Raw genomic sequence first — 57671 nt, 5'->3', positions numbered from 1 at the left:
ATGAACAGCAACAAACGTGGCATACGCGCCGACCGAACGTAGGGACGAAGTCGATATGAATTACGAACCCGTGATCGGATTAGAAGTCCACGCGCAGTTGCTGACGCAGAGTAAGCTCTTTTGTGGCTGTCCGACCACGTTCGGCGCGCCGCCGAATACGAACATCTGTCCGGTCTGCACCGGGCAGCCCGGGGCGTTGCCGGTCCTGAATCGCACGGCCGTGGAGTTTGCGATTCGCGCCGGATTGGCGTTGCAGTGCACGATCGCGCCGCGCAGTGTCTTTGCGCGGAAGAATTATTTCTATCCCGATCTCCCGAAGGGCTATCAGATCTCGCAATATGAACGTCCGCTGTGCGAACATGGGTTTTTGGATTGCGACCTCGACGGCGCCACGAAGCGGATCACGATCCAACGCATCCATATGGAAGAAGACGCGGGCAAGCTGCTGCACGACGCGCACGATCGGTACAGCCATGTCGATCTGAATCGCTCGTCGGTACCGCTGATTGAAATCGTCAGCGGGCCGGACTTGCGCTCCACGGCGGAGGCCACGGCGTATCTGAAACAGTTGCGCAATATCCTGATGTACCTCCGCATCTGCGACGGGAACATGCAAGAAGGGTCGCTGCGCTGCGACGCGAATATTTCGATGCGGCCGGTCGGCAGCAAGGCGTTCGGCACGCGCACGGAATTGAAGAATCTCAATTCGTTTCGCTTCTTGGAACACGCGATTACTTACGAAATGCAGCGCCAAATCGCAGTCCTCGAGGCCGGCGGACGCGTGGAACAGGAAACACGGCTCTGGGACGAGGCTGCCGGACGCTCCGCATCGTTGCGCAGCAAGGAAGAGGCACACGATTATCGCTATTTTCCCGACCCCGACTTGTGTCCGCTCCAGGTCGAGGCCGCGTGGTTGGAAGCCATTCGGGGTGCGCTGCCCGAACTGCCGCAGCAAAAAATGGAACGCTACGTGCGCGCGTTGGGACTCAGCGAATACGACGCCCGCGTGTTGACGGCCGACCAACAGGTGGCGCATTTCTTCGAAGCCGCCATCGGCCATCACGCGAGCCCGAAGGCGTTGTGCAACTGGATCACGTCCGAACTGCAAGGGCGACTAAATGCCGCCAACCTCGACATCGCGCAGGCTAAGATCACGCCGGCGCATTTGGCCACTTTAGTGAAACGCATTGAAGACGGGACGATCACCGGAAAAATGGCGAAGGGCGTGTTTGAAGTCATGTATCAAGACGGCGCCGATCCCGAGACGATCATTCAGCAGCAAGGACTGAAGCAAGTCAGCGATCCGGCCGCGTTGGAACCGGTGATCGACGCGATCTTGGCCGCCAACGCGGCCAATGTGGCGGCGTATCGCGCGGGCAAGACGAATTTGTTGGCGTTTTTCATCGGCCAAGTGATGAAACAGACGAAGGGGCAAGCGAATCCGCAACTGTTGCAAGCACTTCTCAAAAAGAAATTGGGCTGAGCGATGATTCCGTTAATCAAACCGATCGAATGGCAAGGCGACAAAGTCCTGTTGCTCGACCAACGCAAACTCCCGCTGCAAGAAGTTTATCTCAGCTGCGGCGATTACAAAGGCGTCGCCGATGCGATTCGCGACCTCGTGGTGCGCGGCGCTCCGGCGATCGGCGTGGCCGCAGCGTTCGGGATGACGCTCGGCGCGATGGGGATCGGCGTCAGCACCTACGCCGCGTTTGAAGACAAACTGCATCGCGTGGCGGAAACGTTGCTCGGCACGCGGCCGACGGCCATCAATCTCCGTTGGGCAATTGAACGCATGCTTCGCGTCTCGCAGGGCATGCGCAACAACGGTCTGCCCGCAATTGTCGCCGCAATGAAAGACGAAGCGCTGCGGATTTATCAGGAAGACCTCGAGACCTCGCTCGCGATCGGGCGGCACGGCGACACGTTGCTGAAAAACGGCGACACCATCCTGACCCACTGCAACGCGGGCGCGCTGGCCACGGCCGGATTCGGTACGGCGCTCGCGGTGCTGTATCGCGCGCAGGAAGAAGGCAAGCGCATTCATGTCTACGTCGACGAAACGCGTCCGTTCTTGCAAGGCTCGCGACTCACGGCCTGGGAGTTACAGAAATACGGGATGCAAATTACCGTGATCACCGACAGTACGGCGGGATTCCTGATGCAACAGGGCCGGATCGATAAAGTCATCGTCGGCGCAGATCGCGTCGCGGCGAACGGCGACGTCGCGAACAAGATCGGCACCTACAGTGTGGCGGTTTGTGCGCAGTATCATCACATCCCGTTCTATGTCGCGGCGCCGTGTTCCACGATCGACCTGAATACCACGGACGGGGCGCATATCCCAATCGAAGAGCGCGATCCGCGCGAAGTTACGCACATCGGGCATACCCAAATCACACCGGCACAAGTCGGCATCTACAACCCCGCATTCGACATCACACCGGCCAGCCTGATCTCCGCAATCATCACCGAACGCGGCCTAGCCCGCGCCCCCTACCCCGATTCGCTGCGCAGCGTCTCGAGTTGGAGTGGATGAGACGTGCGCAAGTGCGTACGTCTTCGGATGCGCGTCGCCGGACACACGCCCGCTGAAAAAAGTACGCAACTTTTTCTGCGCGCTGCCGATGAAGCGACATGGCTCCTCCGATTTCTACCCGCCCTCCAGACACCGCTGAACACCAGACGCGGCAAGTGCGCGACGCTACCGCGTTGAGCCCGACCGAATATTTTCGTGAATCCCAAGATGACATCGGGGTGCGGCGACAAGAGGCCCGAAAGGCCTGGCGCCAGGAGGATAAGGATGCCCCCCCGCCGCCGGACCGCGCCGCCGACCCCTCGCGGGTGAGCCGCTTCGAGGGGATGACGATACGCGACCTCACGGCGTGGTTTGCCGCAGACAATCCGCAGGCCCTCGACAAGAATCTCAAATGGAAATTAGGGAACGCACTACGCGAACATTTCCGCTTCTGGAAACGAGATGCAACGGAAAGAGGCGGCGACCCGGCTCGCGTCGATCCCGGCACGGAGGCCTTGTTTGTCGCCCAACGATTTATGCCCTCTGCAGAAACGAGCTATGCCGCAGCAGCACGGCAGCGCCCCAAGGCCTTCCCATCATTCTATGCCGAGTCGCTGCCGGCCCAACAAGTGCGCGCTGTCGATGCCAAGATGTATCTGACCAACTACTGGGAGACCCGACGCGCCGAGTATACCCAATATTACATGCGTGATCGCATACCGCATCCGTTCGACCAGCTGTTGGACGCGCTGCCGCTCCGTCAGGTGGACGATCTGCGCAGCGTCCAAGCGTTTTATGCCCTCGCCGATATCGTGGCACAGCAATTGCCAGCGGCGATTCAGGCCCGGAACCTGGAAATGCTCTATCCGGCCTCCGGAAGTCATATCGCGCCGCTCGTCACCGCGATGCGGCTGGTGGAGCAAGGAAAGGTCGATACCGTCCGGATCACCGAGACAGAGATCGACCCGTTTGCATTTTTCCATCTAGTCAGGAACCTCCAGGTTGGCACTCAACTCGAGATCGATGGGCAGCCGCTCTTCGAAAAAGTCGACGTCTTGCCGCTCCAGCGCTTTACCGGAGAAGAGGGGTGGGAACGGGGCATCGTCGTGACGTATCGCGGACACCCGATCACGATCCGCTTTGCGTTCCAGCGCAGTGGGAAGAAGTACTATCGGGCCGAGGACTTCGCGAAGGCGGATGTCGTCGTGCTCCATGATCCGTTTACGGGAGCCTCGGGGGAATTGCTCCTGTACGAACTCCTGGTGGATAAGGCCAATGCCCAAGCCACGGCGGCGGTCAAACCGCAATTGGCCATCGTGGAGGGCGATCCATCGGTTGCGTGGGATGCCTCGCGTATTCAACATCTCCCCGCCCGCCCGCATATCCACACGCTGCCGGGTCCGTACGGGCACTGCTACCTCGATCACTTTATCTATACAGAACGGGGGGCCTGTTTCTATAAGACTGCCTATGTCGTGCCGCTGCACGATGCGCCATCGCTCGCGCTCGCCCGCCGGGCCGGGACTCCGGAGCTGCTGCACACCGCCCTCAAGAAACCGCAGAAGTAAGAGCGATCGTCCGAAACGTACGCACTGCCGTTAATTCACGCGATCTTTGTTCAGGATCTCATCGAGCAGATTTTTGGTGATCAACGCGCTGACAACCTTGGCGGGTTGTTGGTCGTTTGGGGTGTAGAGGATGTGGTAGAGGGGATCGGAGATGCTCATCGGTCTGGGGCGCGGCACGAAGATTCCGCCGCAACTGAGGACGGCGGGGTGACCGCCTTGCAAGTCGCCCTGGCTGAGTTGGACCGCCCGCTCCAGGATCAACGCCACGCATTGCTGCTGGTTCCACATCGGGTCCATCGACCCTCCCAGCAGCAAAAAAGAGCAAGCGATGTGCCACGGGACAGGCCGGGAGAGACATTTTTTTATCTCCGCATGATGACTATGTTTTGTTTCAAATCCCGAGCAACGTCACATTCTCAGAATTAAAAAAAATCCCAGCTGATAGGGATCATTTCTCACCCGTTTTGGGTGGTGCGGTACCCGGCATCCGCGCGGGCCCGCACGCCATTGCCCAGACTCATCCGACACTGTGGATGAGATTGTGGAAAACTGCCTCGCTGTGGACCACTCCGCACGATGGGCATCAAGTAGTGATTGAAAGGCGAGACGATATGCGCTGAAAAATCGAACCATCCCGCAACGAAGAAAAATCAATTTGCCAACAGTTGTCCACAGGCCTATTGGCCGGCTCATCCACAACAATCGCCGGGGACTGCCATGAGCATTGCTCTACTCTTACTGCTCAATCTCCTCTACGCCGCCACGCCGACTTGTACCGCCGTGGCCGCAGACACACTGCCACCGCTGACCTTCGTGTGGATGCGCCATACGTTGGCCGCACTCGTCATCCTCCCCTTCGTATGGCGCCGAGGGTTCCAACCGATGCCGTGGGCCGTGTGGGGCCGCATTGCCTTAGCCACAGCACTCGCGTTCACGATCGCTTCGCTGCTGCAAGCGGAGTCATTGCGACGCTCTGCGGCCAGCGTCGGCGCGCTGATCGTCGCGATGGAACCGATCACCATGATCGTCTTTGCCGCGTGTTTCTTGCGCGAAGGGATTCGTCCGTTACAAGCCATGGCCCTCGGGATGGCCGTACTCGGATTTCTCACGCTCTCGGGCGGCGGCAACAGTGCGTTGCTCGCGGGCAATTGTCTCTATTTGATCGCCGTGATCTGCGAGGCGACGCTCGCCGTCCTGCTGAAACCGGTCGTCGCGCGCTATGCCCCAACCCAAGTGCTCGCCGCGTGCCTGGGCTGTGCCGCGTTGTACCTGCTCCCGTTCCAATCCACGACCACATGGGCATACATCCATGGACTCTCGTGGCAGGGATGGACGGCGCTCGGCTACCTCGGCCTCGGATGTTCCGCGTTCGGAACGTATCTTTGGTTGCGCGCGCTGCGGCAACTGCGAGTCTCGAGCATCGCGATCGCGTGGTTCCTGCAACCGGTCTGCGGCAGCTTGTTGGCCGTGGGACTGCTCGGTGAGCCGCTCACGCCGCAACTGCTGACCGGTGGCACACTGATCCTCGGAGCCGTCGGCCTGCTGTTTCGCCTCGACCCCGCCTTTGCCGCACATCGAGTGCGGGGCGGGACAGTGCCGAGCCGCTGGATCCCCATGCATGCCGCAGCACTCGTTGAGCGCTCGTACGCCGCGGATTCATACCCCATCGCGCAGTGGCTCCCCCCACCCGTCTATGCGCTCCTTCCCCGGCGACGCGCCCGATTCCGTTGGTGTCCCCAGGCGTATCACCACCGCCCCCGGCGCCAGACCGGCCACCCCCATCGCACAGCGGCCTAAGTGCATCGCAGTGGGGACCCTCTCCCCCCGCCTACGGCGCCTGCCCGCCGGCCAATGGGCGGGGGCCCCTCCCCCGTCGGGGCGAGGGGCAGCTAAGGAAGTCAGGCCGACTCAGGCAACTTTCTGGGCCTGGTGCCGATATAGGATGTACTCGCGAAAGGGGCAAATATGCGCATGCGTATCGGTATGGGAGTGTTGGTGATCTGCTGCGGCGTCGGCGCGCTCGCGGCGTGCGGAGACGGGGACAACGCGACGGAGCCGAGCGTGGCCGAGGTGCAAGAAGGCGTCGGGCCGAGTCTCGATCTGAGCGATGGCGAGTCCGCCGAAGCGGTCGTGGCCGATGCCGCAACGGCGGTGATGGAGAGTTACGACGAAACGTACGACAACGAAATCGCGATCGATGGCGATGCGGCCGCGGAGACCCGGCGGCAGGAGTTCTGCAATACGGGGAGTCTGACCGTCACGTTCGAGCCAGATGGCAAGGTCGTCAGTGTCTCGGGATATTCCACGCTGTCGGCCGTCGAGGCGGATGGGATGCGCGAAGAAGACGACATCACGATTGCATTGCAGACGCAGACCGGCACGATTGCGGGGAAGTTAAGCGCGCTGAGTGGATCTTCCCGACTGACCGGGACGGTGACGGCCAGCCAAGGTCGCGCGGCCTTTTGCGCCAAGGAGGGATTCTCCGGCAACAACACATTGGCGATCGAGCAACAACTGAGCGGCACATTTTCGCTCAGTCAGGGCGTCGGGGCCGCAGTCAGTTTCGCCCTCGCGTTCGAGTCAGAGATCAGCGGGACCACCGAAGAGTGGACCGCCACCGGCGCCATCAGCGGCAACGCGGTATTGAAATCGGGCGGCAAAGAGATCCACTGCACCATCCGCGGCACCACCGACACGCCGGCGTTCCTCTTCACATCCGGAAAGGCACTCATCGTGGTGTGTTTGTAACACCAATTACGTCCCAGTGTGGACTTGGCGTTGCGGTTCGCTGTGATCTTGGGCGTTGGTGTCGGTACCGCCGATCCGCATCCCGTAGAAAGAGCGGCCGACGAAGAAGAGGCCCACGACGAACAGGACCACGCCGATGTAGAGCGCCGTGGTCTTCGCAGAGACAGCGATCTCGACGGCGAGCAGGCCGAACAGCGTCGTGAACTTGATGATCGGGTTCAACGCCACCGACGAGGTGTCTTTGTACGGATCGCCGACGGTATCGCCGACGACAGTCGCGGAATGGAGCGGTGTCCCCTTTTCTTTCAGATCGACTTCGACCACTTTTTTGGCGTTGTCCCACGCCCCGCCGGCATTGGCCATGAACATGGCTTGGAACAGGCCGAAGACGGCGATCGAGATCAGGTAGCTGGCGAAGAAGGTCGGATCGAAACAGGCGAATGCCAACGTGAAGGAAAAGATCACGCCGAAGATGTTGATCATGCCGCTTTGTGCGTATTGGGTGCAGATCTTCACGACTTCTTTCGAGTCTTTCACCGAGGCCTTCGTGACACCCTCGAGCCGAATGTTTCGCTTGATAAATTCCACCGCGCGGTGTGCGCCGGTGGTGACCGCTTGGATCGACGCGCCGGAGAACCAATAAATGACGGACCCGCCGGTGACCATGCCGAGCAACACGCGCGGATCGAGCAGGTCGAGCCGCAGTTTGAGCTTCAGGATGATCGCGAAGATCATCGTCGTAGCGCCGATGACCGCGGTTCCGATCAGCACCGGCTTGGCCGTGGCCTTGAACGTGTTCCCTGCCGAATCGTTTTCTTCCAAGAAATGCTTGCCGAGTTTGAAGTCGGGTTTGAAGCCGAATTCCTGTTCGATCACTTGGCTCGCGTTCGGAATGGACTCGATTTGCGAGAGTTCGAACACCGATTGGGCGTTGTCAGTCACCGGGCCGTAGCTGTCGACCGCGATCGTGACTGGTCCCATGCCGAGGAAGCCGAACGCGACCAAGCCGAATGCAAACACCGCCGGATAGACCATGAAATGTTCCAAGCCTAACTGGCTGGTGAGGTAGGCCACGAACATGAGGCCGACCAAGACCATCCCTTTCCAGAAGGCGCTGAAATTACCGGCCACTAAGCCGGAGAGGATGGTCAGCGAGGCGCCGCCTTCGCGCGACGCGCGCACGATCTCGGCGACGTGTTTCGATTTGGCCGAGGTGAAGACCTTGGTGAATTCCGGGATCAGCGCGGCAGCAATGGTGCCGCAGCTGATGATCGTGGAGAGTTTCCACCAGAGGCCGGCGCCCATATCGCCGATCAGGAGCGCACTCACGCCATAAGTGACGCCGATCGAGATCAGCGACGTGATCCAGACCAGCGACGTGAGCGGGGCTTCGAAGTTAAATTGCTTCGCATTGCCGTAACGCGCGCGCGACATCAGGCCATTCACCCAATAGGACCCGATCGAGGTGGCGATCATGAGTACGCGCATCGCGAAGATCCAGATGATCAGTTTCGCTTGCACGGCAGGACCGCCGTCCATGGCCGTCAGTTGGCCGTTCGGGCCCATCATCATGCCGACTGCGAGCGCGATGAAGCTGATCAGCGCGACACCGGTCACACCGTAGGTCTCGAACCCGTCGGCGGTCGGGCCGACCGAGTCGCCGGCATTGTCGCCGGTGCAGTCCGCGATCACGCCGGGATTGCGGGCGTCGTCTTCTTTAATGTTGAAGAAAATTTTCATCAGGTCGGCACCGATGTCGGCGATCTTGGTGAAAATGCCGCCGCAGACGCGCAACGCGGAGGCACCGAGCGATTCGCCGATCGCGAAGCCGACAAAACACGCACCGGCATTCAGCGGATCGACGAACAACAAGATGAAGATCATCATCAGGAGTTCAACGCAGATGAGCAACACGCCGATCGACATCCCGGAACGGAGCGGGATGTCCATGACCGGATACGGCTTCCCTTGGAGCGACGCGAACGCGGTGCGGCTATTGGCCAACGTGTTGATCCGGATGCCGAACCAGGCGACGCCGAACGAGCCGAGGATGCCCAACACCGACCAGAGCAGAATGGTGGCGACTTGCGGCAGCGGCGTGTGCTGCAGCGCGGCGAAGTAATAGACAATGCAGGCCCCGATGAAGAGTTCGAGCAGGATGAGCAATTTCCCTTGTTGGAAGAGATACGTCTTGCAGGTCTGGTAGATCAGGTCCGAGACCTCGAGCATCGATTGATGCGCGGGGAGCCGTTTGATCTTGTTGAACTCGATCACGCCGAAAACCATCCCGAGCCCGCAAACCACCATGCCCCATTTCAGCAGCGTGGTTCCCGCCACGGTCAGCCCAAACAGGTTGTACACGGTCGTGAGCGGTGGGAGATTCAGCTCCGCCTCGCTCGCAACGGCCTGACCGGTCAGCAGCATGCCGACCAGCGCCACGACGGCCCAACTCAACACGGTCGTCCAGGTCGCTCTCTTCATTATGTACCTCTCCTTATGAGTAGTGATGCCGGGGGCAGAGACACCCCTCCCCCCGCGAGAAATTGGAGCGCTGTTACTGAAATCGCGGGACCTTGTCAAAGGGTTTGAGGCGCTTGGTGGAATCCGAAAGACCAACCCGCGCACTTGCCTTCACACACGGAAATCGGCCCCTCCGATCAGTTTTCCATTTACCCAGGGAGGGGGTGCTGTGTTACGCTATCACCCAGTATGCCAATGGGGGCTGGCGTCTCCTGTTTGAGAAAGGATCCTTTCATGCGCAGATTCCTGATGCTCTGCGGTTGGTGCCTGGCTCTTGGTGGCGTCTCGACACCGGCCGCGGCGATAACCATTACCGTCCCACCCGGGCTGACCGGCGACACGGCGACGGATAGTCAGTGTTCGCTCACCAATGCCATCCGTTTCGTGAACGGAGAAGCGGGCGTGGTCACCAATTGCCCGATGACAGAGATAGAATCGCCCACTACGACGATCCAGCTATCCGGCACTTACCAAGTAACCAAACCACTGCCGATCATCAACCAACTCATCGGCTCTGCCCTCAGCATCCAAGGACCCGCGGTCCTGCAAGGCCCGTGGAATCTCGCAACCACGCTGTTCAGCTTGCTCGTCGTGAACAATCCGCCGGAGAAACCGGTGTCGATCGTCGGACTGAAACTCATCGGCGGCAACGCCGCAGAGGGCGGCGGGTTGCGGGTCGCATCGGGAACCGTCAACTTCGTCGGAGAGATTTATTTCAATACGGCGACCCACAACGGCGGCGGCATTTTTGTCGCGTCGGGGGCGACACTCACGCTGAATAACAGCAAAGTCTTCTCGAATCAGGCGGCGTTAAACGGCGGCGGGGCCGCAGTGGTCGGGTCTTTGACGCTCGTCGGCACCGAATTGCACCACAATGTGGCTGCCAGCAGTAGCGGTACCGGCGGCGGCATCCATTATAATGGCCAGCTCCTGCAAGTCATGTACAGCAGCCTGACGGAAAATACGGCCGGCAGCGGCGGTGGAATCCATGCGTCCGGTACGGGAAAATTCTTCCTCCTCAACAGCACCATCTCCACGAATCATGCGACCACACACGGCGGCGGTTTGCACATCAATCTGCCGATCAACAGTAACCTCATCCAACACGCCACGATCGCGTACAATACCGCCGCGTCTCGGGGAAGCGGCGTGTATGCGGTGTCCGGGAGCGGCCCAGTGATCTACAACAGCTTGATCGCCCATAACGGCGGCGGCAAAGAATGCTTTGGCGATCTCAAGAGTTCCATGAACAACGTGATCGGAGGGGCGTCCAACGCGGGATGCACCGCCAGCACCCAAAACACGTTTCTGCCGTTGGCGCAACTGCCGCTCGCGCCGTTGGGGCTGAACGGCCAACTCACGCAGGGGCATCTCCTGTTACCGGGCAACCTGGCCATCGACCGCTTAGAAAGCAGCTCCGACCTGGAAGGGGAAGTCCTTCTGTACGATCAGCGTCACACCGGCGTCTTCGGCAGACCCTATAACGTCAAGTACGACGTCGGCGCGATGGAATTCGTGTCGTGTCCTAGTTGCGTCGGCGACATCGGCCACGACAACGACGGGGACGGGGCCGCAGAGGCCCAAGGCGATCCGGACGACAGCAATCCGTTGGTGACCGCGCAGGATCACGATGGGGACGGCGTCAAAGCCAGCGAGGGCGATTGTAACGACTTCGACTCCACCGTCAGTCCGAATCTGGCAGAGAGCTGTGGTCCGACCGGTCAAGGCGACGGGAAAGATAACGACTGCAACGGCACGACCGACGAAAAGGACTGGTGGAGCGACGGCGACGGCGACGGCTACGCGATCGGGGCGATCGGCTCCGAGCTGCTCATCGGCACCTGTAGCAGCCCTGGTCCGATACCGGGACAGTGGAATGGCAAACAGTTCACGGCGCAACTCGACGAATGCGATGATGCAGACGCCACGGTTCACCCCAATGCCGCCGAAATCTGCGACGGGAAAGACAACGACTGCGACGACTCGGTCGACGAAGCCGCTGACCTTGTCCCCTGCACCGATGCGTCGGCTTGCACGGACAGTGTGTGTATGGGCGCGGCGGGATGTGTCACATCCGCGGTCAACTGCGACGACACCGATCCCTGCACCACCGATAGTTGCGATGCGCTGACCGGCTGCGCCCACGCGCCGATCACGGGCTGCGATCCAAAACTCGACTATGACGGCGACGGCATCTCCGTCAGCGACGGCGATTGTAACGACGATAATCCCGCGATCTGGCCTAACAACCTTGATGGCTGCAATTTCATCGACGACGACTGCGATCAGATCGTCGACGAAGACGCCGGGGGGCCGAAGTGGCAATTGTATCCCGATGTGGACGGAGACCAATTCGGTGGAACCAGTGAAAACCCGATAGTGGTGTGCACGTTGCCCACCGGCGCCCAACTGCCGTTGGTCTGGGCCCTCTACGGGCTCCCGCTCGGCTCGAAACTCGTCCAAGTCGGCGGGGACTGCAATGACGCCGACATTACCGTGCGGCCGGACCTCAGCGTCGATGTCTGTGACGGAAAGGACAACAACTGCAACGGACAGTTCGACGAGACGATCGCGCTGCACAACACGTATGCGTTGGATCAAGACCACGACGGATACGGCAAGCCTGGCAGCGAACAGAAGGCCTGCTCGCTCGACCAGCTCCCCGCAGCACTGCCGCTGCGCGAATTCTACGTCGCCGCGTTCGGCCTGAAGGGTCTCACTGACTGCAACGACGCAGCCGCAACGATCAATCCCGGCCAATCGGAAATCGCCTGCAACGGTGTGGATGAGAACTGTAAGGGCGGCGACAGCGACGGCGCCAAGACCCAATCGTGGTGGCCCGACCAAGACGGCGACGGTTTTGGCAACAGCAAGAGCGCGAATCCGGTCAGTGCGGTCTGCGCGCCGACAAATCAGACCATGGTCAACGACCATACCGACTGCGACGACGGGAAAAACACCGTTTATCCCGGCGCCGCCGAGCTCTGCGGTGACGCCATCGACAACGACTGCGACGGCAAACCGGACGAGCCGAAAGACTGGTACCTCGATACGGATAACGACGGCTGGGGCGCGACGGCGTCGGTCAAGTCCGCGTGTGTGACACCGGCCGGACATGTCACGACCGGCGGGGATTGCAACGACCAACAGAGCTTGATCCATCCCGGAAAGATGGAGAGCTGCAACCAGCTCGACGACGACTGCAATGGCGTCGTCGATGATGCCGGATTGGCCGGCACGTCGTGGTATCAAGACAGCGACGGCGACGGATACGGCACGACCGCTCAAAGCATGCAGGCCTGCGCGCAGCCGTCGGGGTTCAGCGCAAGCGCGAACGACTGCGACGACGGGAACAAGGCGAAGTATCCCGGCGCGGCCGAGACCTGCGATACCGTCGACGACAATTGTAACGGCATAACGGACGCCAGCGAGCCCTGCACGGCACCGCCGGTCACTCCGCCGGTCGGTAGTAGTGGCGGAAGTTCAAGCGGCGACACAGGGAGCAGTTCGGGAGGCACGACGGGCAGCAGTTCGAGCGGCACGAGTGGCGGCACCGAAGGCACAGGCAGCAGCACCGGCGGTACTCCAAGTGGCAGTACCAGTAGCGGCGGAGGAGAACAGGTCGGCGGCAACACCGGCGGCACGACGGGAGCGAGTAGCGGCAATAGTCTCGGCAGCACCGGTGCCACAACCGGAACCGGCGCTGGCACAGGCACTGGGAACACGACAAACAACACGACGGGGAGTGGCACGAGCGGCGACACCGTCGGCGCGGAGGGCGCGGGGAATAATACCGGCGACGCCGTCACGAACGGCACCAGTGGCGAAACCGGCGGCGCGGCACCGCTGCCCGCCAATGAAGGACAGGCCCCGACGGCACTCCAGCCTGTACCGGAAGCCGTAGCGCCTGCGGAAAGCAGCGGAGGCGGATGTTCGCTCCGCCTGTGATCGGCTCGGACAAACGATCCGCAACGCATGACCTTGTCAAAGGGTTTGAGGCGGTGTAACGCGGGTGGCATGCAACATGAGTTGGAGTTCCTTCGTTCATTGCCGATCGGCTGGATCACAAAGATCGCCGTCGCAGTATTGTGCGGTGCCATTATTGGCATCGAACGACAGCTCCGTCGCAAGGCCGCGGGGATGCGCACCAACGTAATGATCTGCCTCGGCGCGGCGCTGTATGTGCTGGCCGCCGAGCTGATTGCGCTGCGCGACGGTACGGCCCATATGGACCCGTCGCGGCTGGCGGGGCAAGTGGTCGTCGGGATGGGCTTCATCGGCGCGGGCTCGATCATCCAATCGCGCGGCCGCATTCAAGGCCTCACCAGCGCAGCGACCATGTGGGTGGTCGCAGCGATCGGCGTATTGATCGGACTCGGATTCCCATTGCTGGGGCTGATCGTCACAGTGCTGGTCGTCGGCCTGTTGGAAGGCGTACGGCTGCTGGAACATCACGCGCTCGGCCGCTGCCGGATGGTCACGACGCGGCTCTCGTTTCGCGATCAACCACAGACGTGGGAGCGATTGCGGGAGGTTTGCGCCGCGAACGACCACCCGCTCGACGCACAACAGGTCCGCAGTACGACCGTGGCCAGCGGCGCCCGGATCTGCTTCTTGGAGCTGCACTACTGTTACACCCACCCCGATCATGCCGAAGTGCTCTTCGACCTGCTGAAGATCCCGGACGTCCGCCAGACCAGCTTTGAACCGGGCGCGACACCGCCGTCAACATGACGGATCTCAGCGGCATCGGCTGATCAGAAACGCGTGGCCAAGAATTGACAATGCCCCCTGCACCTGACTACGTAGCCCCAGTCGTCACCACCATTTCACCAGAGCGAAGGAGCACACCCATGATCGACGCAACCCAAGAAATTATTCGCGGACTGGAAGACGTCCTCGTTGCTGAAACCGCCATCTCGTTGGTCGACGGCGAACAAGGGCGGCTCACGTATCGCGGTTACAACATCTTCGACTTGGCTGAGAATTCCACATTCGAAGAGACGACGTATCTCCTCTTCTACGGTCAACTGCCGACGAAAGAACACGCGCTCCAATTCGAACGCCAACTCGCCGCCGCGCGCGCACTGCCCACGCCGATTTTACAAATCTTGCGCGAACTCCCGAAACAGGCCCACCCGATGGCTCAACTCCGCACCGCGATTGCGGCCTACGGCTGTTTCGATCCGGAGGCCGACGTCGTCACCGAGGCGTCGTTCCGCACCATCGGGGCGAAGTTGATCGCGCAAGTCGGGACCATGGCCGCAGCGATCTGGCGCCTCTCGCGCGGTTGGGAACCGGTCGCTCCCGATCCGACGCTCTCCTACGCCGCCAACTTCCTCTACATGTTGCAAGGTCAACGGCCGACCCCGGAAGCCGCACGGATCATGGACATCTCGCTGATCTGCCACGCCGACCATGAACTCCCGGCCTCGACCTTTTCCAGTCTCGTGGTCTGTTCTTCATTAACGGATCTCTATTCCTCCATTGCCGCGGCCGTCGGCAGCCTGAAAGGCCCGCTGCATGGCGGGGCTAACGAACAGACACTGCGCAACTTCGACACCATCGCCGGCGTCGAAAACGTCGGCGCGTATATGGCGCAAGTGAAAGAGAAGAAGCTGAAGGTCCCCGGCATCGGACATCGCGTCTATAAGGCCTACGATCCGCGCGCGGTCATCTTCAAGCGCATTGCGGAACAGTTGGCGAAGCAACATCCGGCGCTCACCAAGACGTTCGCGACCGCAGTGGAGTTGGAGCGGCAATGTCTGGAGGTCTTTGGCGCCAAGCAGCTCTTCCCCAACGTTGATTATTTCTCCGGGATCGTCTATCGCAGCCTCGGTATCGATCCGCTGATGTTCACGCCGATCTTCGCCGTCTCGCGAATGGCCGGCTGGGTGTCGCACTTGATCGAATACCTCCCGCAGAACCGAATCTTCCGTCCCGCGGGAAAATATATCGGACCCGCGGAACGCCCGTTCGTGCCGCACGCTGAACGAAAATAGCCACTGGGAGATGCCGCATGCAACGCCGCCCACTTTGGATCACGCTCGGACTGCTGGTCGTCGCGGTACTCTACACGACCTCCACCTACAACGGCTTCATGCAACTCGAAGAAGACGTGAAAGAGGCCTGGGGGCAGGTCCTGAACGTCTATCAGCGCCGCGCCGATCTCATCCCTAATCTCGTGAATACCGTGAAGGGGTATGCCGCGCACGAAAAAGAGACGCTCACGCAAGTAATCGAGGCGCGGGCCAAAGCAACGCAAATCGCCCCTGAGGCATTGCAAAATGCGTTCAGCAATCCGCAAGCATTCGCCCAATTCGAACAGGCGCAAGCGGGCTTGAGCAGCGCGCTCTCGAAATTAATGGTCGTCGTAGAGAAATATCCCGACTTGAAGGCGAACCAAAATTTCCTCGCGCTGCAAGACCAACTGGAAGGCACGGAGAATCGGATCACCGTGGAACGACAACGCTTCAACGAAGGCGTGAACACGTATAATAAAACGGTCCGCCGCGTGCCGGGCAAATTCATCGCGTCGATCCTCGGATTCACGGAACGACCGTACTTCCAAGCCACAACGGGCGCCGAAAACGCGCCGAAAGTGGAATTTTGAGTCATATGCAGCGTGCGACGTCTGCAACGCAAGCGTTCAAGCACCCTCCCCATTTTGCCTTTTGCATTTTGCTTTTTGCACTTTGCCTTGCGCTCCCGCGCCTCACGACCGCCATGGCAGTGCGCGACGTCCCGAAAGGCCCGATCGCGACGCACGCGGTCCAGGATTTGGGCGGCGTAATGGGACCGGAATACGTCGCGCTCACGCGCACGATGGTGATCGAACTGGAACGGCAGACCAGTGCAGAGTTGGCCGTCATCACGGTCGACCATCTCAACGGTCTTCCGGCCGATGCGTACAGCAACGCCCTGTTCCAACATTTGGGCCCCGGGAAACGCGATCGCAACAACGGTGTGTTGCTGCTCTTTGCGCGCGACGACCGCCGCGTGCGGATCGAGACCGGGTACGGACTGGAAGCGCTATTCACCGACGCGCGCGCCGGCGCACTGCTCGACCAGCACGCCGTGCCGCACTTCAAAGCGGGCACATTCGGCCGCGGGATGTACGAAACCGCGCGGGCGATCGCCACCACGGTCGCGCAGGCGCAAGGCGTCACGCTGATACTGCCGGACCCGGCGACTTGGCCCCAACAAGTGCCGCTCCCAAGCGCGGCCCGCAGTACGGCGGCATCACCACATCCTACAACACATGCCGCAACAGCCGACGCGTACTACCGCTACTATCTGCTCGGCACACTCCTCTTCGCCATGCTGGTCCTCGGCGGTCAAGCCGCCAATATTCACTTTACCCAATCAAAGCGCCGCAAAGAACACGCGATCGGCTCCGGCCTTGGGTTCGGCACCACGCTCTGGCTCGGATCAACCGGCTGGGTCATGGCCGCAGCCATCGCAGACCACACGCTCCTCCCCGCACTCGGCGTGGCCGCCGGCATCAGCAGTCTGCTCACCTGGCTGCATGCGCAACTGCGCGCGCGTTGGCGCCGCGCGGTCGCAAACTACCGGCTGCCATGCGCCCAATGCCGCGCGCCGATGGCGCTGCTCAGCGAATCCGCGGACGACGCGTTTCTCTCGGCAGACGAACAGTTGGAAGAAAAACTCCGCGGCATGGATTACGAAGTCTGGCACTGCGCCGCATGCAATCGTACGCAACGCTTCGAAATCCCGCTGCCACAAGCGCTTCCGTGTCCACAATGCCGACGGCGCACGATCGTCAAGACGGGACACATCGTGGACCGTGCCACAGCGACCGCGTCGGGGCGCAAAGAAGTGGTCGAGACCTGCAAGAATCCGCGCTGCCACTACACGCGCCGCTATCTCGAAACACTCCCGGCCCTCGGCTCGCGGACTTCCGGGAGCAGAACCACAGGTCCAATCGGCGGCGGCGGATTCAGTGGTGGCGGCGCGAGTAGCGGTCCTTCGTTTGGCGGCGGCCGCTCCGGCGGCGGCGGCGCAGGCCGGTCGTGGTAATGTGTCACAATTCTGACTCCGCCCAGCCACTCCCTCAATATGATCGGCCGATTGCGGCCGCGCACTCGCTAACCGGCTGATATTGGGTCGGCCCGCCACAATCGCCTCTGGCACAGCAGTTGCTTCTTCTTCAGCATATGCGCCCCATCCACCGTATCGCTCCGCGCGCCGCGCTGCTCTGCGTCCTGACGCTACTGCTCGGTCTCTGGCACCCGCCGGCCTGGGCCCCGAATCGCGTGCCCTTTGACCACAAGAACAAGATTTACGGGATCGCCTATCAGGGACCGCAAGGCTGCCTGCTTGATGAATGGACCATTCTCAACGATCCTGACTTCCCCCAAAAGCTGCAAACACTGATCGACGCTGTCGCCACTGACGACCAACTCTGTGACGCATGGGGAAGCGACATCAAACGGATCTATACCGGTGAGATTTTTTTTCTGCTGAAAACGCCGCTACGACTCTTCAACGCGTCTACGACACATCCCCTCCACTTCGAGAGCATGAGCACTAACCAGCTCATCATCAAACCCGCAGTGACAGAGGACGGAACGCAGACTTTTACCGGATCGTGCCTATTACGGCTCCGAGGCAACGTCACGTTACGCAATGTTGAAATCATCGACGCGACCGCAGCGCGCGCCGTCTGCATCGAAACGAGCGGCCCGACCGTCGACCAGACCAGACTCTCGTTCAATCAAATCGGTCTCTATGTCGATCCGGCCGTGACGGCCGCGTCAGTCGTCAACACGAAGTTCTACAAAAATATCACGCCGCTGATGATCGACGGCAGCGGCGTGCAGCTGAAGGGAAATTCATTTACCGACAACCAAGCGCCGCCGATCCAACTGGCCGCCGCGACACAGGCCCTGGCCCCAGCGCCCACCTTAACGACCATTCTCGGATATAATGCCGCGGACCAACCCGCGTGGCTCCATGTCAGTTTCTTGGGGAGTCAAACCATTCTCACGGGCGAGGTCTATGTCGTCAACTCAGCGGGCACCCGCTTTCAACCGCTCACTGACCTCCAGCCCATGCCCGCCGGACCAAATTCCCTGCTCTATTCGATCCCGCTCGAGCTGTTGAGCACGCTCCCCGACCAGTTTGTCGGCGATGGCACGGTCGCCGTCGCGGGAACATTCACGTATCCCAACGGCGCCGGCCAAACCTCGGTCCTCTCGTCGATCATCACGGCCAGTCTCCAACCGCCCCCGGCCGCCCCGACTCCCGTCGTTGACGGCTGCGACCTCAGCGGGCTGACTCCGACGCAAGTGCTGGCAAAAATCGAGGCCGCATCCAAGTCCGACACGGAATGCTTGGCGAAAAACAAGCAATACAAATGGCTCTATTGGAGCCACGCCGCGAACCCCATACAGATCCCGCTCAGCAAACCGCTGACGCTGAACCAATTTTCCGATGTGCCGCTCCACCTGAGTGGAGTGCCGCCCACCTCCGTCGCGGACGAACAAGCGCCGAAGATCCGTTTCGTGCCGACCGCCGACTTCACAGACCAGACCGGCCTCAGCGTATACAACCAGGTACAGCTCCAATATCTCCAGGTCTCCGGTTTCCAAAAGACCGCCGAGACCCACGCGATCGGGTTACACCGATCCGGTAGTACGGTCAGCAACCTCGTGTTGGCCGATAATGCGATCGGCATCGAAGTCGGGTTGGGGCTCAAAAATACACTCGTCATCAATAATCATTTCCAGCACAACGCGGTCGGCATCCTGTCCCGCGGCGATGGCGTCCACATGCGCAACAACGCCTTTCAGGGACAGACCGAATCCTTGATCAAGCTGGGCACGATGAGCCCTTACGCCACGCCGACCATACAAAGCACCGAGATGACGCACTTCTCTCGCAGTAGCGGTGAGACGATTCGTGTGACGCTCGGCTACGGGAAGTCGTCCCCACTGATCCCCGCAGCGAAAAAGATGCTCCGCGCCGATCACCCGAAAATCGAACTCGTGTTGAGTGATTCCGCTACTTCATTACTGCATAGCCACGTCGTGTCGGCCTTCGGAGCCCCGTTCCAATGCACCGACGACACGGTCACGCGCACGCTGCAATGCGAATTCCTCTGGCGTGATATGAAAAACTATTTCCCAGCAGCCGCCAGTTTTGCCGTCGCCGCGCTGTACCAAGATGGCCAGACCTCCGCGTTCACCAGCGCAATCGTCCCACCGACGGCCATCAAGGAAGTGGCGGGAGATAACGGTCCCAACAGCGGCGGCGCAGACGACGTCAATGTCGGCGATCCGGAACCGGAACCACCGATTGTCGGCGCCGACAACAATGGGGACAGTGACGCCGAACCGGTCGCAGCCGATGCCGATCCAGCGAATCCGCTCGGCAATCCGGCGGCTGCAGATCCGGCGGCCAATGGAGACAGCAACGATAACGCCGACGTCGTCGGCAGTGCGGCCGACGGCAACAGCGACAGCGCGGTTCCCGCAGCAGCCCTGCCCGCAACACTCCAGCCGGTTACCGAAGTGGACCACGGCAGCGCCGGTACAACCGCTCCATCCGCCACGCCGGCCCCAACGACGCCATCGACAACATTGAACCCATTCACCGGAGCCACGACACTGCCAACGACGACGATTCCCAGCACGCCGGCAGCGACACCGAGCAAGCCGCCACTGCAAAACGCGCCGCCGTCGTCCGACAACGTCTTTGAAACGATTGGACCTTCGGCACCCGCCGTACCGCCGGGAACTGACAGTGGGGGATGTTCGCTACGTGTGACTCGATAAAGCCAACTTTGGAGGATACGCCCATGCGCCCTACCATCTATCGCATCCCCGGCACCACGCACCTGCTGCTCGCCGGCCTGCTGTCACTGGCCACATCCGCATATGCTGGCACGGGGCTTCCCGACGGCTCAATTGGCATAAAGAAACTCTACGCAATCACGGCGGACGGTTGCATCCCTTCGACAGACACAAGCGTAGAGACGTTGCTGAAAATGGCCACTGACGACAAATGCCTGGTCAAGAAGCCGGGTGGCCGCAACGCGGTCTACCGGATCTATTGGCCGCAAGGCAAAGGCGCGACGTTCACGCTCACGGCGCCGCTGACGATCGAAAGCTCGGCACATCCAGTGGAACTCGTAGGCCCGTCGACCTTTCTCCGCACTACGGCGCCGTACATGGGCACCACCCAACCGAGCGTAAACTTCGTCGTCGCCGCGCCATTCGCCGACGCCGCCACGTGCGCTGTCACGACCAAAGGCAACGTCACGCTGCGCAACCTCGGCATTCGCGGCCAACTCCCGAACCGTGGGCTCTGCCTGCATGGGAGCGGAACGGCACAGGCAGACACGCTGCTCGTCGACGGCAGCGGTCCCGATTTCCAGCACGCCGTCGACGTAACCACCGGCTCCGCCCACATCCACAACTCGACGCTCGCGCACTACACCGACGCCGCCATCAGCACACAGACCACAATCGGATTGCAACTGGGCGACAACCGCTACCTCCCAGCCAATGCCGACGCGGTGCCGCTGCGCTACCAGCCCGCAACACTCGCCACCCCATTCCCCGCGCCGACGCTGACCAAGGTCGTCAGTAGCGGCACGTACGTCACGGTCACGGGCGACTTCACACCACCCGACGATCGTGCGGTTTGGGCCGTCGAGCTCGTGGCAATCAATGATCAACAAGAGATCACGCCGCTCGGAAGTGAAAGCTGCCCCTTCGAACAAACCACTAAGACATTCACGTGTACCGTCGGCGCCCCCTTCCTGACGCCGAGCGAAGGGACCACGCTCAAACAGCGCATTGCCGCATCGGTGGCGTATTACGAGGGCGGACCCTCGCCGTTCTCCGCCTCGGTGGAAGGGCAATTCGTAGCCAACTTGGCCGACACCGGCGACGGCCCCGCCGGCGGAATCGGCATCCTCGCCGGCGCGACACCAACGCCGCCGGGCCTGGAGATCCCCGGCAGCACGTCCTCGCCCCCCGACCCCACGGCGACGACACCCACCTCCGTCACCGATCCGAGTGCCGCGATGACCGGCGCCATGCTCCCGCTCCCGGCCGACACCGCCGCGCAAAGCGCGACGTTGCCGGAGACGGCCGCCGCGCAACCGCCCGCCAACCCGGTCCCACCACTGGTCTTCGCCCCCGCCGAAGCGGCCCAAGCCCCGATCGAAGGCGGCGGCGGTTGCTCGCTGCTCCGACACCGCTAAACGCTGCGGCCTGGGTCTCCGCACACCACGTCCAGCCGTTTACTGGAGTGCAGCGTCACCCCCACGCGCCCGCAACCCCGCGAAATATCGACCCCCCAACCCGGCACTCTTCTTGCTCTCTTGAAGGATCGGGGAGGGAAAATTTTGTGATGCAATCACTCTGGATGAAGTCGTTCGTCGCACTGAGCAGCCTGATCACCCTGTCATTCCTCATGGCCCATAATACGCTCGGCTAATATGTGGTGCCCACAATACGGATGACACGCACCGCGCCTCTTCGGTATATGTCTCCCAGATGCTCCACTCCACACACCGTTCGAACCTATAATGCCCAGGCCATGTCTCAAAAACTGGCTCTCAATCTTTGGCATTGCCGCCACCGTAACCCTCGGCATTGGACTGGTGTGGAAAAAATCCGATCCGTCATCCTTCATCTATCGCGGTCAAGCCAACACGATGATTTATCGGGCGACAATCATTCCACCAGATCGCGAACCGATTCCCGACGGCTACGTGGCCATCCGCGCCGGCAAGATCCATGACGTCGGCATCTGGTCAGATGCCATTCAAGTGCCACCGGTCCGAGGTAAACGCCGCAGGGCGGCGGCTGTCGAGATCGTAGATCTGCGCGGCAAGTTCATCATTCCCGGACTCATCGACGGCCATGTGCATCTCAATTCCGTGCCGGGCCTGCCAACCGTGCTCGATCAGCTCGACTCCACGCAGCGTTCCAGACTGGAGAAGATCGTCACGGATTATCGGAACCAAGTCCTACGGAGCTATCTGTATTTCGGGTACACCGCACTCGTCGACCTCAACGTCACAGATCGCGCCGCGCAAGAAACGCTGCGCGCGCAATCACCCCGGCCAGACCTCTTCGATTGCGACGGCGGGGTCCCGATCGCGAACGGCTATCCGATGCGATTTCTTCCCGATGCGCTGCGGTTTCAACAGTATCCGAACTTTCTCTACGACGCCCGGCAACCCACAGCGCTTCCTGCCACGGCACAGGTCGCCGCACACACGCCGGAGGCGGTTGTGGATCGCATCCGCAATCATGGCGCGATCTGCGTGAAGACTTACTACGAAGACGGCTTCGGCCCCCAACAGAATGACTGGCCCACACCGACGCCCGCACTGCTGCAGGCACTCGTGGCCCACGCCCATCGGCATCAGCTGGTCACGTTTCTGCATGCCAATGCGTTGGCGGCCCAAGAGGTGGGCGTCACCAACGGAATTGATGTTTTGGCGCACGGACTCTGGCATTGGGAAAGCGAGGGGAACCAAATCGCCGACAACCCCACAGTGCAAACGCTCCTCGATCGGATCATCGCCCAGCAGACCGGCTACATGCCGACTTTTCAAGTGCTCGGCGGACTCCAAGCGTTGCTGGACCCCAGTTATTGGGAACAACCCCAGATTCGCCATGTGATCCCGCCAAACATGCTGACGTGGTTTCAATCGGCGGATGGCCAAGCCCTGGCCGACACGTTTCGCCAAGAGGAACTGGGAACGACCACGGGATCGCCAGCGCTCTTAGACCCACCGCTGCAACGACTCGCCGCTGTCGTGAAGTATCTGGCCGACCGTCACGCCCGCCTGCTCTTCGGCACCGACACACCGTCGGCCCCAGTCTATGGGAATCTTCCCGGCCTCAACGGCTATCTCGAGATGCGCCGCTGGGCAGCGGCCGGAGTGCCGCTAGCGACTATCCTCCGCGCCGCCACGATTGAAAATGCCACACACTTACATTTGCAGGGCCACGGAACAATCGCGGCCGGGAAACTCGCGAACCTGTTGATCCTCGATGCCAACCCGCTCCAAAACATCGAGGCCTACGATGCCATTGCTGGCGCCATCCTCCACGGCAGATACTATTCCCGCGCCGACTTCAGCGCGGCGCGCCACTGAACAGCGCATCGTCTCTGCGCGCAGCTTCCACCGCATTTCCGTTGCCCTCCGCGGCCAAACTCGCTATGCGCCTGCGGCTATGGTCGACGAACCGTACAAAATCATTTTCTCGATGCATCGCGTCAGCCGCACCCATCCGCCCGCCAAAACCGTGCTCAAAGATATTTCGCTCGGATTTTATTACGGCGCGAAGATCGGCGTGCTCGGGCTCAACGGCTCCGGCAAAAGTAGTCTTCTCAAAATTATCGCGGGCCTCGACACCGATTACGACGGCGAAATCACGTTCGCGCACGATTTCCGCATCGGCTATTTGGCGCAAGAACCGCAACTGGATCCCGAATCCACCGTCAAGGCCGAAGTCGCGAGCGGCGTGCCCCAGATCCCCGCGCTGTTGCAGGAATTCGAGGCGATTAATCTGCAATTCGCCGAACCGATGGACGACGACGCGATGACGAAGCTGCTCGAGCGTCAAGCCGCCGTGCAAGAGCAAATCGAAGTTGCCAACGGGTGGGAATTCGACAGCCGCCTCGAATACGCGCTGGATGCGCTGCGCTGTCCCCCGGGCGACACCCGCATCGCAACGCTCTCCGGCGGAGAAAAGCGCCGCGTAGCGCTCTGCCGACTGCTGCTCAGCGAGCCGGATATTTTACTCCTCGACGAACCGACCAATCACCTCGACGCCGAATCCGTCTTCTGGCTCGAACGCCATCTGCAACAATACAAAGGCACTGTGATCGCGGTCACGCACGACCGCTATTTTCTCGATAACGTCGCCGGCTGGATCTTGGAACTCGATCGCGGCCACGGAATCCCATGGAAAGGGAATTATTCATCGTGGCTGGCGCAGAAGGAATTGCGGCTCGCACAGGAAGAGAAAGCGGAAAACCAGCGCCGCAAGACGTTGCAACGCGAACTCGAATGGATTTCGCAATCGCCCTCGGCGCGGCGCGCCAAGAGCAAGGCCCGCATCACCAATTACGAACAGTTGTTGCAACAAGCGTCCGCGCAAGGCCGCGAACGCGACCTCGAAATTTTCATTCCGCCCGGCCCGCGGCTTGGGCAGACCGTCATCGAGGCGCAACAGATTGCGAAGGCATTCGGCGACAAACTCTTGTTCGAGGATCTGAGCTTCTCACTGCCGCAGGGCGGCATCGTCGGCGTGATCGGCCCCAACGGCGCCGGAAAGACCACGCTGTTTCGGATGATCATGGGTCAGGAAACCACCGACCAAGGCCGCTTCGCCGTCGGGCCATCGGTCAAACTCGGCTACGTCGATCAAAATCGTTTCGCCGCGGACGACACCCGCAGCGTCTGGGAATGCATCTCCGGCGGCCTCGACCTGATCCCACTCGGCTCGCGCACCATGCCGTCGCGCGAATACGTCTCGCGCTTCAACTTCACCGGCAGCGATCAACAAAAACCGTTGAACGTCCTCTCCGGCGGCGAACGGAATCGCGTCCATTTGGCCGTGACGCTCAAGGATCCCGGCAATGTGTTACTACTCGATGAACCGACCAACGACCTCGACGTCCACACCCTGCGCGCGTTGGAAGTGGCACTGGAAAATTTCGCCGGCTGCGCCGTGGTCATCAGCCACGATCGCTGGTTCCTCGATCGGATCGCCACCCACATCCTCGCGTTCGAAGGCGACAGCCAAGTCGTCTGGTTCGACGGCAACTTTTCCGAATACGAAGCCGACCGCAAACGCCGCCTCGGCGACGCCGCCGACGCTGTCCACCGCATCCGCTACAAAAAACTGACGCGCGAGTAACTGGGTGGGCGGAATGCGTGCGGGCGTGCTGTGCAGAAATTGGTGGCTCCGGCCAGGAACGGCACCCGCTAAGGCATTGAATTCATTAATCCGATTTTCGCGTTCTGCGACATCTTTTGTCGCTGCATTGATTTCATTGATGTTTTCAGCATTTTTTCCCCCTACCCAAAGTAGCCAAACCCCAAGCCGAGCTCGACTACGGCCCGATTAAGGGCCCTCAGTGGGTCCCGCTACGACCAACATGTGTCGCATAAATACGCAACATTCCACGACCACCTGTGACAAGGCGATTGAATCCCCCTCCACTTTTGAATATTCTGTTCGAGAATTGCAGTAGCCATTAAATGACGCTTAGCAATGGCCGGCGTGCTTCTCATCATAGCGTGGAAATGCATAGGCAGAAATTCTTTCCTTGGAAAAGATTCATTTGGTCGGAGACTGTTCAGCATGAAACTGATCATCCACCTTCTCCATGACGATCAACCGACCGGGCCTCGTGTTGCGAAGATCGACCAATGGAGTGGCCGTGCGTTGTGTTTGCCCCGCAGTGCCCTTGACGAAATTCCACAGGAGCCGGCCCTTGACGGGCCATGTCTCTATTTCCTCATCACTCAACCGCCGGGATGCTCTCCGCGCGTTTACGTTGGTGAGGCTGATGGATTTCGCGACCGCATTAAGACTCATGATGCCAAGAAAGATTGGTGGTCTGCCCTCGTTGTTTTCTACAGTACCGACGGGTCTCTCACCAAAGCGAGCATACAATATTTGGAGAGCGTCTGCGTCAAGCGGTTACGGAACGCGGGCTGGTGTCATATCGAGAACAGCACTGATCCGCGCCTCCCATCAATACCTCCAGAGGACGTTGGTGGGCTGAATGTTTTTGCCAACAATGTTGAAATTCTCATGCCCGTGCTTGGCTATGACGTATTTGCGAAAGCACCAGCGGAAGATGCAGCCAATACCGCACCGCTGGAAGTTGAAGCACCATTGTCCCGTGAACGCGATTTCGACACCATCGTTTGCCCCGCTCATCAAGATGGGTTCGAACGTGCATTCCTCGGGCAACATGCTTGGTGGGCAATCCGCATAGGTGAGCACAATTTGCAGAAGATCAAATATATTGCGATCTACCAAGTTGCGCCGATTTCGGCGATCACGCACTATGGCCAAGTGGCACGAATCGAACCGTATATTGGCAACGATGCTGGAGCAGGGAAATACAAGCTCTATTTAGGTAGTGATCCGACGGCCCTGCCTACACCCGTCGGTGTGGGTCAGAACGTTTATTTGAAACCCCAGGGTCCAAAATACTGCAAGCTTGACGACATCCTCAACGCGAAAACCCTAGACGATATTTTTGGCGGGGCGTAGCGCAGCTGTTGGCTGGCATCTCTTTTATTTGCCTTTTTTATCGTCGCAAGATCACGCGATAGATTTCTTTCCGGTGGGCAATGCCGAGCACGTAGACGACCACTTCCGTCGCATGGACTTCGTAGACGATGCGGTAATTGCCGACACGGACCCTGAAACACTGCTGCCGGCCGTGGAGCTTCCCGGCGATAGGCAGAAAAGGGTTCTCCGCTAAGGCATCAAGGATAGCCGTCACCCGGGATTGGATATCCCTGGGCAGCATTCTGATCTCTTTCGGCACTTGGGCATGCAAGAGAACTTTATAAGTCTTTTTTGACATCATCCCACGCAATCCACGGCCCTGGACGACGTTCCTCGATCAACGCCAGATCCTCGGCATCTTCAAGCCAAGCGGCAATCGCTTCTTGCACAACGGCTTGTGCTTTGAGCCCGTGCTCCTCACAATATTGATCCAGCCGTTTTTTGAGCTGCGGACTGACTCGGTGCGTGATAGCTGCCATATGTAGTAATATGATGTTTTTAGAAGACAATTGCAAGTATTTTATAGCATCCGCCCATCGTCCGGCGCTGAAGGTTTGCCTGGTCAGTCGACCGAGCAAACCTCGCGGGCACTGTTCGGGGATGAGGATTCGAACCTCAACAAGCAGAGTCAGAGTCTGCTGTCCTACCGTTAGACGATCCCCGAATGACTATCAGCCACACAGCGGCGTTGAGGGGGAGGCTCCATCCTCCGCCGAAGACGGATCCGCCTCTGGCGGAGACTTTCGCAAACCGCCGGTGGAGGAGGCAACGTGAGCCCCCGTAACGCCGATCCCCGAATAAGAACCGGTCGTCTTATGTTCGGGAAGATGCTGCACTGTCAAGTGCCTCGGCGGAATCCATCGCAAGCCTTGACAGTGCGCGGGCAATCGCGCAGTTCAGCCGCGGATGGCACGGCTGGCCGCATTGTTGACGGCACTGGAATCGGGACGCGGGGCGCAGGCGCTGCACGGACTGCAAGGTTCGGCGACCGCCTATCTCCTGGCACAGCTGCGGCTGCGTCACGCCACGCAACCGCTGTTCATCATCACAGACACGATTGAAACCGCAGAGACCTGTAGCGTCGATCTCGCGTATTTTTCCGGCCCGGCAATCCATCGCCCGCTGTTGTTGCCGCCGCGAGGGCTCCCATATCAAAGCGTGCCAACGGCGGCGGAAGTTGAAACCACGCGCCTTGCCACATTACGCACGCTGCAGGCCTGGGGGCGGCAGCGCGACCCGGACACCGCGGCCCCCGTCGTCGTCACGCCCATTGCGGCCTGCTTGCAAGTCCTCCCTCCGGCCGCGTTGATGGCCACGTATCTGCGGGAACTCGCGCGCGGCCAACCGATCGACCGCGAAGGGCTGCTCTGTTGGCTGACCGAGGCCGGTTATGCCAATGCGCTGTTGGTCGAAGACGTCGGCACGTTTGCGGCGCGCGGATGTCTCGTCGATTGTTGGCCGCCGGGACTCCCGTCGCCGTGCCGCATCGAACTCGATGGCGATTCGGTCAACGGTTTGCGGCTGTTCGATCCGGAAACGCAATGCAGTCACGCCCATCTCGACCACGTCTTGCTCGGTCCCGGCGATGAAATTCTCTACACTGATGAGCTGCGCCGCCGGGCCCTGCGCGAGCTCCGCGCCCGCGCCGACACGGCCGACATCCCCGTGCCGCAACGCCGCCTGCTCAGCGACCCACTCCAAGCCGGACACCGCACTCCGCTGCTCGAAGGATTGCTCCCCCTCTTCTACGAAACCGTGTCTGACCTCGCCGCGTATCTCCCTCCCGCAACGCGGATCGTCTGGATCGACAGCGTCGCGATCGCCACTGCGGCTCGGCAATACCGGGATCAGGTCACGCAACTCGCCATGGAGAGCGAACCGATCGTACGCACCGTGCGACCGGACGAATTGACAACCCCGCTCGAGGACTTTCAAAGCCGCGTCGCAGCCCATCCGCAGTGCAGCTGCGAACCAGCGCCGGGCGAGACCACAACCACGTGGTCCACGACCGCGATCGCCGCGCTGCAACTCCGACATCGCGCCGCGGCCGGCGACACAGAGCCGTTCACCGGAATGGCCACGTTGTTGCGCGAGATTCAACAATCGTGCCGTCGCACCACGATCGTCTGTCACACCGGCCTCGCCGCCGAGCGCACCATCGACTTGCTGCGCTGGCATGGCGTCTCGGCCGTGTCATCGGGGCATATGACGGAGGAGGCTCACACCATCCGCGTGGAAATCGGCACGCTCAGCGCTGGATTCGTCGCGCCGGACGATGGTCTCGCGTACTTTACCGAAGAAGAGTTGTTCGGACGGAAAATCCGCAAGGCCCCGGTTCGGCGGAGGACCACGTCGGCACCGTTCGTCAGTTTCCAAGATTTGGCGGCCGGCGATTACATCGTTCATGAACAACACGGCGTCGGCCGTTACCACGGACTCACCCAAATGGACCTCCCGGCCACGCCGCATGGCAAGCCGATCCGCGGCGACTTTGTCCAATTGGAATATCTCGGCGAGGCGAAGCTCTATCTGCCCGTCTATCGACTCCACTTATTGCAACGCTACATCGGCTCCGACGACGCCGCGCCACTGCTCGACCGGCTCGGCGGCACCCGATGGTCGACCGCCAAAAAACGGGCGCTGCAATCGATCCGCACCATGGCGCACGAACTGCTGAAGATCTACGCCGCGCGGCAAGTGCACGCCGGCTTCGCCTTCTCGGGACGCGACCACCTGTTGGAAGAATTCGAAAGCCACTTCCCGTACGACGAAACGCCTGATCAATGGCAGGCGATCGAAGACACGCTGCGCGACATGCAGGCGGAAAAGCCGATGGATCGCCTTGTCTGCGGCGACGTCGGCTACGGCAAGACCGAAGTCGCGCTGCGCGCCGCGTTTCGCGCCGCCACGGACGGCAAACAAGTCGCGCTGGTCTGCCCCACGACGCTGCTCGCATTCCAACATTTCCAGACCTTCACGACCCGCTTCGCCCATTTGCCGGTCCGGCTGGAATTATTGAATCGCTTTCGCAGTGCGGCGGAACAGGCCGAGGTCGTCAAAGCAGTGGCCGCCGGCACAGTCGATATCGTCATCGGCACGCATCGGCTGTTGCAGCGCGACATCAAAGTGCCGCGGCTCGGCCTGCTGATCCTCGACGAGGAACAACGCTTCGGAGTCGCGCATAAAGAGCGGCTGCGCAAACTCCGCTCCACGGTCGACACACTGACACTCACCGCCACCCCGATTCCGCGCACCCTCCATATGGCCCTCGCCGGACTGCGCGATATCTCGATCATCCAGACCCCGCCCGCGGATCGCCGCGCGGTGCGCACCCATGTCACACCGTTCAACGAGGCGACCATCCGCGAGGCGATTCGGATCGAACTCCGGCGCGACGGCCAAGTATTCTTTGTGCACAATCGCGTGCAAACTATCCAATCGATGCGCGATCAACTGACCCGACTCCTCCCGGAGGCGCGGTTCGTCGTGGCGCACGGTCAAATGGCGGAAGAGGAATTGGAACAGGCAATGCGCGCATTTCTGGCGAAAGAGGCCGACATTCTGCTCTGCACCAGCATCATCGAGGCCGGCCTCGACATCCCGGCCGCGAATACGCTGATCGTCAACCGCGCCGATACGTTTGGTTTGGCGCAGCTCTATCAATTGCGCGGCCGCGTCGGTCGCTCCAACCTTCAAGCGACGGCATATTTTCTGACACCGGCCACCGACGACGGCGAGGCGGCCGTGCGCACCACGCCGCAAGCGGAGCGCCGTTTGGCCACATTAGCGCGCTACACGGAACTCGGCAGCGGCTTCACGATCGCGATGCACGACTTGGAAATGCGCGGCTCCGGCAACATGCTCGGCGCCCAACAATCGGGCCATATCGCCGAAATCGGCTACGAACTCTTCACGAGACTGTTGGAACGGACCATCCGCCAATTGCAAGGCGAGCCGGATACCGAAAGTGTCGATCCGGAAATCGCATTGCCGCTCCCCGCGCTATTGCCGGCCACCTATCTGGACGATCCCGGACTGCGTTTGGCCTGGTACAAGCGCCTCTCCGGCACCACGACCGAAGAGGAGTTACAGCAGATCGAGGCCGAATTGCGCGATCGCTTCGGCCCGCTCCCGGAAGAGGCGCAACATTTATTTCACGTCATCGCGCTGCGCCAGACTTGTGCGCAACTCGGCATCGAGCAGTTGCAGTGCAACGGGGAAATCTGGCGGATCAAGTTTCATCCGCAGACCCGGGTCGCGCCGGAATGTGTGCTGCGCTTAGTCAACCGCGAACCGAAACGTTATCAATTGAAGCCGGACAACATCCTCCTCGTCCGTGCGCCCGCCACGACCGCCGTAGAGATCTTGCGCGCCGGCCGCGAAATCCTGCAGCGGTTGATCCCCTCTGCACCTCTTTCCGGCGCTCCGGGCAGGCATCGGGATTGACAATGAGGCAGTCGCTACCGCACACTCATGGACATGCCATTGCCCACTCAACCGACCCTGTCCCCGCAAGAGGCGAAACGACTCTTTTCCCGCGGCGTGGAGCTGGTGGCACGCCATGGCCGCAATGGTCCGCTCATTACTGCTGTCGGTGATGCGGCACTGCTCGCTGGTGATCACGAAAACGCCTTAGCGTGCTACATCGCGGCGATGCATTACGACCCGGCATTCCAACCGGCCCAGGAAAAATGCAATGCCCTCGTCAAAGATCTGCAAGCACGCAAACTGCTGGTCGGCGATATTCCCCTCTTTCATTTTCAACAGTACTGTGAGGATACGGCCGCACAATATGATGCCCTCGTGCAGGATCGTCTGCAGCACACCACGGCCGACAACCCGATCATCCAGTGTGTCCTCGATTTTTTGCAACGGCGACCGGCCCGTCATGTCCTCATGCCCTGTTGCGGCGTCGGGGTTGAACTGGCATGGATCCACACCGCCTTACCCGCCACTCAATTCACGGGTCTCGATTGGAGTCAAAACGTCATCACATGCGCGCAGCGCCGCTGTGGGGACGGCGTCGAGCTCGTCCAGGGCGATGTCTGCCGACTCCCCTTTGCCGATCAGACATTCGATTGCGCGTTTACGATTGGCGGACTCATGGCGGTCGCAAACGGTCGGCAGGCGATCGACGAGATCCGCCGCGTCAGTCGCACCGGCATACTCCTCATTGAATCCTCGCTCGAGCACATTCCCCTGCACGATCTTATGCGAGGCATCCGACTGATCACCCCGGGGATTTGGATGCATCGCTACGAAGCACTCTTCCAAGAATGCCACCTCCACACTGAGAACATCGCCACATTTCCGGCCGCATATCTGACCGGCTTCTCTCTCACGCCGCTCCCGTAGACATCACAGGATGTCGGAGTAATTTTTATCGCCTCATTTGCAACCCCATGCTATAGCGGCGCCACTCGTTGGGGGGGATCGCATGCAGCCATGGATCGTTTGGACTATCTTTGCCGTCGTCCTCTTCGTCGCGGAGATGTTGACGCCGGGCGGCTTCTATTTCGCGTGCATCGGGATCGGCGCACTGCTTGCCGCGCTCCTCTCGGTCCTGACCACGCTGTGGTGGGGACCGTGGGGCATCTTCCTCGCCGCGTCCGTTATCTTACTGATCGTCTCACGTCCGTTGGCACATCGCCTCACCCAAGCGGGCGCCAAACCATCGAACGTGGACGCGTTAGTCGGGCGCCGTGGCCGCGTGACCGTGGCGATCGAGCCGGATCGCGGCAACGGGATGGTCAAGATCGACGGCGATATCTGGCGCGCGACGGCGTCCGAGGCAATTCCCGCCGAACACTTTGTGGAAGTCGTCGCAATTGAAGGCACCCGCGCGATCGTCAAACGCACTGATTAAGACATCCTATAAGGAGACCCACTATGAACATGGAAGCCACAGTCCCGTTACTGATCATTCTGACGATCTTCCTCTTCATCTTCGCGCCACTCACGTTGCGCACGGTGCGGCAACACGAACGCGGACTGGTGGAGCGCTTCGGCAAATACGCGCGCATCGCGAATTCCGGCCTCGTGTTCATCTTTCCGTTCTTCGAAAAACTCCGCAAAGTCGACATGCGTGAGCAAGTGGTCGATGTCCCGCCGCAAGAAGTGATCAGTAAAGACAACGTCGTCGTCACCGTCGACGCCGTGATCTACTTCTTGGTCACCGACCCGTTCAAAGTCGTCTACAACATCAATAACTTTGTCTACGCAGCCGTCAAATTGGCTCAGACCAATTTGCGGAATATCGTCGGCGAGATGGAACTCGATCATGTGCTCACCAGTCGCGAACATATCAACACCCAGCTGCGCCAAGTGCTCGACGAAGCGACCGACAAATGGGGCGCCCGCATCAATCGGGTCGAGATCCAGAAGATCGAGCCGCCGCAGGAAATCGTCGACTCGATGTCGAAGCAAATGAAGGCGGAGCGGGAAAAGCGCGCCAATATCCTCGAGGCGGAGGGATTACGCCAAGCGGCGATTCTGAAGGCCGAGGGCGCGAAACAATCCGCCATCCTGCAAGCCGAAGGGTCGAAACTGGCCGCGATCCTCGACGCCGAAGGCCGTTCCGAGGCGATCAAGAAAGTGGCGGATGCGGAGAAGTATCAAGTGGAGGTGGTCTACAACGCGATCCACACCGGACGCCCCACCAATGACCTGATTGCGATCAAATATCTCGAAACCCTCGGAAAAGTGGCGAACGGCACGGCCACGAAGATTTTTCTCCCGCTGGATACGGCCGGCGTGCTCGGCTCGATCGGCGGCGTCGCGGAACTCTTCAACAAGCCGGCGGCCGGCAAGGCCTCATAAACGAGTGCGCGCGCTACTGGGCGGGTTCCGGCGCCGGTTCGAGTGCAGCGGGAAGCTCATGCGCACCAATGTCCCATTGCTCGTCGCGCTGCGCCCCGTCGATATCGATCCCGATATCTTGTTCGCCAAGACCTGCGGCGACCTCTTCCCCGCTGATCACGAACGTCGTCAGCCCCGCATCTTTCGCCTTGGAACCGCTTTGCAAACGTCCCAGCTCCGCTTTGCTCAAGTCCAGGCCGACAGCAGGGGCCTCGATCAGATTCCCCACTGCGGCAAACGCCGTCAGCTGATTCAGCACCTTCGCCGGCTCGGCCGTCGCGGCCTTCACTTGCAACGTCGCATTCCCCGCAGCGCAGTCGACGAACGTCCCCAATCCCTTCGCGAACAGATTGTGGCGCAATTTCATGATGCCAACTTTGCTCGTGCAGCGCAGCCCGGTGCCGCTGCCATCCGGCACGAACAGATTGTTCGTCACTTCGAACTCGTGACCCGCAGCAGTAATGGAAATCGCGGTATCTCCATGCAGCAACGAGTTGTTCACAATACGGGCCGACGTCTCGGACAGCGACAGCGCCACGCGGCTGTTCTTCAACGCTTTCGCCAGCGTGCCGCCCAACAAGAGCTTTTGCGTATCAACGAAACCGAATTGTCCCGGTTTCGGTTTTTCACTCGGCTGCACGGCAGGACCGGCGGAGCCCGGCAGGCTCCCTAACGCGACGACGTTATTGCGCAGCATCGCTCGCTGCGTCGCCCGCGCGATCCGAATCCCGGCGTGTCCATTGAATGTGAGCGGCTCAGTCGTCTTCGCCTTTTTCGGCGTGACTCCCAGCGCGTCGCCGTCACCGACTACTGGCTCGACCGGCTTCACTCCCCCTTCGACTAGATCGAGCGGCTTGGATTGCGTATCGGGGGGCACAGGCACTGCCACCCCAACCTTCCCAGGGTGGACAATAATCGTATTCCGTTCCAACACGACACGCCCCACTTCGAGCGCGCTGGAATCGACCCCCGGCGTCCCACCGGCCAACACCCCAATCGTCGAGCCGGCCGGCCCGGCCACAACCTTCGAATCGAGCATGGTCAGATGCAACACACCCTTGTTGTGCTCGGTCGCATAGGCCGCCACGCCACCGGAAAATTGTCCGGCGTCACCAGCGCGCAGTTCGGATTTTTCCACGCGCACGTCGAGTGTTCCGGCACTCGAGGCATCGAAGATCGCGGCCATCACATGGGGGACATTCGCCCCGCCGGTGTTATTGAAGGAAGAACGCGTAATCTCCACCACCGCCCCGGCCTCTAAATAATCCCCCTTCACCCACAACGCCGTGGTCGTGTTGTCCGCCACAATCGCCATGCGGTGAAATGTGTAGCGGTGAAACCCAACCAAGCGGACGAATTCAATCTGTTGATCCGTTGCGACCGACACCAGTTCGACCGTATCGATCCGGCCGTCGCGCTGTGCATCGGTTTTCCCCGCACCGATCATAATGCGGTCGGCGCTCCGCACCACGCTGCGGCGACTTAAATTGCGATTTCGCTTCCCATCCGCCAGTGCCCCATAGCCACCGTACAGATTGATGCCGGTCGGGATATCCAGCGCACTGACATGGTATTCGTACGTGCTCTTCGCACTCCCCGCGACGATGTAAATGTCCGGCCGTGCCGTTGCGGCTAACGACTGCGCAGCCAGCTCAATCGCCTTGCCAATCGACTTCAGCGGCTTGGCCGACGATCCGTCATTGCCGTCGTTCCCGGCAACGCCATCCACGACAAAGCCATGCGCCGCATTCCCATCCATCAACCCATCGCAATTGCCGTCCACGACATTGTCATCGGCCGGATTGTCATCGGCCTTCGGATTGATCGCCGCATTTTGATCATCGCAGTCATCGCCGCCGTACTGCGCCGCCTTGAATGTGTCGTCATCGGCGTCCGGATCGGTTCCGTCCGGCGTCCCATCATTGTCGTCGTCCTGATCGGCGTTATCACCAATCCCGTCTTTGTCGTTATCGGCAAACTCGTTCTTGTCTTGCGGAAAGATATCGCCGTTATCACCGTGCCCATCGGCATCGCTATCGACAAATTCAGCAGGATCTTCCGGAAAGGCGTCGCTGTTATTGCCGTGGCCGTCGCCGTCCGTATCCGCCGACTCTTGCGCGTCGTCGGGAAAGGCATCGCTGTTGTCGCCGACACCATCGCCGTCACGATCCGCCGACTCCTTCGGATCGTTCGGAAATTTGTCGTCGAGATCGGGAATGCCGTCCAAGTCCGCATCGATCACCGGCAACGGCGGCGGCTCGCTCACCGTCTCCTTATCCTCGCATCCTACGATGAACCCGACGGCGATGAGGCATGCACACCCCACGGCGAGGCGCGTCCACCACGATTGCTGGCTCCCGATTCGGCTCATAGTGTTACTCCTTCCTGACTCTCCGGCGTGACTTGACGGCACCCAACCACCCGCATTCCACTCCACTCACAATGAGAAATCGTCACTATCTCTGCCAAACCATTGACACTCGCACCCGAATCGCTTTCCGCTGTAATTCGCACAACCGCTTGAAATGCCATCCGTTGCACGATGCGGCCCGATGCCGGGTCGCCCAGCGATCGCGATGATCGATGGGCAGAGGCCTTCAAAGAGCAATTGCTGTGCCAGGGAATATGCGAGCGGACTATTGTACTAGTACGTATGCAGCGCGGTCTTGAGGTGTGAGCCGGCGCGGGACCGGAGGGACGGTCGGGACGTGAAACCGGGCCAGCGCCTCGGTGATCGCATCCAAATAAACGGCCTCGCCGCGACCGCGGAGTTCCAATCCGTTGCGGGCGATCGCCACCAACTCCGCGACCAACGCCGCCACACGATGCCGACCGCAACGCGCCGCCAGCCCATCGCGCGCCACGGCAAGATGGAGTGCCAGCCGTTCTTCCCACGAGAGCCGCCGCGTCAAGTCGCACGCGGCATCGAGCAAATGCCCAGCAGCAGTCACACCCAAGATCAATGCGGGCAACGCATAGAGATATTCAAACCGGTGGGCATCCGCGCCGCGCCACTCGATATATTGTTTGAGCCGCACTTCCGGAAACAACGACGTCAGATGGAGTTGCCAATCCTCGCGCGTGGCGTACCATTGGTCGTAACCGTCTCGCAGAAACGCACTGAACGCCGGACGCGGCAGCGCCAACCAACGGTCTTGACGCACGAGAAACAGCATCGGCATCTGGAACGCGTAGCGGGCATACGCCTCAAAATCGAATCCATCCTGAAAAACGCCCGGAATCAATCCGCATCGCGCCGCGTCGGTCTCCAACCAAACGGCCATTCGCTTGCTGGCGAAGCCGTTGTCCGCGCCTTGTTCCCACGGCGAGTTGGCAAACACGGCCGAAATAAACGACGTCACGTGATAGAGCCCACGAAACTTTTGCTGGAAATCCCGCTCCGATTCGTAATCGATCGCGCACTGCCACCCGCAGGTCCCGCGCATCATGTAATGCGCCAACGGCCCGACCGCTTCGAGTTGCGGCGCCATCACGGCATAGCGCTCCTTCGGAATCAGCGGGACGCGCCGGAAATCGGCCGTCGGATGCAATCCCATGCTCAATGCATTTAGCCCCAGCGGCGGCAATACGTTCCGCAGTTCATCAAGAAATTCGTCACATTCCTGCCGCAACGCATGGATGTCCACGACCGGCCGCGTCGCCAGCTCGACTTGCCCGCCCGGTTCCAGCGTAACCATCGTCCCATTCCGTTGCAGACCGAGCCAATGGTCGCCCTCCAATAACGGTGTCCAGCCATAGCGATCCGCCAATGCGTGCAGCACGCGCACAATGGCGTCGTAAGCACACATCGCACCCGACTGCGCGTCGATCAGAAAACATTCGAGTTCGACCCCGACCCGCGCCTCGGCGCGGGGTTTACACCCTGCCGCAAAATACGCGACCGCTGCGTCGAACGAGAATCGCGGGGCATCCGGAGCCGGTTGAAACGCGCCATGCGACATAAGCTGATTTGGATAGCGTGATTTGAAACAGCCGACAAGCGATTACGTCGGCACGGTGAAATGGGCGAGGAATTCTACGTTACCATCCGCGCCGGTCAGCGGCGATTCCACCCTGCCGTGATGCCGCCAATCGAGCCCCTGCGCCACCGCCACGACCTGCGCGACCGCAGCGTCTCGCACGCCCGCATCGCGCACGATCCCGCCTTTGCCGACATGGCCCTTCCCGACTTCAAACTGCGGCTTAATCAGCGCCAACACCGCACCACCCGGACGCAGCAATCGACCCACGGTCGCAAACACTTTCGTGAGGGAAATGAAGGCCAGATCCAACGTGACCAAATCGAGCCGTTCCGGCAAACGCTGCGGATCGAGCGTCCGCAAGTTCGTTGCGTCCCAGACGATCACGCGCGGGTCCTGCTGCAACGCCCACGCCAATTGCCCCTTGCCGACATCCACGGCGTAGACACGCGCGGCGCCGGCCTGGAGTAAACAATCAGTGAACCCCCCGGTCGAGGCGCCGGCATCAAGACAGACCAAACCATGCACATCGAGATGAAATTGTTGCAGCGCATGCGCCAACTTCACGCCACCGCGACTCACGAACGGATGATCGGGACGGCGCAACACAATCACCGCCTCGACCGCCACTGCCGTTCCTGCCTTAGTTTGCGGCACGCCATTCACCAACACATCGCCGGCCAAGATCAGCGCTGCCGCGCGAGTGCGACTCGGGGCAAGTCCCCGCTCCACAACCAATTGATCCAAGCGCTGTTTCACGGCACGCCGCCGAAGAACTGTAACGCTGCGGCCAATTCCGGCGCGGCCGCGGCGGCATCACTCAGCGGCACACCGGCGCGCACCGCATCCCAGGCCTGACACACACTCCGCGCGCCGGCCCGCGGTCCCCGCGGATGTCCGAACACGCCGCGGCCCGCGATGAACGCAAAGTCTGGATGTCCGATCTGCGCATACACCGTCGGTAAGGTCCCCGCCCAATCGCCGCCACCCGGAATCGGTAACGCGGGACGAATCCCAGGCCACGGCGCTAAACACGCCGCAACCCCCGCGCGCACTTCATCCGCCGTCGTATGCATCCGAGGACCAAACCCCGCGAGGCCGATCATGTCTGCACCCGCCAGCCGCAAAAATTTCACCAACACCGGCATTTCGATCCGCCACTGCGCAGCACGCGTCAACAGCGCCAGACCGGCAAAGTGACTCATAATCGGCAACTGTCCGCTCCGCCGCAGCGCCGCGATGGCGCCAATCCCGGTCCACATCGGATTGAGCAGGACCGCGTCGCCACCGCGCTCCGCTACGACATCCGCGAATGACGCGATCCGATCCGAGTCGTCGGTCACGTTGGCGATATAGGCCTTGCGTTCACCCGTCTCCGCCTCGGCCCGCCGACGCGCGGCGACGACGGCCGCGACCCGCTCAGTCAACGGTGACCACGCAACATCGCCGAGCATTTCGTCGTCTTTCGCGATATCGAGTCCGCCGCCCCAAGCTTCGTACGCCTGCGCAGCGAAGACCTCCGGTGCCAACCCGAAGTTCGGCTTGATCACCCCCATAAAAAACGGCCGCTCTATCACACCAAAGCGTTCCCGCAATCCTGCCACTCCCCACTGCGGTCCGGTAAACTGCGCGGCATACGTTGCTGGAAACTTGATGTCGCGCAAGATGAGGCCCTGCACTCCGGGGGCATGCAGCGCCCCTTCCCCCGCCAACGCCACCAGCAGATTCGGTAAGCGCGGACCGATATTGTGATGTGGATAGGCGATCTCGAGATCCCACCATACTGCGTCACCAACCGTCTGCGACGACACTGACGGTGCCAAGCGCAGAACTTTCGCCGCATAGCGCGGGCGCAAGTCTTCGGCGACGCCTACGCGTTGCCACATCGCCGTACTTTGCTCGGCACACAATGCCGCCGCGACACGCGGGGCCTCCCCCGCAATCAACACGCGATAGCAGGCCACGACGTGATCCTCGCTACGCAGATGCTGGGGATCAATAAAGAATCCCTGAATGTCCGCTTGATCGATCATGGGCACCGAAAAATGACTACGAGCGTCTCGTGGTTACGTACTCGGCAATGTCCCGCAACACCCAACCTCGTTCTCCAAACACTGCCACTGCGGCAACGGCCTCCGCTGTTAACTCCTGCATCCGGCGTCGTGCCGCTTCCACGCCGACCATCGCCGGATACGTCGCCTTTTCCCGCTGAGCATCGTTGCCGATCCGTTTCCCCAATTCCGCTTCCGTTCCCTCGATCGCGAGCAAGTCGTCGGCGATTTGAAAGGCCAGCCCGATGGCGTTCCCGTAGCACCGGACTGCGTCGATTGCCTCCGCGCTGCCGCCGGCCAACTGCGCCCCGGCCGTCACTGCGGCCGTAATCAATGCACCAGTTTTTCCCGCGTGCAGCGCCGTGACTTCCGCGGCCGACAACGTCCGATGCTCCGCTTCCATATCCAACACCTGTCCGCCCACCATCCCACGCCCACCCGTTGCGGCCGCAATCTCGCGCAGCACCGCCAGCAACACCGACGCCTCGACACTTGCCACCAACGCCGGATCGGTCAGACACCAAAAGGCCTCCGCCAACAACCCGTCGCCGGCCAAAATTGCCATCGCCTCGCCGAACACCTTATGGTTCGTCGGCTGACCGCGCCGCAAGTCGTCATCATCCATCGCCGGCAAGTCGTCATGGATCAGCGAAAAAACATGGATCATTTCCATTGCGCAGGCACACGGCAACACGCGCTCTGCCGTGCCGCCCACCGCTTCGGCGCCGGCCAGCACCAGAATCGGTCGCAACCGCTTTCCCCCGGCCAGCACGCTGTAGCGCATCGCCTCGGCTAAGCGCGGCGGCATCGCCGCATCGGCGACCAAGTAACGATGCAGCGCCGCTTCCACGAATTCGCGCCGCTCGCGGAGATATTGTGATAACGGAGTGTGCATTAGCGCTCCGATTCCGTCGCCGTGAACGGTTCCGCCGCAACTTCCCCATTCGCCTGTTTCAACAAAATCTCGACCTTCCCCTTGGCCTCGGCCAGCCGCATCTCGCATTGCCGCGCCAACTGTGTGCCCGCCTCGAACACGGCAATCGACTGGTCCAACGTGAGATTGCCGCCCTCCAATTCACGCACCCGCGCCTCGAGTTCCCGCATCGCGTCTTCGAACAGCAACGCACTCGGTTGTTCAGGTTTCATAGATCTCCCCCACAATGGCTTCAAACGCACCCGCCGCAACCCGCACGCGCACCGACTCGCCCCGCTGCAACGCCGTGACGTGCGTCACGACTGAACCATCCGCCACGCGCGTCAACACGGCGTAGCCGCGCGTGAGCACCGCCAGCGGCGACAGATGCTCCAACTCCGACCGCAATTGCGCGCACTGTGATAGCCGCAATTCCAGCCCGCGCCGCATCTGCTGCGCCAACCGTTCGCGGGCATGATCGATCTGCAACAGATAATTTGCAAACCGCTCCGTCGGCGGCCGCAACCGGCGCCGCACGTCGGCAATCCGCTGCGCGCGTAGCTCCCACCAGCGCCGCAATCCCACGCGCAGCCGCTGCCGCAAACCGACGATCTGAGTCACCAAATCCGCCCGCGCGGGCGCAACGATTTCCGCCGCGGCCGACGGCGTCGGCGCCCGCACGTCCGCGACAAAATCCGCAATCGTAAAATCGATCTCGTGGCCGATCGCACTGATCAATGGCGTGCGACACGCCGCGATTGCCCGCGCCACCACTTCCTCGTTGAACGCCCACAAGTCTTCCATCGAGCCACCGCCGCGCCCGACAATCAGCACATCACAATCTCCCCGCGCGTCCAACAACTGAATCGCCGCCGCCACTTCAGCCGCTGCGCCGTCGCCCTGCACTCGCGCCGGCGCCAACACGACATCCACTCCGGGCGCCCGCCGTTGCAGCACATGTAACATATCGCGAATCGCGGCACCGGTCGGCGACGTCACAATCCCGACGCGTCGCGGGAAAAACGGGAGCCGCCGTTTTCGCTCCGGATTGAACAAGCCCTCTTTCGCCAACTGCGCCTTCAATTGCTCGAACGCCAATTGCAGCGCCCCGACCCCTTTGGGTTCCAACGTATCAACCACCAGCGTCAAATCGCCGCGTTTGGTATACAAATCGAGCTTGCCGTGACACACCAATTCCATGCCGTTCTCGATCCGAAACCGAACCTTCTGGGCCACACCACGAAACAGCGCGACATGCACGGCGCTGTCGCTGTCCTTCAAATCAAAATAACAATGCCCGGCATTCGACGGACGAAATCCGGAGACCTCGCCAACCACCCACACATCGGCGAAGGTGCGGTCGAGCTGCCCCTTCACCAGACGCATCAGTTCAACCACGGTATGGATATGGGGTGTCGGCGCTGCAGATGCAGAAAAAACGAGATCTTGTTGCTCCACGCCGCGCGGATAACGCACTTCCGCCGCCCGGCGCAAGCGGAATTCAGCCCGCCGCAGTCCTGCCGTATTAATATGTAACGGTAAATGTCCAACTGTACGGCACACCGAGCGATGTCCCGACAGCATCCGTAATCGAAGCGGCCAACGCCGCACGATACGTTTGGCCGGAATAGACTTCATAGATGTCGGATGGCGTAAAGACCGCTTCGCGGCGAGTCGCGTCGTACGCCACAGTTCCCAAGATGCGACGCATGACCGTTCCCTGTGAATCGATGGCCTCGAAGGTAAAGACCTCACTCGTCAGTGAACTGGCATCCATGTCGGCACTAAACGTCGCCGCAAGCGACAAGCTATGCGACCAGGCCACACTGCCTCCATCGGCGGGAACAAATGTGAGCACCGTCGGCGCGTCGGCCGGGGCCGGATCGCCCGCGCCATCCACCATCTCACCGCCCTCCACATCGCCGACCGACTGGTCATAACAGGCCAGCCGTTCTTCATAGGTGCTCAACTCGTCGCACGTCGAACCGGTGACCGACGCGTCAACGGCGTCGATTGTTTCGGTAAACTCCAAGAAGTCAAACGTGTCGGGATCGAAACTGTCGTCATAGAAATTCGCGCAGACGAAGTCCGCCATTTCGTCGTTGTAGCTCCCGTCGGCAACAAACTCCGTCCAGCCCCCATCCGCCACGATCAAGCGCTGCCAACCTTCCATGAACTCGCGTTGTTCTGTCGTCGAGGCCGCGGCATCTTGATCCGCCATCACACCCAACAATCCGATAATCGTGGTGCCATCAACCGCGCCATCCACATAGACAGTGCTGAAGTCCCCATTATAGAGCGCCAAATACGCGTCGAGGTCGTCGAGCGCCTCGCGCAAATCGGCAAGCGTCCCTGCGTCCGCCGCTGTCGTCACAACCGACGCGATCACCGCCCACGCCCCTGCCTCAGAATAGGTTTCCGTCAAGTCTTCGACCGACGTCGCCGCAAGCACCGGCGCCAGCAGCGCTTCCATCACGGCATCGTCGGCCTCCGCTTCCGCGCAGAACGTCGCCCCGCTGGCGAGCGTCGTTTGCCCCACCGCGCCTGCGATCGTCTGACCGAGCACCGTATCGGTCGCATTCAGCAACGCCGCCGCCGACTGCAACCGCGTCACGATGACACTCGCATCCAGTTCGAGCAGACTCGCCACCGCTGCCGCAATCGACTCTAAGCGCGCGCTCTCCACTGCACCGCTCCGCAGCGCCAACGTGAAATCCGCAAGGCTGTCGTACCCGATCGCTTCCAGCGAAACCCCGGCGGCTTGCAATCCATTCATCACCCGTAAAATTTCTCCCGCTGCTTGCTCCACGCCGTCGTCGTTACCATCGGCCTCGTCGAAGAGCGCGCGTTGCGCGGCGAAGAGACACGAGAGGTCGGTCGCCGCCGGCACGCTGCACGCCGCCGCCGACCAATCGCAACCGAGCACGCGCCGCACCGCCAATGTCGCTTGCGTCGTGACACTGGTCAGATCGCCGACACTCACACTCGCCGTCGTGCCTTCGATCACACTGATTTCCGCGTAGGTCTGGACCTCGATCGATCCATCCGCATTCCGGCAGCGCACCGCCACGCGCTCAGACCAACTCGCACTCCCGCCGGCAGGCCGTAGTGTGGCCACACTGGCTTGAATCGTAAAACTCCCATCACTCCCGCTGGTCGCCGACCCAACGTGCTCACCTTCGAAGGTAAACAGCGCGCACGTCAATCCGGTGGCAGCACTTTCCGTCACCGCTTTGCGCCCGCCCACGCCCTTGACACTGACATTGCCAGTCAGCCCGCTCGGCGCATACACCGTCCCGGTAATGTTCACCGTGTCTCCGGTCGAGCTGGAGCTCGCACTATTGCCGACGGAAGACCCGCACCCCGCCCCGCAACACAACACAAACATGACCGCTGCCACACCCAGCACCGACCGCATGGACCACATTGTTTTCATCGAGTTTGTCTCCCCCAGACGGAATCATAGCAAGGGCCGTGCCTCAACGCCGCAAAAAAAATGTGAAGAAAACCATACTGTTGCTGAACGCCGTCGTCCCCTACTTGGGTCACTCAACACCCTTTCATACACAACGCGTCCGTCGTGTGGTCCATTCAGCGTGATTTTCCAGGCAGTTGAACTCCCTGGGTAAGCCCCGCCCTGGCAATCGACATTCAAGGCGGCAAAAAGGCGGCAAAAAAAATGTGGCATGTGTCCGCGAGTTTCGCTACAGGGGCGCTTCGCAGTACGTCATCTCGGGGCGTGGCTCAGCCTGGCTAGAGCGCCTGGTTCGGGACCAGGAGGTCGGAGGTTCAAATCCTCTCGCCCCGACATTAGAATGGGGGGTATGGTGTTGGGCGGCTGGAGCTACTCGCATCATTCAATATGCGCGGCCGCCCAACACCATACCCCCCATCCCCCCGCAGCCCGCACCGGCAAAGCCAGTTGCGGGCCTTGAATGGGGGGCCAGCGCAGCGCCGCCGGTGTTACTCAATCATTAAGAAGGACGGCACCGCCTGGCCACGACTGAGCCGGGCACCCAGCCGCAGGCTGGGTCGGCGAGGAAGTACCCGTAGCGCGACAGCGCGGATGGTATCCCCCCGCAGTCCGCACCGGCAAAGCCGGTTGCGGGCCTTGAATGGGGGGCCTGCGGGGCGCCGCAGCCAACGCCGGTGAAACTGATCGACTGGCTCCGCATTTCTGTACAACGGCCCGGCTCTCCGCGTCTTCTCGCTCTAGACTTGCCGCACGCTTGTCATTCATAGTAACCATTGGCCGGTGCAGAACGACTCACCGTTTCGCGTCGGCGCTATCGTCTCCGGTCCGCTCTTCAACGAGCCGATGCGCGTGGAAACGGTACAGACCAGCGGGAACGGCGCATGGATCGTGGGGCTCGTCGGCACCCAGTCCGAGCGATTCCGCAAGGTCTCGTTGACCGCCCGCGATCTGGAAGGCCTGACCGTTCTCGATGCCGGTTTCACCTACGACGGCGATGGGCGCCTTCTCTGGTTGGGTCTCCAGGCCTACTCGCTTGGGCTAGCCTGGGAATTCGATCCGTATTTCGGCCTCTCGATCTCGCGCGTCGATCCCCTGCCGCACCAGCTCGAAGCGGTCTACGACTACCTCCTGAAGCTCGCGCGCGTGCGGTTTCTGCTGGCCGACGATGCCGGGGCCGGGAAGACGATCATGGCGGGCCTGCTTATCCGCGAGCTTCAATTGCGCGGTCTGGCGGAACGCGTCCTCGTGGTCTGCCCGGCGAACCTTGCCTTCCAGTGGCAACGGGAACTCAAGGAGAAGTTCGACGAAAAGTTTCTCGTCCTCAAAGGCAGCGACATCCGCGACCAGTTCGGCGTCAACCAGTGGATCGAACAGAAGAAGATCATCACGTCGCTCGATCTGGCCAAACGCACCGAGATCCTGCCGGGTCTGAAGCAGGTCCAGTGGGACCTGATCATCGTGGACGAGGCCCACCGGATGTCCTGGACCCCGCCCGCCCGCAAGACGGCGCGCTACGCGCTTGGAGAACTCCTCCGGGACACGGCCGACCATCTGCTGTTGCTCACGGCCACGCCGCACAAGGGCGATCCCACGAACTTCAGCTTGTTCTTGCAGCTTCTCGATGTGGACGCCTACGCGGATGTGAAGTCCATCCATGAGGCCATGAACCGTCGCCGAGCGCCGTTCTACCTGCGCCGCACCAAGGAGGCGATGGTCTACTTCCCCGAACGGCGGCCGGACGGCACCTGGGTGGCGGAGAAGATTTTCACCAAGCGCATTCCGCACACGGTGGACTTCCAGATGGACGGCCCGGAGTTCGAGCTTTACAAAGAGATCACCCGTTTCGTGAAACGACAAAGCGCGAAGGCGGCCGCCCAAGGGGACGATCCCCGTGCCCGTGCGGTCGGCTTCCTGATGTCCCTCTACCAGAGAAGGCTCGCCTCCAGCACCTACGCCATGCGGCACAGTCTGGAGAATCGTGCGCGCAGACTGGAAGAAGGACTGAAACGCGCGCAGGAACTGGTTCGCCTTGCCCCGCCCGATCTGCCCGATCCCGAGGAAATCGAGGAAATGGAGGAGGACGAGCGCGAGCGGCTGGAGCAGATGCTCGAGGCGATCACGCTGGCCGGAAATACCGAACAGGTCCGGGAAGAGATTTCTGAACTCCGCGAGCTCGCCGTGCAAGCCCAGGCCGTCGAGGATTCGAATACCGAAGCCAAGCTCTCCAAGCTCCGGGACCTTCTCCAGAAGGAAGGGTTCTTCGACCATCGGGAAAAACGCCTTCTCATCTTCACCGAGTTCAAGGACACGCTCGACTATCTGATGGGGAAGCTGAAATCCTGGGGCTTCGAAGTCGGCTGCATTCACGGTGGCATGAGGCCGGGCTCGCGCAACGACCCCGGCACGCGTCTCTATTCGGAACAGCAGTTCCGCGACGGGGCGATCCAGGTCCTTGCCGCTACCGAGGCGGCGGGCGAGGGGATCAACCTCCAGTGCTGCAATATCCTCTTCAACTACGACATCCCCTGGAACCCGAACCGACTCGAACAGCGCATGGGGCGCATCCACCGGTACGGCCAGCGCAAAGACTGTCTGATCTTCAACTTCGTGGCCACGAACACCATCGAGGGCCGGGTACTTCAGCGGCTCTTGGAGAAGCTGCAGGAAATCCGAGACGCCCTTGACGACGATGCGGTCTTCAACGTGGTGGGCGAGGTTCTTCCATCGGCGCACGTGGAGCGCATCCTGCGCGAGTACTACGCCGGGAAGCTGGGCGACGCCGACCTCGAGGATCGCTTGCTGAAAGACGTGGACGAGGGCCAGTTCCGGGCCATCTGCCAGAACGCCCTGGAAGGGCTGGCCTCCAAGAAGCTCAACCTGGAAATGCTGGTTGAGCGTCGGGCGCGGGCGCAGGAGCGGCGCGTGGTGCCGGAGACCATCGCCCGGTTCATCCGCGACGCAGCCGAGTACGTCCCGTTCAAGATGAAGCCCGTGACCGTCTTGCCGCACGCCTTCGAGCCCGCGCGCACGCCACCGGTGCTACGGAATTACGAGCGGGAGCCGGACTGGAAGCTCCCAGCGCTCGCCAACAAGTACCCGCGATGTTCCGCCGACCGGGACACCGCCGAGAAGAACAACCTGGAATGGGTGACCCCTGGCCATCCGCTCTTCGAGGCCGTTCGGCGGCACACGTTCCACTCGGCGCGGGAGCCGTTCTCCAAGGGCGCTTGTTTTTACTCGCTCCAGCACGAGAAACCCGCCCGGATGGATTTCTACCGCGCCCGCGTCGTGGACGGGCTTGGGGCTGTGGTCCATGAGCGGCTGTTCGCCGTCGAGCTTGCGGCAGACGGTGCCACGAACCTGCGGGAGCCGAGCATGCTGGGCAACTTCGCCCCGGCGAAACTACCCGAACGCCTCCCTGAAGTGGCATCGGCCCCCGAGGCGACTGCCGCGCTTCATGAACAGGCCTTGCAGCCGTTTCTGGAGGAGACCCGGAAGGAGCGCCTGGCCGAAGTTGAGCGCATTACGGAGCATGTGGAACTTTCCCTGACCGAGCTTCTTCAGCGCGCGGACGAGGAGATCGGCAAGGCGAACGAGGACAAGGAAAAGGGCGTGGCCGGAGCCGACGGCCGCTTAGCTCAGGCGGAGAACCGTCACGCCGAACTTCTGGCCCGGCGCGAGCGGCGCAGGCAGGAGCTCGAACGCCAGCGGTCGCTTTCCCTGCAGACAGTCGAGCGGATCGCCAGCGTCATCGTTCTTCCCCATCCCGAGCGCGAGGCCCCCGAGCTGAAGCATCTTCGGCAGAACCTGGAAACCGAAGCCACGGCCATGCGGATCGTCATGGAGCACGAGCAAGCCCAGGGGCGGCAGGTCTACGACGTCCACGAGAAAAACCTCGGCTACGACATCACGAGCCTCGACCTCAACTCCGGCGAGCTGCGCCTCATCGAGGTCAAGGGCCTGGGCGCGGAAACCGGAACGATCCTGCTCACGCCCAACGAGCGGCGCGTGGCCGAGGATCGGCGGGACTGCTATTTCCTCTACATCGTCACCAACTGCAACGCCAAGCCCATTCTCCAGGAGCCGGTCAAGGACCCGGCCCGGCTGGAATGGCACGAGGTCACGAAGGTCGCGCACTACTACCTGGCGGTGAACGCCATGACCCAGCCGATGCAGGTGCGCGAGAATTCGCCTCCGTATGGAGGCGAACGTCCATGACGACCACATCGATTCCCACAACCATCGGGCAGGTCGCCGCCCTTGTGAAGCGGGGTGAAGGAGCAACGCTGGAGTTCAAACGCTCGACGGGCGAACTGAAAGAAGGCATGCGGACGCTCTGCGCCTTTCTGAATGGGACCGGAGGCACCGTGCTTTTCGGCGTCCGGCCCGAGGGGACCGCCGAGGGGCAGGACGTTTCCGACAAAACCCTCCGCGATATCGCGCAGGCCGCCGACCGCTTCGAGCCTCCCGCCCATGTTTCCATCGAACGCATCAAGGGCAAAGAGGGCCGCGAGATTGTAGTCGTCACGGCCGAGGGCGGCAGAGATGGCAGGCCCTTTACCTATGAGGGCCATCCTTACGAGCGCGTCGGCAGCACGACGCGCCGAATGCCGCAGGCGAAGTACGAGCGTCTGCTCGTCGAGCGTGGTCACGCCAAGCGTCGATGGGAGAACCTTCCCGCCGAAGGCCTGGCGTTGAAAGATCTGGACAGCAAGGAGATCTTGCGGACGCGCGATCTTGCCATTCAGCAGAATCGGATTTCACCGGAAACGAGCCGCGACATCGGCGAGATTCTCGACCGGCTCGGCCTGCGCATTGACGGCGTCCTGACACAGGCGGCGCAGGTGCTGTACGGCACGAGATTCCTCCCCTACTACACCCAGTGCCTGCTCAAGATGGGCCGTTTCCGGGGCACCGAGGTCACCGGCGAAATCGTGGACAACCGGCAGGATCATATGCACGCCTTCGCTATGGTGCGGGAAGGCATGGCTTTTCTCGAACGGACGATGCCGCTCGGCGCGCGCTTCCCAAAGGGCAAGATCTTTCGGGAGGATCGCTTCCCGATTCCGATGGACGCTCTTCGGGAGATTCTGCTGAATGCCGTCATGCACCGCGACTATTCCCACGGCTCCGGCTACGTCGCCATTGCCGTCTTCGACGACCGGATCGAGATCATCAGTTACGGTCGTCTTCCCACCGGCATCACGGTGAAGCAGCTTTCGGGCAAACACGACTCGAAGCCGGTCAACCCGTTGATCGCCGGAGCCTTTCATCGTACCGGCGCGGTGGAGGTTTGGGGCCGGGGCACAAACCGGGTGATTGCCGCGTGCAAACGTCACGGTATTAAGCCGCCCAAGTTCAAGGAGCGGCAGGGCTTCGTGGCCGTGACGTTCAACGCGGAGATGGTCGCTGGTAACGCGGCCCGGCCAGAGTCGCAGCCAGAGTCACGGCCAGAGTCGCAGCCAGAGTCGTTGGCCCTGCGGGTGCTCGCGTCGCTTGAGCAGGAAGCGTTGAGCAAGGCCGAGATTTCCACCCGCCTTGGACAGAAGGAGGTTTCGGGGCAGCTCAACAAGGTGATTCGCGCGCTTATTGGGCGCGGGCACATCGAGTACACGTTGCCGGACAAACCCAACAGCCGCCTGCAAAAGTACCGCATGACCCCGGCCGGAGAGAAGACGCTGAAGAAACCCGGTGGGGAGGACGTGAAATGACCTATTTCCTCTGTGCATTGGGTGGTCTGGTGGTCGGTGGCCTTGTGGCTTGGCTGCTCGCGTCCGCACGCGTTGCAAAATCACTGTCCGCCAGGATCGAGGACCTCGCACGGCAGGCAAACACGGCCGAGGGCCGGGCCTCTGGATTGGAAGCGACCGTCGCCGAACTGCGCGCGCAGAACCAGAGGGCCTCCGAGGATTTCACGAAGATCAGGGACCAGTTGTCCAGCGAGAACGGCGCGAGGGTGAAGGCCGAAACCCGGCTGGCGGAGACCGTTCAACGGCTTGAGGAAGAGAAGAAACTTCTGGAGGACGCGAAGGCCAAGCTGACGGATACCTTCAAGGCACTCGCTGGGGACACCCTCAACAACAACACGACGGCGTTCCTGAAACTGGCTAAGGAGACCCTCGACAAAGTCCTCATGGACGCGAAAGGCGACCTCGGCCAGCGCCAGGAGGCCATCCAGGGCCTGGTCAAGCCCCTGGCGGAGTCCATCACGAAGTTCGAGGAGCACGTCCGCGCGATTGAGAAGAACCGGAATGAGGCGTATTCGGGGCTGACGGAGCACCTGAAGGGCCTCTCCGCAAGCCAGCAGCAACTGCAGAAGGAAACCGCGAACCTGGTCACGGCACTGCGAAAGCCACAGGTGCGGGGCCGTTGGGGAGAGATGACGTTGCGCCGCGTTGTGGAATTGGCGGGAATGTCCGAGCACTGCGATTTCGCCGAACAGGTCACCGCCAACACCGAGGAAGGCAGGCAGCGTCCTGATCTCGTCGTCCGCTTGCCCGCCGCGCGCGAAATCGTCGTGGATGCCAAGGTCTCCCTGGAGGCTTACCTCGACGCGGTCGCGGCGGATTCTGAAGAAGCGCGCAAAGACGCCATGATGCGGCACGCGGCGCAGGTCCGTAGCCACATGAACGCCCTTGCCAACAAGCAGTACTGGGCGCAGTTCACCCAGGCCCCCGAATTCGTCGTCATGTTCATTCCCGGCGAATCGTTTTTCGGCGCGGCGGTGGACGCGGATCACAGCCTCATCGAGGACGGCCTGGAACAACGCGTGGTGCTGGCGACTCCGACGACCCTGATCGCCCTGCTTCGTGCTGTCGCTTATGGCTGGCGGCAGGAGCAGGTCGCCAAAAACGCCCAGGAGATCAGCGAACTCGGAAAGCAACTCTACGAACGCATGAGAACCCTTGCCGAGTACATCGGCGAGATCGGCAAGGGGCTTGAGAAAGCCAATGCGTCCTACAACAGCGCCGTGGGATCGATGGAGGCACGCGTCCTGCCCGCCGCGCGGCGATTCAAGGATCTAGGCGCTGCCCCTGGTGCCGAGCTACCATCGGTCCAGCCCATCGAAACGACCCCGCGCGCGCTGACGGCACCGGAGCATTCCGGGGATTTGAGTGATCGCCAAGGGACGCAACTGATCGGCTCTGAGGATGCTCCTCTACCTATTGATGATGGCGGTGGAGATGGCGCGGGTAAAAGAGAGACGCCGGACGCATGACGACTCCTTACCACAGTCAATACTGGGCCCATGCGCTCACCCTGCGCGGCGCGACGGGGAGCATCGAGGCGCTCTCCCGTTCCATTGCCGGGTCGCGGGTCGATCTCAATCCGCATCAGGTGGACGCGGCGCTCTTCGCCATCCGCTCGCCGCTCACGCGCGGCGTCATCCTGGCCGACGAGGTCGGCTTGGGAAAGACCATCGAGGCCGGGATCGTGATCTCCCAGCGATGGGCCGAGCGCAAGCGCCGCATCCTCGTCATCGTGCCCGCGACGCTCCGAAAGCAGTGGCAGCAGGAGTTGGAGAGCAAATTCTACTTGCCCACGCGGGTTCTCGACTCACGGGCGTTCAATGCGCTGGCGGAGGAAGGTATCTCCAACCCGTTCGATTCCCCAGAAAAACTCGTGATTTGCTCCTACCACTTCGCGTCCGCGAAGGCGAACGAGATTCACCGCGTCCCCTGGGACCTCGTCGTCATCGATGAGGCGCACCGGCTGCGGAACGTCTACAAAAAAGCGAGCAGGTTGGCCCGCAGAATCGCGGACGCCGTGGGGAGTTCGCCCAAGCTCCTCCTGACGGCCACGCCGCTTCAGAACTCGCTCATGGAGCTCTACGGCCTGGCCAGCGTCATCGACGATCATCTTTTCGGGGACGCGACCTCTTTCCGAGATCGGTTCGTCCGGGCGGCGGACGAACGCGGGCGGAACGCCGATCTGCGCGCCCGCCTGCAGCCCATCTGCGCCCGTACCCTACGCAAACAGGTCGTGGAGTACATCCCGTTCACGCGGCGCATCCCGATCACCCAGGACTTCCTGCCGAGCGACGCGGAGCACGAACTTTACGAGGCCATCTCCGATTACCTGCAGCGCGATCAGCTCATCGCCCTGCCCGCGGGTCAGCGCACGCTGATCACGCTGGTCCTGCGGAAACTCCTCGCCTCTTCCACGTTCGCCATCGCCGCCACGCTGGACAGGCTGGCCATGCGGCTGGAGGCTATTTCCTCCAACCCCGAGAACCTGCTCGACGACGAGGACCTCGAAGGCGTCGATGAACTCCAAGACGAGCTGGAAGAAGAGAAAGAAGCGGAGGAATCCGAGGAGGAGAAACCCGTCGAGGAGCCTCCGCGCATCGACCCGGAACGACTCAAGACCGAGATCGCCGACCTGCGGCGGTTCGTGGAGCGCGCCAAGCGCATCACGGTGAACGCGAAAGGCGAGGCCCTGATCCCCGCGTTGAAGATTGCCTTCGACAAGGCCGGGGAGCTTGGAGCGCAGCGCAAGGCCGTTCTCTTCACCGAATCGCGCCGGACCCAGCAGTACCTTTTCGACCTGCTCTCGCGCAACGGGTACGAGGGCAAGCTTGTGATGATGAACGGATCGAACAACGACCCGCAGTCGAAGGCGATCTACGAGACCTGGAAGGCGCGCCAGGAGAAGAAGGACGGCCTGACCGGCTCCCGCGCCGTGGACATGAAGGCCGCCATTGTCGATCATTTCCGCGACCACGCTACGGTCCTCATTGCCACGGAGGCGGCCGCCGAAGGCGTGAACCTCCAGTTCGCCTCGCTCGTGGTGAACTACGACCTGCCCTGGAATCCCCAGCGCATCGAGCAGCGGATCGGCCGCTGTCACCGCTACGGTCAGAAGCACGACGTGGTGGTCGTCAACTTCCTCAACCGGCGCAACGAGGCGGACCAGCGAGTCTTCGAGATCCTGAGCGAGAAGTTCCGGCTTTTCGACGGCGTCTTCGGGTCGAGCGACGAGGTCCTGGGCGCGCTGGAGTCCGGCGTGGACATCGAGCGCCGCATCGCCCAGGTCTACCAGACCTGCCGGAACACGGACGAGATCAAGACTGCCTTCGACCGACTCCAGACCGAACTGGACGAGCAGATTCAGGCGCGCATGGCCCAGACCCGGCAGACCTTGCTGGAGAACTTCGACGAGGACGTGAGCGCGCGTCTGCGCGTCCACCGCGACCGGACGCTCGAAAGCCTGGGCGAACGGGAACGCTGGCTCCTGGAACTGACGCGAACGGAGCTTGACGGCCACGCCCGGTTCGAGCCCGCGCGGCCGCGCTTCCAGTACACGGGGTCGCACGCGCGGCAAGGGTGGTATCACTTCGACTGGAAAGAGGCCGAGAAGAACGGCGATACCTTCTACCGGCAGGACCACCCCCTCGCCTCCCACGTCCTCCAGCAGGCGATGGCCCGCGAGCTACCCACGGAAGCGCTGCGCTTGGACTACGCGGGCCACGGCCAGGTGGTAAGCATCCTCAAACCCTACGTGGGAACCTCCGGCTGGCTGGAGCTTTCCAAGCTCACGGTCGAGTCCCTCGACATCGAGGAGTTCCTGATCTTCGCCGCCCGCGCGGACGACGGCCGCGCCCTCGATGATGAAACCTGCAGAAAGCTGATGCTCCTACCAGCGGTTCAGGAAGGCCCAGCCAAGGACGTCGCGCCCGACCTTTTCGCCATCCGCGAGGCCGAGATGAAGTCCCGGCTCAAGCAGGTGGAGGAACGCAACGGAAAGTTCTTCGACGAGGAGGTCCTCAAACTTGACGGCTGGTCCGACGATCTCAAGCAGGGACTCGAACGCGAGATCAAGGAGCTCGACCGGCAGATACGGGAATTCCGTAAGACCTCCGTGATGGCCGCCGCGCTCAAGGACAAGCTGGAGGCCCAGAAGGGGCTCAAGTCGCTGGAGGGCGAGCGGAACCGGAAGCGCCGGGAGCTTTTCGACGCGCAGGACGCCATCGACGCCCAGCGCGATGAACTCATCAAGCGGATCGAGGGACAACTGCGCCAGCGTCACACGGTGAAGCCGGTGTTCACGTTTCGGTGGAGGCTGGCATGAGAAAGTTCGGACAAGGAGAAGCGCCATGAAACGAGTGTTTTTGAGCTTCCTCCACGAGGATATTTGGGAGGTCAACCAGTTCCGGGCGGTCATCGGCAACGAGTACGTCGGTGCGATGGCCTACGACGAGTCTCTCAAGGACCCGGTTAAGTCCCTCAGCGTTCCCTATATCCAGTCCAAACTCACCGACATGATAAACCGGGCGAGCATGGCAATTCTCTTGGTATCGGACGACTCGTGGAAGGACCCTGATGGTTGGCTGGAGTGGGAGATGACGACCGCCTGGAACCTCGACAAGCAGGTCGCGGCTATGAAGTTCAAGAACGCATCTTATGCGCGCGACCCGGCGTTCCTTCCCAAGTTCAAGATCTCGGCTGCCCAGTGGAACATCGACACGATTCGGCGGTGGATGGCCAACGAGGGAGCGTGAAATGAACTACGGAACCACACGGAAGGTTTTTATCAGCTACCACCATCGTGGAGACCAACGATGGTTTGACGAGTTCACGCGGATGTTCGCGGACCACTATGAGATCTTTCACGACAACTCGCTGGACGGGAGGATTCGAAGCGACGATCCCGAGTATATCAATCGCGCCATTCGTGAGGAGCATATTGTCGGGAGCTCGATCACGATTGCCCTGTGCGGGGCGGCGACGTGGAAACGCAAATACGTCGACTGGGAGATTCACTCGACGCTTCACCACGAGCATGCTCTTCTGGGCATCGCCCTGCCGACTGCCACAAGGGGTGATCAGGGCAAGATCGTCGTCCCCAGTCGACTGCACGACAACATTCAGAGCGACTATGCGCACTGGCTTGGCAGTTGGGCTACCGACCCCCAGGCATTGAAGGCCGCTATGGAACTCGCGATCCAGAAGAGCCAGGACACGGGAAAGATTCGGAACGAGCGGGAGAAGATGGGGCGGAATTTGTCATGAACTGGAAGGACCTCATCACGATCAGGATCACGGACAAGTACACCCTTGCCATTGAAGCGGGGCCGCTCTTCCTCGTCCTCATCATCCTGATCGCCGTCCTCTGGGGCGTGTGGCACTATTACCGACGCCGGAAACTGCCGCCCTGGGCGGTCGTGGAAGCGGAGATTCAGTTGGGGGGCATCGGGAACGTAAAGATTCGCCCAAGCTACGAGGATATCCAAGTTGCCCACAAGGCGTGGGTCGATCTCGTGACGCGGAAGGCCGCTCTTCCTTTCGATGAAGAACACGACGTCATCGCCGAGGTGTACGATTCCTGGTATGCACTGTTCCAGGAAATGCGGACGCTTGCCAAAGCGATTCCCGCCGAGAAAGTGCGATCCAGCAAGGACACCCAGGAGTTGGTGCGGTTGCTCGTTGACGCGCTGAACGAGGGGCTCCGTCCTCATCTGACCCAATGGCAGGCGAGGTTTCGCCACTGGTACGACGAGGAACTCAAGAAGAACCTTGGGAAATCACCCCAGGAAATCCAGCAGGGTTTCCCGAAGTACAGCGAGTTGGTAAAGGACCTCAAGCGCGTCAACAAGCAGTTGGTCGACTACGCAGGAGTTATTAAACGCATTGCGCAGGGCAGCGACGGAGTAAGGGCGCGCTCCGATGAAGCCAGTACGGAGGCGTTGACTAAAGGATAGGTATGGCGAATCACAAGACCAAACTCGAGCTGACGTGGATCGGCAAGGAGAACCAGCCGAGGCTGGAGCCGCGCATCCTCATCGAGGACCCGGCGAAGTCCTGCCACGCCCCGTTCCGGGTGGGCGACAAAGACGTCTTCGACAACCGCCTCATCTTCGGGGACAACCTGCTCGCCTTGAAGGCGCTGGAGTGGGAATTCGCGGGGAAGATCAAGTGCATCTACATCGACCCGCCGTACAACACGGGATCGGCTTTCACACATTATGATGACGGCGTCGAGCACTCGCTTTGGCTGTCGTTGATGAGGGATCGCCTGGAAATCTTGCGGCGGCTGCTGGCAGGGGATGGCTCCATCTGGATCAGTATTGACGATGCCGAGATGCCGTACCTACGTGTTTTGATGGATGAAGTATTCGGACGCCCTTGTTTTATCGCGTCAAACGTTTGGCAGAAGCGATACTCCCGCGAAAACCGTGAAGCTATCGGTGACGTACACGAATACGTTCTTGCGTATGCGCTCGACGCGGAAACCTTCAAGAAGACTCGGAACCGCATCCCAATCGACGAGAAAAGCGCGGCGGTCTACAAGAATCCCAATAACGATCCCAAGGGCCGATGGCGCGGCATCCCAATGACCGCGCAGGGCTGGCGGCCAAATCAGATGTACCCGATCACAACGCCAAGCGGCGTTATTCATCGGCCGCCCGAAGGGCGTTGTTGGAGCACAACCGAGGACAACTATAAAGCGCTGCTCGCAGAAGGTCGTATCTGGTTCGGCAAGAATGGCGACGGCCAGCCCAATGTGATTCGCTACTTGACCGAAGTTGAGGGAATGGTTCCTTGGACTTGGTGGCCCCACGACGAGTGCGGTCACACCGACGAGGCGAAGAAGGAAATCCACGAGCTGTTCGGCAAGGTCGATGCCTTTGATACGCCAAAGCCCGAGCGTCTGCTCAAACGAGTCCTGGACATTGCCACCAGCCCCGGCGATTGGGTCCTCGACTCCTTCGCCGGTTCTGGCACGACCGGCGCGGTCGCTCACAAAATGGGCCGCCGCTGGATCATGGTTGAGCTGGGCGAGCACTGCCACACCCATATCATCCCGCGCCTGAAGCAGGTGATCGAAGGAAAAGACCCGGGCGGCATCACCGAGGCTGAAGGTTGGAAAGGCGGCGGGGGCTTCCGCTACTACCGCATGGCCCCGTCGCTCCTCCAAAAGGACCAGTTCGGGAACTGGGTCATCAACCGGAAGTACAACGCGGCCATGCTGACGGAGGCCATCTGCAAACTGGAGGGCTTCGCCTACTCTCCCAGCGACACGGTCTACTGGCAACACGGCCGTTCGACCGAGAAGGACTTCATCTACGTCACAACGCAGACGCTCACCCGCGAGCAGGTCCAGAAGCTCTCCGACGAGGTGGGCGAGGGCCGGAGTCTCCTCGTCATGTGCGGAGCGTTCCGCGTGAAGAACCTCGACGCGTTCCCGAACCTGACGGTGAAGAAAATCCCGAAGGCCGTCCTCTCCAGTTGCGAATGGGGCAAGGACGACTACAGCCTGGAGATCAAGAGCCTTCCCATGAAACCCGCCGAAGAAGAGTCGGAACTCGTTGCCCCGCCCTCGGGCAAAAAGCCGCGCACCAGGGCCGAGCGCCGGGGACAGGCCACGCTATTCGACATGACGGGCAAGGAGGGCAACGAATGAACCCGGCCGTCAACACCATCGCCAACCGCTTGAGCCTCCGCCCCCCGCAGCGGACCTCGCTGGAGATCCTCGCGCGCATCTGCGACATCATCCCGCTGGAAAAGGGCGCGGACGTCGCCCAGGCCATCAAGGCCATTCAGTCGGAATTCTCGACGGTCACGGATTTCGAGCGGGACTTCCCTTCCCTCTGCTTCGCCCTGGCGACTGGCGTGGGCAAGACGCGGCTCATGGGCGCGTTCATCTCCTACCTCCACAAGGCCGAGGGCATTCGCCACTTCTTCGTCCTCGCCCCGAACCTGACCATCTACAACAAGCTGATCGCGGACT

Annotated in this window: 41 protein-coding genes and 2 tRNA genes (1 of these 43 running past the window's edge); 30 read left to right on the top strand and 13 right to left on the bottom strand. The window is 61.3% G+C overall.

Annotation, left to right across the window (positions count from 1 at the left end):
* The 4 genes from gatA to HY696_07405 all read left to right on the top strand — a co-directional run.
* Nucleotides 1–59, top strand: the 3' portion of a protein-coding gene (gatA, locus tag HY696_07420; protein MBI4238227.1) for an Asp-tRNA(Asn)/Glu-tRNA(Gln) amidotransferase subunit GatA. The gene continues 1405 nt to the left of window position 1, outside the view; 59 of the gene's 1464 nt are visible here — the last part of the coding sequence; its start codon lies beyond the left edge, outside the window; the stop codon is at nucleotides 57–59.
* Complete coding sequence (gatB, locus tag HY696_07415; protein ID MBI4238226.1) at nucleotides 56–1483, top strand: Asp-tRNA(Asn)/Glu-tRNA(Gln) amidotransferase subunit GatB; 1428 nt, start codon at nucleotides 56–58, stop codon at nucleotides 1481–1483. Before gatA ends, gatB begins: the two co-directional genes overlap by 4 nt.
* Before the next feature lie 3 nt (nucleotides 1484–1486).
* Complete coding sequence (gene mtnA / locus HY696_07410; GenBank protein ID MBI4238225.1) at nucleotides 1487–2539, top strand: S-methyl-5-thioribose-1-phosphate isomerase; 1053 nt, start codon at nucleotides 1487–1489, stop codon at nucleotides 2537–2539.
* A 98-nt stretch (nucleotides 2540–2637) separates the two neighbouring features.
* The gene (locus HY696_07405; protein ID MBI4238224.1) at nucleotides 2638–4086 is read left to right on the top strand and encodes a hypothetical protein; all 1449 of its coding nucleotides are present in this window, start codon (nucleotides 2638–2640) and stop codon (nucleotides 4084–4086) included.
* 30 nt (nucleotides 4087–4116) lie between these two features.
* Here HY696_07405 and HY696_07400 read toward each other — a convergent pair whose 3' ends face one another.
* On the bottom strand, nucleotides 4117–4383 hold the full coding sequence (locus tag HY696_07400; GenBank protein ID MBI4238223.1) for a hypothetical protein: 267 nt from the start codon (nucleotides 4381–4383) through the stop codon (nucleotides 4117–4119).
* Between the two features lie 420 nt (nucleotides 4384–4803).
* On the opposite strand from HY696_07400, the gene HY696_07395 reads away from it, so the two are divergent.
* Both HY696_07395 and HY696_07390 read left to right on the top strand, forming a co-directional pair.
* Complete coding sequence (locus tag HY696_07395; GenBank protein MBI4238222.1) at nucleotides 4804–5883, top strand: EamA family transporter; 1080 nt, start codon at nucleotides 4804–4806, stop codon at nucleotides 5881–5883.
* 168 nt (nucleotides 5884–6051) lie between these two features.
* A complete protein-coding gene (locus HY696_07390) occupies nucleotides 6052–6834 on the top strand; it encodes a hypothetical protein (protein MBI4238221.1) in 783 nt (260 codons plus the stop codon).
* A gap of 6 nt (nucleotides 6835–6840) precedes the next feature.
* On the opposite strand, the gene HY696_07385 is transcribed toward HY696_07390, so the two are convergent.
* The gene (locus tag HY696_07385; GenBank protein ID MBI4238220.1) at nucleotides 6841–9315 is read right to left on the bottom strand and encodes a sodium-translocating pyrophosphatase; all 2475 of its coding nucleotides are present in this window, start codon (nucleotides 9313–9315) and stop codon (nucleotides 6841–6843) included.
* 273 nt (nucleotides 9316–9588) lie between these two features.
* On the opposite strand from HY696_07385, the gene HY696_07380 reads away from it, so the two are divergent.
* From HY696_07380 to HY696_07335, 10 genes are all read left to right on the top strand, one after another.
* Entirely contained in the window at nucleotides 9589–13302 is a 3714-nt protein-coding gene (locus HY696_07380; protein MBI4238219.1) for a hypothetical protein, read from the top strand.
* 69 nt (nucleotides 13303–13371) lie between these two features.
* The gene (locus HY696_07375; protein MBI4238218.1) at nucleotides 13372–14088 is read left to right on the top strand and encodes an MgtC/SapB family protein; all 717 of its coding nucleotides are present in this window, start codon (nucleotides 13372–13374) and stop codon (nucleotides 14086–14088) included.
* 119 nt (nucleotides 14089–14207) lie between these two features.
* A complete protein-coding gene (locus HY696_07370) occupies nucleotides 14208–15356 on the top strand; it encodes a citrate synthase/methylcitrate synthase (protein ID MBI4238217.1) in 1149 nt (382 codons plus the stop codon).
* A 17-nt stretch (nucleotides 15357–15373) separates the two neighbouring features.
* On the top strand, nucleotides 15374–15967 hold the full coding sequence (locus tag HY696_07365; GenBank protein ID MBI4238216.1) for a LemA family protein: 594 nt from the start codon (nucleotides 15374–15376) through the stop codon (nucleotides 15965–15967).
* 113 nt (nucleotides 15968–16080) lie between these two features.
* Nucleotides 16081–17394, top strand: a complete 1314-nt coding sequence (locus tag HY696_07360; protein ID MBI4238215.1) for a TPM domain-containing protein — start codon at nucleotides 16081–16083, stop codon at nucleotides 17392–17394.
* Between the two features lie 137 nt (nucleotides 17395–17531).
* Nucleotides 17532–20153, top strand: a complete 2622-nt coding sequence (locus tag HY696_07355; protein ID MBI4238214.1) for a hypothetical protein — start codon at nucleotides 17532–17534, stop codon at nucleotides 20151–20153.
* A 23-nt stretch (nucleotides 20154–20176) separates the two neighbouring features.
* The gene (locus HY696_07350; GenBank protein MBI4238213.1) at nucleotides 20177–21589 is read left to right on the top strand and encodes a hypothetical protein; all 1413 of its coding nucleotides are present in this window, start codon (nucleotides 20177–20179) and stop codon (nucleotides 21587–21589) included.
* A gap of 402 nt (nucleotides 21590–21991) precedes the next feature.
* Nucleotides 21992–23500, top strand: coding sequence for an amidohydrolase family protein (locus tag HY696_07345; protein ID MBI4238212.1), 1509 nt, complete (start codon nucleotides 21992–21994; stop codon nucleotides 23498–23500).
* A gap of 79 nt (nucleotides 23501–23579) precedes the next feature.
* Nucleotides 23580–25271, top strand: coding sequence for an energy-dependent translational throttle protein EttA (ettA, locus tag HY696_07340; GenBank protein MBI4238211.1), 1692 nt, complete (start codon nucleotides 23580–23582; stop codon nucleotides 25269–25271).
* 447 nt (nucleotides 25272–25718) lie between these two features.
* Nucleotides 25719–26642 carry a GIY-YIG nuclease family protein gene (locus tag HY696_07335; protein MBI4238210.1) on the top strand — a complete coding sequence of 308 codons (924 nt, stop codon included), beginning with the start codon at nucleotides 25719–25721 and terminating at the stop codon, nucleotides 26640–26642.
* 37 nt (nucleotides 26643–26679) lie between these two features.
* Here the strand turns inward: HY696_07335 and HY696_07330 are convergent, their stop codons facing one another.
* The 3 genes from HY696_07330 to HY696_07320 all read right to left on the bottom strand — a co-directional run bounded on the left by HY696_07330 (nucleotide 26680) and on the right by HY696_07320 (nucleotide 27327).
* Nucleotides 26680–26877, bottom strand: a complete 198-nt coding sequence (locus HY696_07330) for a type II toxin-antitoxin system RelE/ParE family toxin (protein ID MBI4238209.1) — start codon at nucleotides 26875–26877, stop codon at nucleotides 26680–26682.
* A 64-nt stretch (nucleotides 26878–26941) separates the two neighbouring features.
* Nucleotides 26942–27142, bottom strand: coding sequence for a hypothetical protein (locus HY696_07325; protein ID MBI4238208.1), 201 nt, complete (start codon nucleotides 27140–27142; stop codon nucleotides 26942–26944).
* Nucleotides 27143–27256: 114 nt separating this feature from the next.
* A tRNA-Gln gene (locus HY696_07320) sits at nucleotides 27257–27327 on the bottom strand.
* Nucleotides 27328–27569: 242 nt separating this feature from the next.
* On the opposite strand from HY696_07320, the gene mfd reads away from it, so the two are divergent.
* The 4 genes from mfd (at nucleotide 27570) to HY696_07300 (ending at nucleotide 33482) form a co-directional block, all read left to right on the top strand.
* A complete protein-coding gene (mfd, locus tag HY696_07315) occupies nucleotides 27570–31109 on the top strand; it encodes a transcription-repair coupling factor (GenBank protein MBI4238207.1) in 3540 nt (1179 codons plus the stop codon).
* 33 nt (nucleotides 31110–31142) lie between these two features.
* Nucleotides 31143–32018: a methyltransferase domain-containing protein gene (locus HY696_07310; protein MBI4238206.1), complete on the top strand. Its 876-nt coding sequence runs from the start codon at nucleotides 31143–31145 to the stop codon at nucleotides 32016–32018.
* Nucleotides 32019–32100: 82 nt separating this feature from the next.
* Nucleotides 32101–32529, top strand: coding sequence for an NfeD family protein (locus tag HY696_07305; protein MBI4238205.1), 429 nt, complete (start codon nucleotides 32101–32103; stop codon nucleotides 32527–32529).
* 29 nt (nucleotides 32530–32558) lie between these two features.
* Entirely contained in the window at nucleotides 32559–33482 is a 924-nt protein-coding gene (locus HY696_07300) for an SPFH/Band 7/PHB domain protein (protein MBI4238204.1), read from the top strand.
* A gap of 13 nt (nucleotides 33483–33495) precedes the next feature.
* Here HY696_07300 and HY696_07295 read toward each other — a convergent pair whose 3' ends face one another.
* The 8 genes from HY696_07295 to HY696_07260 form a co-directional block, all read right to left on the bottom strand.
* Entirely contained in the window at nucleotides 33496–35892 is a 2397-nt protein-coding gene (locus tag HY696_07295; protein MBI4238203.1) for a hypothetical protein, read from the bottom strand.
* 265 nt (nucleotides 35893–36157) lie between these two features.
* The gene (locus HY696_07290; GenBank protein MBI4238202.1) at nucleotides 36158–37483 is read right to left on the bottom strand and encodes a glutamate--cysteine ligase; all 1326 of its coding nucleotides are present in this window, start codon (nucleotides 37481–37483) and stop codon (nucleotides 36158–36160) included.
* A gap of 42 nt (nucleotides 37484–37525) precedes the next feature.
* Nucleotides 37526–38260, bottom strand: a complete 735-nt coding sequence (locus HY696_07285; protein MBI4238201.1) for a TlyA family RNA methyltransferase — start codon at nucleotides 38258–38260, stop codon at nucleotides 37526–37528.
* Nucleotides 38257–39531 (bottom strand): ribulose 1,5-bisphosphate carboxylase, encoded by a 1275-nt coding sequence (locus tag HY696_07280; protein MBI4238200.1) that lies wholly within the window; start codon nucleotides 39529–39531, stop codon nucleotides 38257–38259. The genes HY696_07285 and HY696_07280 overlap by 4 nt, the downstream gene beginning before the upstream one ends.
* A 19-nt stretch (nucleotides 39532–39550) precedes the next feature.
* Nucleotides 39551–40447, bottom strand: a complete 897-nt coding sequence (locus HY696_07275) for a polyprenyl synthetase family protein (GenBank protein MBI4238199.1) — start codon at nucleotides 40445–40447, stop codon at nucleotides 39551–39553.
* On the bottom strand, nucleotides 40447–40698 hold the full coding sequence (gene xseB, locus HY696_07270) for an exodeoxyribonuclease VII small subunit (protein ID MBI4238198.1): 252 nt from the start codon (nucleotides 40696–40698) through the stop codon (nucleotides 40447–40449). The genes HY696_07275 and xseB overlap by 1 nt, the downstream gene beginning before the upstream one ends.
* Nucleotides 40688–42049: an exodeoxyribonuclease VII large subunit gene (xseA, locus tag HY696_07265; GenBank protein ID MBI4238197.1), complete on the bottom strand. Its 1362-nt coding sequence runs from the start codon at nucleotides 42047–42049 to the stop codon at nucleotides 40688–40690. Before xseA ends, xseB begins: the two co-directional genes overlap by 11 nt.
* Complete coding sequence (locus HY696_07260) at nucleotides 41991–43901, bottom strand: Ig-like domain-containing protein (protein ID MBI4238196.1); 1911 nt, start codon at nucleotides 43899–43901, stop codon at nucleotides 41991–41993. The genes xseA and HY696_07260 overlap by 59 nt, the downstream gene beginning before the upstream one ends.
* Nucleotides 43902–44198: 297 nt before the next feature.
* Here HY696_07260 and HY696_07255 point away from each other — a divergent pair.
* From HY696_07255 to HY696_07210, 10 genes are all read left to right on the top strand, one after another.
* A tRNA-Pro gene (locus tag HY696_07255) sits at nucleotides 44199–44273 on the top strand.
* Between the two features lie 447 nt (nucleotides 44274–44720).
* Nucleotides 44721–48158 (top strand): DUF3883 domain-containing protein, encoded by a 3438-nt coding sequence (locus tag HY696_07250; protein MBI4238195.1) that lies wholly within the window; start codon nucleotides 44721–44723, stop codon nucleotides 48156–48158.
* Nucleotides 48155–49651, top strand: a complete 1497-nt coding sequence (locus HY696_07245) for a putative DNA binding domain-containing protein (protein MBI4238194.1) — start codon at nucleotides 48155–48157, stop codon at nucleotides 49649–49651. The genes HY696_07250 and HY696_07245 overlap by 4 nt, the downstream gene beginning before the upstream one ends.
* Nucleotides 49648–51159 (top strand): DNA recombination protein RmuC, encoded by a 1512-nt coding sequence (gene rmuC / locus HY696_07240; GenBank protein ID MBI4238193.1) that lies wholly within the window; start codon nucleotides 49648–49650, stop codon nucleotides 51157–51159. Before HY696_07245 ends, rmuC begins: the two co-directional genes overlap by 4 nt.
* Nucleotides 51156–54011, top strand: coding sequence for a DEAD/DEAH box helicase family protein (locus HY696_07235; GenBank protein ID MBI4238192.1), 2856 nt, complete (start codon nucleotides 51156–51158; stop codon nucleotides 54009–54011). The genes rmuC and HY696_07235 overlap by 4 nt, the downstream gene beginning before the upstream one ends.
* Before the next feature lie 25 nt (nucleotides 54012–54036).
* Nucleotides 54037–54441, top strand: a complete 405-nt coding sequence (locus HY696_07230) for a TIR domain-containing protein (GenBank protein ID MBI4238191.1) — start codon at nucleotides 54037–54039, stop codon at nucleotides 54439–54441.
* A gap of 1 nt (nucleotide 54442) precedes the next feature.
* Nucleotides 54443–54952, top strand: a complete 510-nt coding sequence (locus HY696_07225; protein ID MBI4238190.1) for a TIR domain-containing protein — start codon at nucleotides 54443–54445, stop codon at nucleotides 54950–54952.
* Nucleotides 54949–55641 carry a hypothetical protein gene (locus HY696_07220; protein MBI4238189.1) on the top strand — a complete coding sequence of 231 codons (693 nt, stop codon included), beginning with the start codon at nucleotides 54949–54951 and terminating at the stop codon, nucleotides 55639–55641. Before HY696_07225 ends, HY696_07220 begins: the two co-directional genes overlap by 4 nt.
* A 2-nt stretch (nucleotides 55642–55643) precedes the next feature.
* Entirely contained in the window at nucleotides 55644–57344 is a 1701-nt protein-coding gene (locus HY696_07215; GenBank protein ID MBI4238188.1) for a site-specific DNA-methyltransferase, read from the top strand.
* Nucleotides 57341–57671: DEAD/DEAH box helicase family protein (locus tag HY696_07210; protein ID MBI4238187.1), on the top strand; the 331-nt coding region annotated here is incomplete at its 3' end. The genes HY696_07215 and HY696_07210, both read left to right, overlap by 4 nt.

This window comes from Deltaproteobacteria bacterium (genome assembly GCA_016210045.1).
Lineage (GTDB): Bacteria > UBA10199 > UBA10199.
The sequence above is the reverse complement of the archived record's forward strand: the minus strand, read 5'-3'. Positions and strand labels throughout refer to the sequence as shown.

What these genes read in the sequence shown, in the direction of transcription:
- gatB (MBI4238226.1), top strand. Translation starts at nt 56, where the DNA reads ATGAATTACGAACCCGTGATCGGATTAGAAGTCCACGCGCAGTTGCTG.
- mtnA (MBI4238225.1), top strand. Translation starts at nt 1,487, where the DNA reads ATGATTCCGTTAATCAAACCGATCGAATGGCAAGGCGACAAAGTCCTG.
- HY696_07405 (MBI4238224.1), top strand. Translation starts at nt 2,638, where the DNA reads ATGGCTCCTCCGATTTCTACCCGCCCTCCAGACACCGCTGAACACCAG.
- HY696_07400 (MBI4238223.1), bottom strand. Translation starts at nt 4,383, where the DNA reads ATGGACCCGATGTGGAACCAGCAGCAATGCGTGGCGTTGATCCTGGAG.
- HY696_07395 (MBI4238222.1), top strand. Translation starts at nt 4,804, where the DNA reads ATGAGCATTGCTCTACTCTTACTGCTCAATCTCCTCTACGCCGCCACG.
- HY696_07390 (MBI4238221.1), top strand. Translation starts at nt 6,052, where the DNA reads ATGCGCATGCGTATCGGTATGGGAGTGTTGGTGATCTGCTGCGGCGTC.
- HY696_07385 (MBI4238220.1), bottom strand. Translation starts at nt 9,315, where the DNA reads ATGAAGAGAGCGACCTGGACGACCGTGTTGAGTTGGGCCGTCGTGGCG.
- HY696_07380 (MBI4238219.1), top strand. Translation starts at nt 9,589, where the DNA reads ATGCGCAGATTCCTGATGCTCTGCGGTTGGTGCCTGGCTCTTGGTGGC.
- HY696_07375 (MBI4238218.1), top strand. Translation starts at nt 13,372, where the DNA reads ATGCAACATGAGTTGGAGTTCCTTCGTTCATTGCCGATCGGCTGGATC.
- HY696_07370 (MBI4238217.1), top strand. Translation starts at nt 14,208, where the DNA reads ATGATCGACGCAACCCAAGAAATTATTCGCGGACTGGAAGACGTCCTC.
- HY696_07365 (MBI4238216.1), top strand. Translation starts at nt 15,374, where the DNA reads ATGCAACGCCGCCCACTTTGGATCACGCTCGGACTGCTGGTCGTCGCG.
- HY696_07360 (MBI4238215.1), top strand. Translation starts at nt 16,081, where the DNA reads ATGGCAGTGCGCGACGTCCCGAAAGGCCCGATCGCGACGCACGCGGTC.
- HY696_07355 (MBI4238214.1), top strand. Translation starts at nt 17,532, where the DNA reads ATGCGCCCCATCCACCGTATCGCTCCGCGCGCCGCGCTGCTCTGCGTC.
- HY696_07350 (MBI4238213.1), top strand. Translation starts at nt 20,177, where the DNA reads ATGCGCCCTACCATCTATCGCATCCCCGGCACCACGCACCTGCTGCTC.
- ettA (MBI4238211.1), top strand. Translation starts at nt 23,580, where the DNA reads ATGGTCGACGAACCGTACAAAATCATTTTCTCGATGCATCGCGTCAGC.
- HY696_07335 (MBI4238210.1), top strand. Translation starts at nt 25,719, where the DNA reads ATGAAACTGATCATCCACCTTCTCCATGACGATCAACCGACCGGGCCT.
- HY696_07325 (MBI4238208.1), bottom strand. Translation starts at nt 27,142, where the DNA reads ATGGCAGCTATCACGCACCGAGTCAGTCCGCAGCTCAAAAAACGGCTG.
- mfd (MBI4238207.1), top strand. Translation starts at nt 27,570, where the DNA reads ATGGCACGGCTGGCCGCATTGTTGACGGCACTGGAATCGGGACGCGGG.
- HY696_07310 (MBI4238206.1), top strand. Translation starts at nt 31,143, where the DNA reads ATGCCATTGCCCACTCAACCGACCCTGTCCCCGCAAGAGGCGAAACGA.
- HY696_07305 (MBI4238205.1), top strand. Translation starts at nt 32,101, where the DNA reads ATGCAGCCATGGATCGTTTGGACTATCTTTGCCGTCGTCCTCTTCGTC.
- HY696_07300 (MBI4238204.1), top strand. Translation starts at nt 32,559, where the DNA reads ATGGAAGCCACAGTCCCGTTACTGATCATTCTGACGATCTTCCTCTTC.
- HY696_07295 (MBI4238203.1), bottom strand. Translation starts at nt 35,892, where the DNA reads ATGAGCCGAATCGGGAGCCAGCAATCGTGGTGGACGCGCCTCGCCGTG.
- HY696_07290 (MBI4238202.1), bottom strand. Translation starts at nt 37,483, where the DNA reads ATGTCGCATGGCGCGTTTCAACCGGCTCCGGATGCCCCGCGATTCTCG.
- HY696_07275 (MBI4238199.1), bottom strand. Translation starts at nt 40,447, where the DNA reads ATGCACACTCCGTTATCACAATATCTCCGCGAGCGGCGCGAATTCGTG.
- xseB (MBI4238198.1), bottom strand. Translation starts at nt 40,698, where the DNA reads ATGAAACCTGAACAACCGAGTGCGTTGCTGTTCGAAGACGCGATGCGG.
- xseA (MBI4238197.1), bottom strand. Translation starts at nt 42,049, where the DNA reads ATGCTGTCGGGACATCGCTCGGTGTGCCGTACAGTTGGACATTTACCG.
- HY696_07260 (MBI4238196.1), bottom strand. Translation starts at nt 43,901, where the DNA reads ATGAAAACAATGTGGTCCATGCGGTCGGTGCTGGGTGTGGCAGCGGTC.
- HY696_07245 (MBI4238194.1), top strand. Translation starts at nt 48,155, where the DNA reads ATGACGACCACATCGATTCCCACAACCATCGGGCAGGTCGCCGCCCTT.
- rmuC (MBI4238193.1), top strand. Translation starts at nt 49,648, where the DNA reads ATGACCTATTTCCTCTGTGCATTGGGTGGTCTGGTGGTCGGTGGCCTT.
- HY696_07235 (MBI4238192.1), top strand. Translation starts at nt 51,156, where the DNA reads ATGACGACTCCTTACCACAGTCAATACTGGGCCCATGCGCTCACCCTG.
- HY696_07230 (MBI4238191.1), top strand. Translation starts at nt 54,037, where the DNA reads ATGAAACGAGTGTTTTTGAGCTTCCTCCACGAGGATATTTGGGAGGTC.
- HY696_07225 (MBI4238190.1), top strand. Translation starts at nt 54,443, where the DNA reads ATGAACTACGGAACCACACGGAAGGTTTTTATCAGCTACCACCATCGT.
- HY696_07220 (MBI4238189.1), top strand. Translation starts at nt 54,949, where the DNA reads ATGAACTGGAAGGACCTCATCACGATCAGGATCACGGACAAGTACACC.
- HY696_07215 (MBI4238188.1), top strand. Translation starts at nt 55,644, where the DNA reads ATGGCGAATCACAAGACCAAACTCGAGCTGACGTGGATCGGCAAGGAG.